We start from the raw sequence: 56,544 nt of genomic DNA on the forward strand, positions 1-56,544 counted from the left end.
GCGCGCCCATCTACTCCCCCCTTTGGCCGCCCCCGCGGGGGGCCCCACGGGGGGGGGCGGGTCGCGCCCTTATAGTTGTGGGGGCCGCCCGGAGATCTCCGGGCGCCCCACACTCGTACGGGTGACTAGGTGTCGCGGCGGTGACGGCCGGCCGTGGCCTCGGCGTCGTCCTGGGCGAGGGCTGCCTCGCGCTCCTTCTCGGCCTGCTCCTCCGCCTCCATCTCCGCGAACACGTCGATGGGGGCCGGGGCCTTCGCCAGGAACACCCAGGTGAGCCAGACGGCCAGCAGGAACGGCGGGATCTTCAACGCGACCAGGACCCAGCCCAGTTGCGCGGTGTTCGCCCACCAGTAGAGCGGGAAGAGGACCGCGCACTTGGCGAGCAGGATCAGGCCCCAGGCCCAGCTCGCCTTCGCGTACGCCTTCTTGCGGCCCGGGTTGCGGGTACGCCAGGAGAGGTTCTCCTTGAAGACCGGACCGAGGATCAGGCCGATCAGGGGCACACCCGCGAGGGTCGTGACGATGTAGGCGACGGCCAGGCCGAGCGTGTAGAGCATGCCCGGCAGGTAGAAGTCCTTCGCGTTGCCCGTCATCATCGCGAAGACCACGCCGAAGGCGACGCCGAAGACGCCGCTGAAGGCGTGCTTGACGGTGTCGCGCGTGACGAGGCGGACGACGACGAGCAGCAGGGACACCCCGAGGGCGGCGATCGCCGACCAGTGGAGGTCCTTGTTGATCGTGAAGATGGTGACGAAGAGGAGGCCGGGCACCACGGTCTCGACCATGCCCCGCACACCGCCGAACGCCTCGAAGAGCGCGGCCTCCGTCACCGCCCTCGCGTCCTTCTGGGCGTCTTCGGTCGGCTTGTCGAGCGACGTCACCGGCTACTCCCGTCCGAGCGGTCTGAGTTCGTACTTAGGGTTGAACAGCACCCTACGGCCCCGGCTCATCGAGATGCGGCCCGAAGCGATCATCTTGCGCCCCGGCTCGATTCCCACGATGGAGCGCCTGCCGAGCCAGACCACGTCCAGAGCCGCCGAGCCGTCGAACAGCTCGGCCTCCAGCGCCGGGACTCCGGCTCGTGGCCGCAGGGTGACCGTGCGCAAGGTACCAGTAACCGTGACGATCTGCCGGTCGTGGCAGTCACCGATACGGGTGCACCCCGTCGTCTCGGCTTCCTCGCGCAGCTCCTCGGACTCCAGGTCCTCCTGGGACGAGGAGAGCCGGTCTATCATGCGCCGGAACCGGCCCGCCGGCTTTTCGGAACGAGGAACAGCACTCATACCGAAAGCGTACCGGGGCCGCTGACAGCGTCGTACCCGCGAGGCGGCTCTCTCAAGCACCGCTCATCTCTCGAACCGGTAACCCATCCCCGGCTCCGTGACGAAGTGCCGCGGATGCGAGGGATCCGCCTCCAGCTTGCGGCGCAGCTGGGCCATGTAGACCCGCAGATAGTTCGTCTCCGTGCCGTACGAGGGCCCCCACACCTCCTGGAGCAGCTGCTTCTGGCTGACCAGGCGGCCGGTGTTGCGGACCAGGACCTCCAGGAGGTGCCACTCCGTGGGGGTCAGCCGGACGTCGCGTCCGGCGCGGTTGACCTTCTTGGCCGCCAGGTCGACCGTGAAGTCCTCGGTGTCGACGATGACGTCGTCCTCGCCGGACCCGGTGGGCTCGGCGCGGCGGACGGCGGCGCGCAGCCGGGCGAGCAGTTCGTCCATGCCGAAGGGCTTGGTGACGTAGTCGTCGGCACCCGCGTCGAGCGCCTCGACCTTCTCGTCGGAGGAGTGCCGCGCGGAGAGCACCAGGATGGGTACCCGGGTCCAGCCGCGCAGCCCCCTGATGACATCGACGCCGTCCATGTCGGGCAGCCCGAGGTCGAGCACGACCACGTCGGGATGGCGTGCGGCGGCGAGCTGGAGCGCGGTGGCGCCGTCGGGGGCCGCGTCGACCTCGTACTTGCGTGCCTTCAGGTTGATGACGAGGGCTCGGGTGATCTGCGGCTCGTCGTCGACCACGAGAACCCGGGTCATGAGACCTGCCTTTCTGCGACTGCGGGTGAGGTGAGCGGGCCTGGACGGCGGTCCACCGCCCGGACCGTGAGCACCATGGTGAGTCCGCCGCCGGGGGTGTCCTCGGCGTTCAGTGTGCCGCCCATCGACTCGGCGAAGCCACGGGCGACGGCGAGCCCGAGGCCCACTCCGGCGCCGCGCGGGGCGTCGCCGTAGCGCTGGAAGGGCGCGAAGATGCGCTCCTTTGCCTCGTCCGGGACGCCGGGGCCGCGGTCCACCACGCGTACCTCCACGCGGTCGGCGATGGCGCTCGCGGAGACGAGGACCCGGTCGTCGACGGGGCTGTACTTGACGGCGTTCTCGACGAGGTTGGCGACCGCCCGCTCCAGCAGCCCCGCGTCGACGGCGACCATCGGCAGGGCCTCCGGGATCTCCAGGTCCACGCTGTCCTCGGGTACGCCGCCCAGCGCCATCGGCACCACCTCGTCGAGGTCGATCTCCCGGATCAGCGGGGTGACCGTGCCGGTCTGGAGCCGGGACATGTCGAGCAGGTTGCCCACCAGGTGGTCGAGGCGGTCGGCGCCCTCCTCGATCGCCTCCAGGAGCTCCGCCTGGTCCTCCTCCGACCAGGCGACGTCGTCGGACCGCAGTGAGGACACGGCGGCCTTGATCGCGGCCAGCGGGGTACGCAGGTCGTGGCTGACGGCGGCCAGCAGCGCGGTGCGGATGCGGTTGCCCTCGGCCAGCTCCTTGGCCTGGTCGGCCTCGTGCTGGAGGCGCTGGCGGTCCAGCACGACGGCGGCCTGGGCGGCGAAGGCGGCGAGCACCCGGCGGTCGGAGGCGGGCAGCACGCGTCCGGAGAGCGCGAGCGCCATGTGGTCGCCGACCGGCATGTCCACGTCCGCGTCCTCGGGCCTCAGCGGCGACCGCGGCCCCACGCTGCCCGCGCAGGTCCACGGCTCGACGCCGCCCGCCCGCTCCAGCAGCGCGACCGACTCCATCCCGAAGGTCTCCCGGACCCGTTCCAGGAGGGCTTCCAGGCTGGTCTCGCCGCGCAGGACGCTGCCCGCGAGGAAGGACAGGATCTCCGACTCGGCGCGCAGTCTGGCCGCCAGATGGGTACGGCGGGCGGCCAGGTCCACCACGGAGGCCACCGAGACCGCGACACCGACGAAGATCGCGATGGCGACGATGTTCTTGGGGTCCGCGATGGTGAAGCGGTGCAGCGGCGGTGTGTAGAAGTAGTTCAGCAGCAGGGAGCCGAAGGCCGCCGAGGCGAGAGCCGGGAACAGGCCGCCGAGCAGGGCGGCCGCCACCGTCACCGTCAGGAACAGCAGCATGTCGTTGGCGAGGCCGAGGTCGACGTTGTTGAGCAGCACCGCGAGGACCACCGGGCCGCCCAGGCCGATCAGCCAGCCCCAGATGATCCGGGAGCGGCCGAGCCGGGCGCCGCGGGCCGCGGGCAGTCCGCGCCCCTTGGCGACCTCGTCGTGGGTGACGATGTGGACGTCCAGGTCGGGGCCGGACTCGCGGGCGACGGTGGCGCCGACGCCGGGTCCGAAGACGTACTGCCAGGTCTTGCGGCGGGACGAGCCGAGCACGATCTGGGTGGCGTTGACCCCGCGTGCGAAGTCCAGGAGCGAGACGGGGATGTCGTCGCCGATGACGTGGTGGAAGGTGCCGCCGAGGTCCTCGACCAGGGTGCGCTGGACGGCCAGCTCCTTGGGCGAGGCGTTCGTGAGTCCGTCGCTGCGCGCTATGTAGACGGCCATGACCGCGCCGCCCGCGCCCTTCTCGGCCAGCCGCGCGGCACGCCGGATCAGGGTGCGTCCCTCGGGGCCGCCGGTCAGACCCACCACGATCCGTTCGCGCGAGCCCCAGATCTTGGAGACCCGGTGCTCGCTGCGGTACTCGGTCAGGTACTCGTCGACCCGGTCGGCCACCCAGAGCAGGGCCAGCTCACGCAGTGCGGTGAGGTTGCCGGGGCGGAAGTAGTTGGACAGGGCCGCGTCGACCTTGTCGGACTTGTAGATGTTGCCGTGCGCCATACGGCGGCGCAGCGCCGGAGGCGACATGTCGACCAGCTCGATCTGGTCCGCCCGGCGGACGACCTCGTCGGGGACGGTCTCCCGCTGCCGTACGCCGGTTATCGACTCGACGACATCGCCGAGTGACTCCAGGTGCTGGATGTTGACGGTCGAGACGACGTCGATCCCGGCCGCGAGCAGCTCCACCACGTCCTGCCACCGCTTGGCGTTGCGGGAACCGGGCACATTGGTGTGCGCGAGTTCGTCCACCAGGGCGACGGCGGGGGCGCGACGCAGTACGGCGTCGACGTCCATCTCGGTGAAGGAGGAGCCGCGGTAGTCGAGCTCCTTGCGCGGGATCTGCTCCAGACCGTGCAGCATCACCTCGGTGCGCGGCCGGTTGTGGTGCTCCACGAAGGCGACGACGCAGTCGGTGCCGCGCTCCATGCGCCGGTGCGCCTCGGACAGCATCGCGTACGTCTTGCCTACGCCCGGTGCCGCGCCGAGATAGATCCGAAGCTTGCCGCGTCCCATGGCCCCATTGTCTTCCTGTCAATGCTCTGTACGCTGCGTCGACCCTACGGCCCATAATTACGACAAATGGGGCACGGGGTCGACGGCTGACCGTCTTTGACGCAACCCTGATGCGCAGGTCGGGTCAGCGCGCGGCGAGTCTTCCGTCGTTCAGTTCCAGCACCCGGTCGGCCGGGGCCGCCGGGGTGGCGTCACGCACGGCGACCAGGGCTGTCACGTGTTCGTGGCGGGCGACGGCGTGCAGCAGTTCCAGGAGGGCGAGGCCGGTTTCGGTGTCGAGCCCGCTGGTGGGTTCGTCGGCGAGCAGGAGCGCGGGGCGGTTGACGAGGGCGCGCGCGAGGGCCACGCGGCGGCGCTGTCCGGCGGACAGTTCCCCGGGCCGGCATGCCGCGTGACCGGCCAGGCCGACGAGGGAGAGCAGCCGCTCGACACGGTCTCCGCGTTCGTGCGCCGGGGTCCCGTTCAGCCGCGGCGGCAGGGCGACGTTCTCGGCGACGGTGAGGACGGGGACGAGTCCGGCGGACGGGAGGAGGAAGCCGATCCGGTCCCTGCGCAGTTCCAGCAGCGTGTTCTCGTCCAGGGAGGCCGGCTCCAGTCCGTCGACGGTGATCCGCCCGGCATCCGGCTCGTCGAGGCCGCCGACGACGTTGAGGAGCGTGCTTCTGCCCGCCCCGGGGCGGCCCCGCAGGACGACGCACTCGCCGCGCCGCACCTCGAGGGAGACACCGCGCAGCGCGTGTACGGCGGCCGCACCGCCGCCGTATACGTGGTGCACGCTCTCGACGCGTACCGCGGTGTCCGTGGCGACCTGGCTCACGCCTCTCCCGTGCCGGCCGGATGCCTCCCGGCGGGACGTCCGGGCACGCGGTGTCGCACCGGGTGCCCGGACGGGACGGCGGGTCAGCTGGGGTTGTCCCCGTGGGTCAGAGTCTCCCAGGCGACGAACAGGTTGTTGCTGCCGGAAGGCCGGTTCTGTTCGGTCAGCCTCTGGGTGTTGGTCATGGCGATGCCCAGCCGGTTGTGCAGGGCGTTGTAGCCGACCTCGGTGACCGGCCCGAGCCCGAGGGTGAGGGAGCCTCCGCACAGTGAGCTCGGTACCGCCTCGCCCAGCTGGTACTTCGACTGGAAGCCGAGCGCCTGGCGCAGCCGCTCGCCGACGTCCGTGCCGTAGAGGTCCGCGCCCTGGATGCGGCTGGTCTCGGCGATGTGCGAGATGGCCGAGATGCCGTATCCGGTGTGGGTGAAGTCGCGGCAGGTCTCCTGGGTGAGTCCGGTGACGAAGGTGGACTGACCCTGCCAGTAGCCGACGATCTTCGCCTTGGTGTCGAGGTTCTGGCTCGGCACGGTCTTGGGCAGGCCGCCGTCGGAGGCGAGGTAGACGTACGCGGCCGTCCGGGTCCGGAACTTCGCCATGGCCTTGTCGTACGAGGTCTTGTCCTCCAGGAAGACGGAGATGCCGACGGCGGCCTCCATCATCGACAGCTCCCAGTTCCCGTTGGAGTTGGAGCCGTTGATCACCTCGGGCAGATAGACGGTGCGCAGCATGGTCGAGAAACGCCCGGAGTTGGCCCAGGTGCCGGTGTACGTGTACTTGATGATCTCGGCGGCCTTGGGCCAGGAGGAGCCCGCCCAGCCGGTCTGCAGGGGCGCGTTGCTGTTGGTGTGCTCCTTGATGACGGCCGACCAGGCGTCCATGAGCTCGATGGACTTCTTCGCGTACCGGTCGTCGCGGGTGATGTACCAGGCGAGGGCGTCGGTGTACGCGGCGATCGCGTCCTCGCGCTCGTCGGTGCAGCCGTAGTTGGGATTGGAGTACGAGCCGCACTCCACGGTCGCGCGGGGCTTGGCGGTGCGGGTCAGCGAGGCGTACTTGCTCGCCATCATCTGGTCGTACGCGCCTTTCCAGGGCTGGGCTCCCGCGTTGACCTTGGTGCGGGTGAAGTCCAGTTGCGCCTGGGAGACGGTGACTCCGGGGTGCGCGAAGGCGGCGGGGGCGGCGTCGGCACGGTGGGCGGCGGGCCAGGCGAGGAGGCCGGAGACCAGGGCGGCCGTCGCGGCGACGGCGAGGAGGGTGGTGCGTGGCCGGCGGCGATGACGTGCGGGGGCGTCGAGCATGTGGGGGACATCCGTTCTCGTATGTGAACGACACACTGGTTTCTGAACACGCGCGCTGGCCGGTGACCATAGGTACGGACCAGCCTTCCGTCAAGAGCCGAAGAAGGACGCGCAGTTCAACTGCCGTTCATGGATGAGAACTTGCCGCAGGGGGACAGTCGCCGACTCACGGGCACCCGTGCGCCCAGGGCCCCGCTCGCACACGGAGAAAGGGCCGCACCCCCTGCCGGGGGTGCGGCCCTTCCGTCCGTTCTCTGTGCGCGCCGGTGGCTAGCGGACCTCGGTGATCTCCGGTCCGCGCTGCAGCTGGCCCATGCCTCCGGAGAAGCGGGAACCCTCCTGCTCCTCCTGCTGGACACCCTCGGCCACCATCTGCGCGTCGTCCGGCAGCTTCAGGACGATCGGGTCACGGGGGGCCATCGGGCCCTCGCCGCGCACGACGACCGTGTCCCTGAAGATCTGCTCCAGCAACCCCGCGGCCTGCGGCTGCACCGCGCCCTGCCCGGAGATCACTCCGCGCAGGAACCAGCGGGGGCCGTCCACACCGACGAACCGCACGACCTGGAAACCGCCGGTGCCGTCCGGCAGCTGCACCGGCACCTGTGCCCGCAGCTCCCAGCCCAGCGGGCCTTCGACCTCGTCGATGACACCACCCTGCTGGGTGATGCCGGAGGCGATCTCCTCCCGCACCTCGCCCCAGATGCCCTCGCGCTTGGGAGCGGCGAAGGCCTGCAGCTGCACGGCGCTGTCCTTGAGGACGACGGTGGCCGCGACGATCGCGTCGCCCGCGACCTCGACCCGCAGCTCCATGCCGTCGACTCCGGGGACCAGGAGACCTCCCAGGTCCACCCGGCCCTCGGCGGGCTCCCGCACCTCCGAGTCGTCCCAGGGTCCGTCGGGTCGCGGCTCGGGCTCGAGCCTCACGCGCTCCCGCTCCGCCTCGTCCGTCTCAGTGTCGACTCCGTCGACGACCTGCTCGGCCTCGCCCGCCGCGTCCTCGGCGGCACTGCCCTTCTTGCGACGTCCGAACACGTCACTGTCCTTCCCGGTCGGATACGACCGAAGCGTATCGATTCCCACCCGTTGTGCCGCCCACGGCGGCATGACCGCCGGTGGACCCGAGGCCCCCTGCGGCCCGCGCCGAGCCGGGAAGCTCCGCCACCTCTTGGAAGCGGACCTTCTCGACCTGCTGGACGACCAGTTGGGCAATCCGGTCGAAGCGCTCGAACCGCACGGACTCGTACGGGTCGAGATTCACCACGATCACCTTGATCTCCCCACGGTACCCGGCATCAACCGTCCCCGGGGCATTCACGAGGGCGACACCGCAGCGGGCGGCGAGCCCGGAACGCGGGTGCACGAAGGCCGCGTACCCCTCCGGCAGCGCGATGGACACTCCGGTGGGCAGAACGGCACGTTCACCCGGCTTCAGTTCACGCTCCTCGGTGGTGCGCAGATCGGCACCGGCGTCACCGGGGTGCGCATATTCGGGAAGCGGGACTTCCGGATCTACGCGCCGGATCAGCACGTCCACGGGATGACGGGTCACGGGTTCACCTCGAAGGCACGGACACGGCGGTTCCGGTCCGGGTCGTCCATGGCGGCCCGGATCTCCTCCGGGCGGCCGTTGTCGATGAAGTGGTCGACCTTGACCTCGATGAAGAGGGCGTCGGCACGGACGGCCAGGGGCCCCTCGGGCCCGCCGATCCGGCCGGTGGCGGTCGAGTAGATCTTGCGGCCTGCCACCGCGGTGACCTCGGCCTCCAGGTACAGCACGGTGCCCACGGGGACCGGCCGTACGAAGTCGGTCTCCAGACGGCCGGTGACGGCGATGACACGCAGCAGCCAGTTGAGCGAGCCGAGCGTCTCGTCGAGCGCCGTGGCCAGCACACCGCCGTGCGCGAGCCCGGGAGCCCCCTGGTGGGCGGGCCGTACGGTGAACTCCGCCGTGATCCTGACGCCCTCACCGGCACGGGCCGCCAGATTCAGTCCGTGCGGCTGCTGACCGCCGCACCCGAAACACTGTTCGTAGTGCGCACCGAGGAGCTCGCCGGGGGCGGGCGCGTCGGGGTGCCGCGCCGGCACGACGGCGTCGGGGGGAGGCTTCAGGGCCGTGGAAGTACCACTCACAGGCGCAGACCTTACCCGCGCGTCGGCGGGGCGTACGCACCGTGCCAAGCTTGGCACCATGCAGCTCTCCGCCTCCCCGTACGAAGAACGCCTCACCGCGCCCCGCAGCTGGTGGGCGGTCTGCTTGCTGGCCGGGTTCGCGCTGGCCCTGGTCTTCCTCCCCTTCGGGACGCTGCCCCTGCTGGGCGGCCTGGTCGGCGGCACCGCGGTCTCGGCCGTCGTGGCCAGCTCGTACGGTTCGGTCCGCATCCGTGTCGTCGGCGACTCGCTGATCGCGGGCGAGGCCCGGATCCCGGTCGCCGCCCTGGGCGACGCCGAGATCCTGGACCAGGAGGAGGCGCGCGCCTGGCGTACGCACAAGGCGGACACCCGTGCCTTCATGCTTCTGCGGTCCTACATCCCCACGGCCCTGCGCGTGCAGGTCACGGACCCGGCCGACCCGACCCCGTACCTGTACCTGTCGACGCGGGAGCCGGAGCGTCTGAGGGCGGCCCTGGAGACGGCGCGGGCGGCGGCCTGACCCCCGCGCCCGGGCAGCGGCGGCCTGGCCACGCACCCGGGTCAGGGCGCGGGACGGCGCCGTCTCCCCCGAGGCGCGGACGGCGTCGGCGCCTGAACGGTGCCCGGGACCTGAAGCGGTGCCGGGACCGAACCGGTGCCGGGAGCGCAGCCGCGCCACCAGCGGGCGGTACGGGGGTCTGATCAGGGCCCCAGCTCCTTGGGGATCTCCCCCATCCGCAGCGGATCCGCCGGTTTCTCCAGGGGCGGCAGTTCGGGCAGCTCGGCCCAGGGCACCTGGTTTCTGCGGAGGTCCTTGCGGATGCGCGACGCGAGACGTTTGGTGTCCCGGCGGTTCATGACCGCCCCGACCGCGGCGCCGACCATGAAGGGCATCAGGTTCGGCAGGTCGCGGACCGTGCGCTTCATGATCTGCTGGCGCAGCTCGCGCTTCATCTGGCCGCCCAGCGCGGCGTTGAGGGTCGACGGCTTGGTCACGTCGATCCCGCGCTCGGAGGACCACGAGTTCAGGTAGGCGGTGCTGCGCTGGGGAAGGGTGCCCGGCGGTCGCAGGCCGTAGACCTCGTGGAGCTCGGCGATCAGCTTCAGCTCGATCGCGGCGACCCCGGTGATCTCGGCGGCGAGTTCCGTGGGCATCGCGGGCGGTACCGGCAGCATGGCGGCCGCGCCGATTCCGGCGCCCACCGTGGACGTCGCGTTGGCCGCGCCCGCGACGATCTTGTCGGCGAGTTGCTCGGCGTCGAGGCCGGGGAACTGCCGGCGGAGGGTCGCGAGGTCCCGTACCGGGACACGGGGCGCGATGTCGATGATCCGGTCGGCGAGGTGGGCCAGGCCCGCCCTGGCCGCGCTGCCGCTCTTGCGTACGCCCTTCCTGACCCCGTCCCGAACGGCCGCCGCACGGCCGCCTGCGGCGGGCGCGGGGGCGTCCGTGTGCACCTGGTCCTCACCCGGTGCGGGGGTGCCGGCCGGCGATGGGTCACCGGCCCGCGTGGAGGCGCCTGTCGGCGCTGTGGCGGGCGCCGGGTCGAGCGAGGCTGATCCTGGTCGGGAAGAGCCCCGCTCGTCGTCACGCACGCCTTCAGGGCCCTGTGACGGCCCTTCGTCCGCGTCCCTGTGGAGGAAGCGGCGCTTCCAAGGAGGGGTCGAGCCAGTCACGGCCGACCCTGCCTCAGTCGCAGTCGCGGCAGATCGGCTGACCGTTCTTCTCGCGGGCCAGCTGGCTGCGGTGGTGCACCAGGAAGCAGCTCATGCAAGTGAACTCGTCCTGCTGCTTGGGCAGTACCCGGACGGCCAACTCCTCGTTCGAGAGGTCGGCCCCGGGCAGTTCCAGGCCTTCTGCGGCCTCGAACTCGTCTACGTCGACAGACGACGTGGACTTGTCGTTCCGGCGAGCCTTCAGTTCTTCAAGGCTGTCCGAGTCGACGTCGTCGTCGGTCTTGCGTGGGGTGTCGTAATCCGTTGCCATGTCGCTCTCCCCCTCTGGGTGTCTTCGGTGTCTCAGCGCACGTAACGCGTGAGAGGCCGGACTTGTGCCCGACCTGAGGCGGAGATTTTGCCTCACATCAAGGTCTGTTACTCAATCGACACCCAACCGGACTCCTGAAAGGTGATCGGCTTGGATGGCGATGCGGACCGTACACGGTCTGAAGGTCGCACTTCAAAGGCGTCCCACCGTGTACTTCCCGTGATCAAGACCCCCGAAAACCCGGATTTTCCCGGCTTTCCGGCAGCTTGTGCGACCACGGAGAGTAGATGGCCGGAATATCGCCCTTGTGATCGATCACACACGGGCCTCCCGGACGGGGGACCAGAAAATTCCGCGCAAAGCGAACATCCTCGTGTGTGGGGGTCATGCTCTCAGATCGGAAGGGTGACGCGCATCACGAGACCACCTCCCTCCCGCGGTTCCGCGGCGATGTGACCCCCGTGGGCACGGGCCACCGACCGGGCGATCGACAGGCCGAGGCCCACGCCCTTGTCACTGCCCGTGCGCTCCGTGCGCAGCCGCCGGAAAGGCTCGAAAAGATTGTCGATCTCGTACGCGGGAACCACCGGTCCTGTGTTCGAGACCAGCATGACCGCGTGACCGTGCTGGACGAGCGTCGTGACCTCGACCCAGCCGCCCTCCGGCACGTTGTACCGCACCGCGTTCTGGACGAGGTTCAGCGCGATCCGCTCCAGCAGGACGCCGTTGCCCTGGACGACCGCCGCGGCGCGCTCCCCGCGGATCCGCACGCCCTTGGCCTCGGCCTCGCCGTGCACCTGGTCGACGGCCTGCGAGGCGACCTCGGCGAGGTCGACGGGCTTGCGCTCCACGATCTGGTTGTCGCTGCGGGCGAGCAGCAGCAGGCCCTCCACGAGCTGCTCACTGCGCTCGTTCGTGGCGAGCAGCGTCTTGCCGAGCTGCTGGAGTTCGACCGGCGCGCCGGGGTCGGAGAGATGGACCTCCAGGAGCGTGCGGTTGATCGCGAGCGGGGTGCGCAGCTCGTGCGAGGCGTTGCCGACGAACCGCTGCTGGGCGGTGAAGGCCCGCTGGAGCCGCTCCAGCATGTCGTCGAAGGTGTCCGCCAGCTCCTTCAGCTCGTCGTCCGGGCCGTCCAGCTCGATCCGCCGGGACAGGTCCGAGCCCGCCACCGCGCGCGCGGTGCGGGTGATCCGGCCGAGCGGCGAGAGCACCCGGCCCGCCATCGCGTAGCCGAAGGCGAAGGCGATGATGGCGAGGCCGAGCAGCGCGAGCAGGGAGCGGCTGAGCAGGTCGTCCAGAGCGTGCTGACGCTGCTGGTTGACGCAGACGTTCATCGCGTCGTTGAGCTCGTTCGGCGACGGCTTGTACGGGAAGTTGCACGTGCTGCTTCCCACCTGGCCCGAGAGGATCGTGAACGGAAGCCGGCTGCCCGCGTTCAGCGCCTGCGCGGCGAGCAGGTAGATGATCGACAGCAGCATGATGCCGGCGATCAGGAACATGCCGCCGTAGAGCAGCGTGAGCCGTATGCGGATGGTCGGGCGCAGCCAGGGGAACGGGGGCTCCGTCCGCCGGGGGTCCCAGGTGGGCTTCGGAGGCGCCGTCGAAGGCGCGGGCGTCGTGGCCACCGCCGGTCAGATCCGGTACCCGGAGCCGGGCACGGTGACGATGACCGGGGGCTCGCCGAGTTTGCGGCGCAGGGTCATCACGGTCACGCGCACGACGTTGGTGAAGGGGTCCGTGTTCTCGTCCCAGGCCTTCTCCAGGAGCTGTTCGGCGGAGACGACGGCGCCCTCGCTGCGCAGCAGCACCTCCAGGACGGCGAACTCCTTGGGCGCGAGCTGGACCTCCTTGCCGTCGCGGAAGACCTCGCGGCGGTTGGGGTCGAGCTTGATCCCGGCGCGCTCGAGGACGGGCGGCAGCGGCATGCTCGTACGGCGCCCGAGGGCACGTACGCGTGCCGTCAGCTCGCTGAAGGCGAACGGCTTGGGGAGGTAGTCGTCGGCGCCGATCTCCAGGCCCTCGACGCGGTCGCTGACGTCGCCGGAGGCGGTCAGCATCAGGACGCGGGTGGGCATGCCCAGCTCGACGATCCTGCGGCAGACGTCGTCCCCGTGCACGAGTGGGAGGTCGCGGTCGAGGACGACCACGTCGTAGTCGTTGACGCCGACGCGCTCCAGGGCGGCCGCGCCGTCGTACACGACGTCGACGGCCATGGCCTCCCGGCGCAGTCCGGTGGCCACCGCATCGGCGAGCAGCTGCTCGTCCTCGACGACGAGTACGCGCACGTCGCTTGTCCTTCCTCTGTCCACCCGCGCAGCGCCTCCTCGGCGCGCGCGGGTGGGGGGTCCGTCTCGGGTAAGACCTCCATCCTGCCTTTTTCGGCCGTAAACCGGCTGTAAGGCGGGTGAGAGGGCGTCCGTTGCGGGGGTTCGGGGCCCCGGGAATGCGGGATTTCCTCCTCGGGTTGAGGTTTCCACGGAAGAGAGCGGGGGGAGGACGGATTTACACCCCGCGATCACGCTCTGCATGTGGCAAGCCACCTTGTGGTACGTCCAACCGCTTCCGCAGAGCGGGCGTGGGTGTCCGGCACCGTCGCCGCCCAGCCCGGGCAGCGCTGGGCACCCTCTGGAGACGTGATCGCCCCTTCCCACCGGCACACCCCCGTGCCATCGACCCACGACCCAGGACGAGGGGGCGCAGCATGGACGCATTCACCGCAGGACTTCTGCAGCGCATAAAGGCGACCGAGTCCGACCTGACGCGGGCTCGCGAGACAGGCGACGACTTCCTCGCGGAGGTCGAGCAGGCCGAGCTCGAGGACCTTCGTCGCCTCGCCGCCGAGCACGGTGTGGAGGTCGGCGCGACGCGCGTCTGATCAGTTCGTACGCGAGCGGGGCCCCGGTGTCGATCCAGTACCGGGGCCCCGCTTCGTCCGTCGTCGCGGGGACGGCGCCTGTCCCGCTCGGACACCGTCAGTCGTGCCAGGCGCCGAACTCCTCCAGGAGCCGCTGGAGGGGCTCGAAGACTCCCGGTGACGCCGCCACAGCCAGCTCCCGCGCGGGCCGCTCTCCGGGGCGCCCACCGGTCAGGGCGCCCGCCTCGCGGGCGATCAGGTCGCCCGCCGCGAGGTCCCAGGGGTGGAGGCCGCGCTCGTAGTAGCCGTCGAGGCGGCCCGCCGCGACGTCGCACAGGTCGACCGCCGCGGAGCCGGAGCGCCGGATGTCGCGCACCAGCGGGATCAGCCGCTGGGCGACGTCGGCCTGGTGGACCTTGACCTCGCTCACGTAGTTGAAGCCGGTCGACACCAGGGCCTCGTCCAGGGGAGGCGAGGGACGGCAGGTCAGCCGGCGCTCGCCGACCCAGGCGCCGGTGGCCCGGGCGCCCCGGCCCCGCACGGCGCTGTAGGTCTCGCCGCGCATCGGTGCCGCGACGACCCCGACGACGGTCTCGCCGTCCTGTTCGGCCGCGATGGACACCGCCCAGGTCGGCAGCCCGTAGAGGTAGTTCACGGTGCCGTCGAGCGGGTCCACGACCCAGCGGATGCCGCTGGTGCCCTCGCTGGCGGCGCCCTCCTCGCCGAGGAAGCCGTCGTGCGGGCGGTACTGGGAGATCAGGTCGGTGATGAGCTTCTCGGCGGCGATGTCCATCTCGGTGACGACGTCGATCGGGCTGGACTTGGTGGCGGCGACCGTGAGGTCGGCCGGGCGCCCGTCGCGCAGCAGCTCGCCGGCACGGCGGGCGGCGTCGTGCGCGAGCTGGAGCAGTTGGGTGTGCAGGGGCTCGATCACGGGGCTCCTCGGGAGATGTCGTCTGGATCAGGCCGGCGGGACGACATCCCCTGGGCGTACGGGCTGTCGGCGCCCGCGGCGGCGGGCTTGGGGGCACGGGCGGGGCAGCAGCCCACCGGGCACAGGTCCCGGCTCGGGCCGAGGGTGCCGAGGACACAGGGGGCCGGCCGCCGCCCGCTCTCGGTCGCGGCGCGTTCCAGGACGAGGTCGCGGACCGCGGCGGCGAACCGGGGGTCGGCACCGACGGTCGCCGAGCGGCGCACCGGCAGCCCGAGCTCCGCCGCCTTGGCCGTGGCCTCCGTGTCGAGGTCGTACAGCACCTCCATGTGGTCCGAGACGAACCCGATGGGGGCCATCACGACGGCCGGGACCCCGGCGCCGTGCAGCTCCTCCAGGTGGTCGCAGATGTCGGGCTCCAGCCAGGGGATGTGCGGGGCGCCGGAGCGCGACTGGTAGACGAGCCGCCAGGGGTGCTCGGTCCCGGTCTCCTCGCGCACGGCGTCGGCGATCAGCCGCGCCACGTCCAGGTGCTGCCCGACGTAGGCGCCGCCGTCGCCGTGGTCCTCGACGGGGCCGGAGGTGTCGGCCGCGGCGTCCGGGATCGAGTGGGTCGTGAAGGCGAGATGCGCGCCCTCCCGTACGTCCTCGGGCAGGTCGGCGAGGGACTTCAGGACGCCGTCGATCATGGGGCGCACGAACCCCGGGTGGTTGAAGTAGTGCCGCAGTTTGTCCACCCGGGGCGGCCGCAGGCCCTCGGCCTCCAGCGCGGCCAGGGACTCGGCGAGGTTCTCGCGGTACTGGCGGCAGCCCGAGTAGGAGGCGTAGGCGCTGGTGGCGAGGACGAGGACGCGGCGGCGGCCGTCGGCGGTCATCTCCCGCAGGGTGTCGGTCAGGTAGGGCGCCCAGTTGCGGTTGCCCCAGTACACGGGGAGGTCCAGGGCATGCTCCGCGAAGTCCTTGCGGAGGGCGTCGAGCAGGGCGCGGTTCTGGTCGTTGATGGGACTGACCCCGCCGAACAGGAAGTAGTGCCGGCCCACTTCCTTGAGCCGCTCCTTGGGGATGCCTCGCCCACGCGTCACGTTCTCCAGGAACGGAACCACGTCGTCCGGGCCTTCGGGGCCGCCGAACGAGAGCAGGAGCAGGGCGTCGTAGGGGCGGGCGTCGAGCGCATCTGGCATGCGTCCGATCCTGCCATCCGCCGCTGACGGCGGGACAACGGCCACGGCCGGGGCGGACCCGAGGAGTGCATTAGGGTCACCTAACCCGTAAGCTGTATCGGCTACCTTCACGCCTTACCGGAGTTCGGACGCCCGTGGTGACCGGGTGGCCGGGCCGAGCCCACCGGAGACGCCCGTGCCCAGCCCGTACAGCGCCCTGTTCGCCGCCCCCGGCTCCAAGGGCTTCTCCGTCGCGGGCTTCCTCGGCCGGATGCCGCTGTCGATGATGGGCATCGGCGTGGTGACCATGATCTCCCAGCTCACCGGGCGCTACGGGCTCGCGGGCGCGCTGTCGGCGACCATGGCGCTGGCGGCCGCGGCGCTGGGTCCGCAGGTCTCCCGGATGGTGGACCGGTACGGGCAGCGCCGGGTGCTGCGCCCTGTCACCCTGTTCGCGCTGGCCGCGTCCGCCGGGCTGCTGCTCGCCGCGCACTTCGACTGGCCGGACTGGGTGCTGTTCCTCTCCGCGGCCGGGATCGGCTGCGTGCCCAGCATGGGCGCGATGGTCCGGGCCCGCTGGGCCGCCCTCTACCGCGACACCCCGCAGTTGCACACCGCGTACTCGTTCGAGTCCGTGGTCGACGAGGTCTGCTTCATCTTCGGGCCGATCCTCTCGATCGGTCTGTCCACGGTGTGGTTCCCCGAGGCCGGACCACTGCTCGCGGCCTGCTTCCTGGCGGTCGGTGTCTTCTGGCTGACGGCCCAGCGGGCCACCGAACCCGTGCCGCATCCGCGCGAGCAGCACAGCCGCGGCTCGGCGATGAGCTCGGCCGGCCTCCAGGTCCTGGTGGCCACCTTCGTCGCCACGGGGGCGATCTTCGGGGCCGTCGACGTGGTCACCGTGGCCTTCGCCGAGGAGCAGGGGCACAAGGGTGCCGCGAGCGTCGTCCTGGCGCTCTACGCCGCCGGCTCCTGCCTGGCGGGGGCCGTGTTCGGGCTGTTGCGCTTCAAGGGCTCGGCCGAAGCCCGGTGGCTGCTGGGCGTATGTGCGATGGCCGTGAGTATGATCCCCCTCCTACTGGTCGGAAACTTGCCGTTCCTGGCCGTGGCGCTGTTCGTTGCGGGGCTGTCCATCGCTCCCACGATGATCACGACGATGTCCCTCATCGAACAGCACGTACCACGCGCGAAACTGACCGAGGGCATGACCTGGGTGAGCACCGGACTCGCGGTCGGGGTCGCGCTCGGCTCCTCCGTGGCCGGCTGGGTGATCGACGCCGCCGGCGCCAAGGCCGGGTACGGGGTTCCGGCGGTGTCCGGGGCCGTCGCGGTCGCGGTCGGTTTCCTCGGGTATCGCCGGCTCAACAGGCCGGTTCCGCAGCGGGAGGGGACCCATGAGCACCACAGTGAGCGGGAAGAGCGGCACGTGGCGTAACTGGGCGGGGAACGTCACCGCCCGTCCCGTACGGGAGGTCACCCCCGCCTCGGTCGAAGAGCTCTCCGCGGCCATACGCGCGGCCGCGGACGAGGGCCTGAAGGTGAAGGCCGTCGGAACCGGACACTCCTTCACCGCCGCCGCCGCGACCGACGGCGTACTGATCCGCCCTCAGCTGCTGACCGGCATCCGCGCCCTCGACCGCGAGGCCGGCACCGTCACCGTCGAGGCGGGCACCCCGCTCAAGCGCCTCAACATGGCCCTCGCGCGCGAGGGCCTGTCGCTCACGAACATGGGCGACATCATGGAGCAGACGGTGTCGGGGGCGACCAGCACCGGAACGCACGGCACGGGGCGCGACTCGGCCTCACTCGCCGCCCAGATCAAGGGCCTTGAGCTGGTCACCGCGGACGGCTCGGTCCTGACCTGCTCGGAGAAGGAGAACCCGGAGGTCTTCGCGGCCGCCCGGGTCGGCATAGGTGCCCTGGGGGTCGTCACGGCGATCACCCTCTCCGTGGAGCCCCTTTTCCTGCTCACGGCCCGCGAGGAGCCGATGACCTTCGACCGGGTCACCGCCGACTTCGACGAACTGTTCGCCGAGAACGAGCACTTCGAGTTCTACTGGTTCCCCCACACCGGCAGCTGCAACACCAAGCGCAACAACCGCAGCGCCGGTCCCGAGAGGCCCGTCGGGCGGCTCGGCGGCTGGATCGAGGACGAGTTCCTCTCCAACGGCGTCTTCCAGGTGGCCAATCTGCTCGGCCGCGCCGCGCCCGCCGCCATCCCGGCGATCGCGAAGGTCTCCAGCCGCGCGCTCTCCGCGCGGACCTACACCGACATCCCCTACAAGGTCTTCACCTCCCCGCGCCGGGTGCGCTTCGTGGAGATGGAGTACGCGGTCGCACGCGAGGCCCTCGTCGACACACTGCGCGAGCTGAAGACGATGGTGGACCGTTCCTCCCTGCGGGTCAGTTTCCCCGTCGAGGTGCGCACCGCCCCCGCGGACGACATCACGCTCTCCACCGCGTCCGGCCGGGAGACCGCCTACATCGCCGTACACATGTTCCGGGGCACGCCCTACCAGGCGTACTTCACCGCGGCAGAGCGGATCTTCACGGCGCACGAGGGCCGCCCGCACTGGGGCAAGGTGCACACGCGGGACGCGGAGTACTTCTCCCGGGTGTACCCGCGCTTCGGCGAGTTCACGGCGTTGCGGGATCGGCTGGACCCGGATCGGCGCTTCGGGAATGACTACCTGCGTCGGGTGCTGGGCTCGTAGACGCGCTCGGCGCCGGGGTCTCGTCCGGCGTCCGAGGGCCGGCGCTGGAACCCGGGGTCGGCGTGGGAGTCGTCACCCCGCCCCCACCGCTCGTCGTGCCGGAGCCGTCACCCGAACCGGGGGCCGAGGGCTGCCGGGAGGATCCGGTGGGGGATGTCGTACCCGGAGTGCCGGACTCCGGCGCCGGCCGGTCCGGGCCCGCGCCCGACCGGCCGGCGCCGGAGCCGCTCCCCTGGAAGGCGTCACCGACGGTGGTGCTCCTCCCGTCCCCGCTGAAGCTCTGCCCGGAGACCAGTTCGTACGTGGTGACGCCGGCCATGGTGACGCCGAAGACGAACGCCGCGGCGACCAGCGGCCGCTTCCAGCTCCTGACCCGGGCGCGGTAGACCGTCCCTTCGCCGAACTCCCCCGGCACGGACGGGGTGAACTCCCCCGGCACCGGCGCCGGCCGGAGCCCCGGCCGGGCCGGTTTCACCTGGACTCCCACGTCGCGTATCTGTTCGCCGGTGCGCCTGAAGAAGTGCTGGAAGACGGTGCCGCCGCAGGTGGCGACGACACTGACCAGACCCGCGCCCAGGATCGTCCCGTAGACACCGAAGTAGGAGGCGAGTTTCGCGGCCACCACGGCGGCCACCGCGCCGCCCGCCACTTGCGGAAGGCTCAGATCCAGCCGTTTCCGCCCGGCCTCCGCCTCGGCACTCGCGTCTTCCCCGGAACCCGGCACTCCACGCATACCCGGACCTTGCCTGCCTTTCCCGTACTTGGTCGACCTACCGCACAAGAAAGGACGGCTGAAGGAAACCTTTAGTTCCGTTTCCGCCGGTTACGTGAAGTACGCCACGTTTCGTGGTCACGAAAACGGCGCATCGGACGGCCAACTACCACCCCCCGCTAGAAGTTGGGCGGCGTGCCGATCCACGCACATGGCCCGAATGGAGTACTCTTGCGAGCCCTGGGTCCGGACTCCCGCCAGGGCGTCCGGGGCCTGACAGGACCGCCGGGAGGGGGCTCGTTGCACAGGGTGATGGAGTTCGTCACTTAGCGTTGCGAATAGGTAACCGTGCCATAACGGCGGCCCCGGGCCCGTGCCCGACACGCCGGGCAACTCGGCAAGGTTGTGGCAGGCTGCACCCGGGCAGGCCACACTCGACTAGCGGAAGCAGCGACGCACGTGACGTCGGCAGGCACCACCCGGGAGGTCCCCATGCCGGAACTGCGTGTCGTGGCCGTCTCTAACGACGGCACACGGCTGGTGCTGAAGGCTGCGGACAGCACGGAGTACACGCTTCCGATCGACGAGCGTCTGCGCGCCGCCGTCCGCGGCGACCGTCCCCGCCTCGGCCAGATCGAGATCGAGGTGGAGAGCCACCTCCGCCCCCGGGACATCCAGGCGCGGATACGAGCGGGTGCCTCCGCGGAGGAAGTCGCCCAGCTCGCCGGAATCCCCGTCGACCGGGTGCGCCGTTTCGAGGGCCCCGTGCTCGCCGAGCGCGCCTTCATGGCGGAACGTGCCCGGAAGACTCCTGTCCGCCGCCCCGGCGAGAACGCCGGACCCCAGCTCGGTGAGGCGGTCCAGGAGCGGCTGTTGATCCGCGGCGCCGAGAAGGAGACCGTCCAGTGGGACTCGTGGCGCCGCGACGACGGCACCTGGGAAGTCCTGCTGGTCTATCTGGTCGCGGGCGAGCCGCACTCGGCGAGCTGGACGTACGACCCGCCCCGGCGGCTCGTCCAGGCCGTCGACGACGAGGCGCGTTCGCTGATCGGCGAGTCCGACGATCTCGCGGCGCCCGAGCCGAGCTTCCCGTTCGTGCCGCGCATCGCACGGCTGCCCCGTGACCGTCCGCTCGACCGTGCCCTGGACCGGCAGATGGAGCGGCCGAGCCTGCCGCCGTCCGAGCCGGTCGACGAGGGCGCGGGCGACCGCGACTCGCTCACCAGCCTCCTGGAGGCGGTGCCCAGCTTCCGGGGCGACATGGTGGTGCCCGAGCGGCCCTCCACCACGGAACTCCCGCCCGCCGAGGAGCCCGCCCCTGAGCCGGAGACGGAGGAGCCCCCGGCTCCCGCCGCCTCGGCCGGTGCCGGTTCCGCCTACGCGGACGTCCTGATGCCCCGCTCGGTCGGCAGTCACCGCGACCGCCTGGTCGGCGCGACCGACCGTCAGGCCGAGGCCGACGGCGTCCGCCCCGGCCGCAGAGCGGCGGTACCGAGCTGGGACGAGATCGTCTTCGGCACCCGGCGCAAGAAGCAGGACTGATGAAGAAGCCGGCTTGAAGCGGCGGGACGAGAGTCCGGACGCGGCCAGAACACGACCACCGGCCACTCGGCCGGTCACTCGTACGAGCGATGGGGCCCCCACCGGATCAACGTCCGGATCGGTGCGGGCCCCGTCGTCGTCACTGGGGGTCGGGTCCCACGGCGACCGGACGGTTCCCGTCCCGGGACCACTCCGACCACGAACCCACGTACAGGGCCGCCGGAATGCCCGCCACGGCGAGCGCCAGCACCTGATGGGCGGCGGAGACGCCCGAGCCGCAGTAGACACCGACCTCCGAAGTGCCGGTCACACCCAGGGACTTGAAGCGGTCGGCCAGCTCGGCGGCGGGCCTGAACTCCCCGCTCTCGGTGACGTTCTCGGTGGTCGGCGCGGACACCGCGCCCGGGATGTGGCCGCCTACGGGGTCGATCGGCTCCACCTCGCCCCGGTAGCGCTCTCCCGCCCTCGCGTCGAACAGCAGCCCCGTACGGGCGAGGGCGGCCGCTCCGTCCGCGTCGAGCAGCGAACGGGCTCCCGGCACCGGGACGAAGCTTCCGGCGGCGGGCGAGGGGACCTCGGTGGACAGCGGTCCGCTCCACGCGGCCAGGCCGCCGTCCAGCACACGCACCGACGGATGCCCCGTCCAGCCCAGCAGCCACCAGGCGCGCGCGGCGGCCCACCCGACACCGCCGTCGTACACGACGACATCGCGGTCCTCGGACACGCCGGCGGCCCGCATCGCCGCGCCGAAGACCTCGGGATCGGGCAACGGATGACGGCCGGAGTCACCCGCCTTTCCGGCCAATTCGGCGTCCAGGTCCACGAAGACCGCACCGGGGATGTGGCCGGCCTCATAGGCGGCCCGGCCGTCGAAGGGCGCGGCCCCGTCGGCCGTGGCCAGGGTGAGCTGCCAGCGGATGTCGAGCACGACCGGCGGGTTCGGCCCCGCCAGATCGCTCGCGAGTTGGGAGGCGGAGATGATGGCGTTCATGGCCACCATCCTCGCGCACGGGGTGGCCCCGGCGTCCAGCTCCGGCTACTCTGCTCGGCCGGACAGGTCCGATCACGAGGCGTACGGGATCGGGCACGTGCTGTACAGCCGATGGACACCCCGCGGCAATGGTGCGGAAACGGACAGGAAACGGCACACCGGGCATCCTCCGGCAGTGGACCGCGACATGACGGTGCGGTTGGGGCGCGCGGGGTGACGGGTAGTGCGAGCATCGACACGGGGCGTGCACGCGCGCGGCTGCGGTACGCGTGTAGGTAGGCGGACGGTGAACGGCCACCGCGAGGGGCCGAGGAGAGAGTGACGATGACCGAGGCACGGGGGCCGGCCGGCCTGAACGGCACGACGCACACTCGGCACGCGCCCGGCGTTCCCTGCTGGGTGAGCCTGATGGTGCACGCAATGGACACGACCCAGGAGTTCTACGGAGAGCTGTTCGGCTGGGAGTTCGAGCCGGGCCCGCAGCAGCTCCCGCGGCAGCTCGGCCCCTCCGCGCGGGCCCTGCTGGACGGTCACGAGGTGGCGGGCATCGGGCAGATGCCGCCCGACCAGCATCTGTCGATCGCCTGGACGCCGTACTTCGCCTCGAACGACGTGAACCAGACCGCCGAATCGGTACGGCACTGTGGCGGCACCGTGGGTGTGGGTCCGCTCGACGCGGGCGACGCCGGGCGGCTGGCGATCGGTCTGGACCCGACCGGCGCGGTCTTCGGGATCTGGCAGGCGGCGGCCCATCTGGGCACCGGGATCATCGGAGTGCACGGCACGCCCGCCTGGATCGAGCTGGTGACCCGCGACACCGAGAGTGTCGTCAAGTTCTACCAGGGGGTCTTCGGGCACGAACTGGAGCCCGTCGTCTCGGCCGACTTCGACTACGTGACCCTCCAGTCGGGCGGCCGCGCGGTCGCGGGCATCCACGGCGTCGGTCACGGCCTGCCCCGCGATCGCGGCCCGCACTGGCTGACGTACTTCGAGGTCAGGGACGTCGACGCCGCCACCGCCCAGGTCACCGAGCTCGGCGGGCACACCCTCAGGGCCGCCCACGACTCGGCCTACGGGCGCGTGGCCACGGTGGCGGATCCGGAGGGCGCGGTGTTCTCGCTCATCCACACCGACCGCTGACGGGCCCGCCGGGGCGGACGGCCCGTCGGGACGGTCGACCCATGGGGGTCGGTCGGTCGGTCGAGCAGGCTGTCGCTCCGGCGGACAGCCGGCGGATACGGTCCCGACGCGGTCAGACGGAGGCGATCGGGAGCACGTCCGGGGAGAGGGCACCCGCGCGGGCGGTCGCCGCCGTCATCCGCCGACGGTGGTGGCGACGGCACAGGACCTCGTAGCCCACGTCCTCCGCCTGGTTGACGTCGCCGACGACCACCTGGGCGCCCTCGACGACCATTTCGCCGCCTATCGTGCGGGCGTTGTGGGTGGCACGGGCACCGCACCAGCACAGGGCCTCGACCTGCAGGACCTCCACCCGGTCGGCCAGCTCCACCAGGCGCTGCGAGCCGGGGAAGAGCTTGGAGCGGAAGTCGGTGGTGATACCGAACGCGAAGACGTCGATGTCCAGTTCGTCGACCACCCGTGCCAGTTGGTCGATCTGTGGGGGAGCCAGGAACTGGGCCTCGTCGGCGATCACGTAGTCCGCGCGTCCGCCCTGCGAGAGGTGGTCGACGAGATACGCGTACAGGTCCTGCTCGTCGGCGACCTCCACCGCGTCCGTGACCAGACCGAGGCGTGAGGAGAGCTTGCCCTCGCCCGCGCGGTCGTCGCGCGTGAAGATCATGCCCTGCAGACCCCGGGCCGAACGGTTGTGCTCGATCTGCAGAGCCAGCGTCGACTTCCCGCAGTCCATCGTTCCGGAGAAGAACACCAGCTCGGGCATGGGAAGTTGAGCACCTTTCGGCGAGAAGGGGGGCGGACGGAGAAGGGTCAGGAACGTACTTCCAGGAGCGGGACGTGCTGCTCCGCCGGTGTCATCGAACCGTGGTTGCCGACCATCGCGGACTCCTTCGGCTCCCGCTCGGTCGCGATGATCAGGACGTCGTCCCGGGCCGCCGCGACGACGTCGCCGATACGCGCGTACACCCGTTCGTCGACATGGGGTCCGAACCAGCCCGCCGCGATCGCCTCGTCGCGCGAGGCCACCCAGAACTGCTCACCGAGCACCTCACGCCAGCAGGTCAGGACGTCCGCCTCGGCGCCCGGGACCGCGTACACATGCCGGGCCCGGCCCTCGCCGCCGAGCAGCGCGACGCCGGCCCGCAGCTCCCAGTCCTCGTCGAAGTCGATGCGGTGCTGCTCGTCGAACGGGATGTCGATCATGCCGTGGTCCGCGGTGACGTAGAGCGCGGAGCGCGGCGGCAGCTGCTCGGCGAGGCGCTGGACCAGCCGGTCGACATACATCAGCTGGCCGCGCCAGGGGTCCGAGTCGACGCCGAAGCGGTGGCCCTTGCCGTCCACCTCGGCGTAGTACGTGTAGACCAGGGAGCGGTCGCCCGCGGCGAGTTGCGCGGCCGCGAAGTCCACGCGGTCCTCGCCGGTCAGCCGGCCGTGGAAGGTGCCACCGCTCAGCGCGACCTTGGTGAGCGGGGTGTTCTGGAAGGTGGGGGACGAGACCTGGGCGGTGTGCACTCCGGCCGCGTCCGCCAGCTCGAAGACCGTGGGGTACGGCTGCCAGGTGCGCGGCTGCGTCCACGGGGTCCAGCGGAGCTGGTTCATCAGCCCGCCGGTCTCGGGGTCGCGCACGGTGTACCCGGGCAGACCGTGCGCGCCGGGCGGCAGGCCCGTACCGACGGAGGCAAGGGAGGTCGCGGTGGTCGCCGGGTAGCCGGTGGTGATCGGCCGTCCGGTGCCGCCCCGGGAGGAGGCCAGGAGCGACGCCATGAAGGGCGCCTCGTCGGGATGCGCCCTCAGCTGCTCCCAGCCGAGACCGTCGATCAGGAAGACGCAGTTGCGGTCGGCGCCGGTCAGCTCCGGTATGGCGGCGGTCATACCGGGTACCGACATGCCCGCGGCGAGCGTGGGCAGGAGATCCGCGAGCGAACCCGTGCCGTACTCGGGGACGGGCGCGGACCCGATGGCCAGGGGTTCCGGGTGTTCCCAGGTGGAGAGAGCCATCAGTGCGTGGGGTCCGCGGTCGCCTCGGAGAGGGACTGCGCGAAGGCCAGGGCCTGGCGGACCGTCTCCGGGCCGTCCCCTGCCTCGCTGACGCGCAGGCTCAGGTCGTCGGCCGTCGAACTGCCGGTGTAGCCGTGGTCCGCCTCGCAGTTGGGGTCGCCGCAGGCCGCGGGCTCCAGGTCGATCCGCGCGACCGCGCCCCAGCCGATGGTCAGGACGACCTCACGGGGCAGCGTGCCCGGCGCGTACGACTCGGGGTTGGCGACGACACGGCTGACCACGACAGACGAGATCCTGCCGATTTTCACGGACTCCGTCGACGTGGTGGCGTACGGCGTCGGCGAGGTCGTGTCCGCGTTCTGCTCGTCGGTGTGGCTCACGATGAAGCGGTTGCCGGTCAGGACGAGCACGGTGACATGCCGGCGCACCTCGTTGGCGTCGAACGTCGTCTCCTGGTGGACCAGGTACGACCGGATGGCCTCGCCGCCGATCGCGGCCTCCACCGCCTCGGCCACGAGGGCCGGGTAGTAGCCGCTGCGCTCGATCGCCGCTCGCAGCCCCTGGGTCGTCGTACTGGTCTTGGCCATGACGTCCATCCTACGGGGGCCCACTGACTGCGAGGCACCGCTCGTGGGTCTCTGTCGTGGACGGATCAGAACGAACGGGACGGCGCCGGTGCGGCGCGGGCCGCCGCTCAGACGACGGGCAGTGTCCGGGGGCCGAGGTCGTCGCGGAGGGGGGCGCGCGCCAGCCGTACGGTGGCGCCGAGCACGCTCAGGCCGTGCGGGGCGACGACCACGGGCTCCAGGGAGACTCCGACGACCTCCGGATGATCGTCCACCAGGCGCGACACCCGCAGCATCACCTCTTCGAGGGCCGCGGTGTCGACCGGTGCCGAGCCGCGCCAGCCGAACAGGAGCGGCGCCGTCCGGATCGACCGGACCAGCGAGCTCGCGTCCCGGTCGGTGACCGGAATCAACCGGTGCGCGGTGTCCCCCAGCAGTTCCGAGGCGGCTCCGGCCAGGCCGAACGAGAGCACCGCGCCGGCCGCGGGGTCGATGACGGCCCGTACGACCGTGTCCACCCCGCGCGGCGCCATGCCCTGCACGACCGGCCGCAGCTCCTCGGGCCCTCCGAAGAGCTCGGTCAACTCCGCGTACGCCCTGTGCAGTTGCTCCTCGTTCGCCAGGTCCAGGCGTACTCCGCCGAGGTCCGCGCGGTGCCGCAGGTGCGGGGCGGTGGTCTTGAGGGCCACCGGGTAGCCCAGGGTGCCCGCGGCCGCGGCGGCCTCCCCGGGCGTCGGTGCGGGCAGCGCCCGGCGTACGTCGACGCCGTACCGCGCGAGCAGCGCGCGGGTGTCCTCGGCCCCCAGCGTCAGCCCGGTGCCACGGGACAGCAGCGCGTCGATCTGCTCGGCGGCGCCCTTCTCGTCGATGTCCTCGTACTCGGGCACCTTGCCGGGCTCGGCCGCCTCCCGTCGCCACTGGCCGTACTTCACGGCTTCGGCGAGCGCGCGGACGGCGCGCTCGGCGGCGGGGTAGGCGGGGATGAGGCGCGTCTCGTCGGGGGCTCCGGTTCCGGCGGACGGCCGCCGCGGGTCCTGTCGCCCGACCGGGGCGGAGGGCTCGCCCGGCCGGGCCGCGTCCGCGGTGGCGGCGGGCCCGGGGCCTGTCTGCGGGGCCGTACTGGCGGCGGCGGACAGCGCCTCGGCGAGCCCGCCGAGCTCGACGTGCGCCACCAGTACCGGCTTCGCCGGGGCCGAGGCCGAGGCCGAGCGCAGCGCCTCGGCCAGGGCCGCGTCCCGCACGGAGGTCTCCCCCACCGCGGGGATGGCGGTGACCACGACGGCGTCGCACCTGTCGTCGGCCAGTGCCCGCTCCAGCGCCCGGCGGAAGTCCTCCGCCGAGGCCGCCGTGGTCAGGTCGAGCGGCGGCAGCGGCCGCAGCCCCTCCGCGAGGCACGCGTCGAAGGTCAGCAGTCCCAGCGACTCGGAGTTGCCGAGGATCGCCACCCGGGGGCCGGAAGGGAGCGGCTGGCGTGCCAGCAGAAGGCCCGCGTCGACCAGCTCGGTGATCGTGTCGACCCGGATCACCCCGGCCTGTGCCAGCAGCGCGGAGACGGTGGCGTGCGGCAGCCGGGTGGCCCGTACCGCGTGCCCCTGGGGAGCGGCCGCGTGCCGTGCGCCCTGCACCACGACCAGCGGCTTCGCCGCCGCCGTCCGCCGTGCCAGCCGGGTGAACTTGCGCGGGTTGCCGATGGATTCGAGGTACATGAGGGCGACGTCGGTGTCCGGGTCGTCGTACCAGTACTGGAGGACGTCGTTGCCGGACACGTCCGCGCGGTTTCCGGCGGACACGAACGTGGACACGCCGGTGACGCCCGTGACACCGCCGCCGCGGCGGTGCAGCCGGGACAGCAGGGCGATGCCGATCGCGCCGGACTGGGCGAACAGGCCGATCCGTCCGGGGCGTGGCATCTCCGGCGCCAGGGAGGCGTTCAGGCGCACGTCGGGAGAGGTGTTGATGATCCCGAAGGTGTTGGGGCCGATGATCCGCATGCCGTAGGTACGGGCCTGGCGGACGAGTTCGCGCTGGCGCTCGCGCCCGCCGGGACCGCTCTCCGCGTACCCGGAGGAGACGACGACGAGGCCCTGCACCCCGTGCTCGCCGCACTCCGCGACGACCTCGGGGACGTACGGCGCGGGCACGGCGACGACCGCGAGGTCGACGTGCTCGCCGATGTCGCGGACGGAGCGGTGCGCGGGGACCCCGTCGAGCTCCTTCTCCTCGAGGGACTTGTTCACCGCGTACAGCCGACCCGTGAAGCCCGCCTCGCGGAGGTTGGCGAGGACGCTGCGGCCCACCCCGCCGGCCGTACGCCCCGCGCCGATGACCGCGACCGAGCCGGGCGCGAGCAGCCGCTGCACGGAACGGGCCTCGGCGCGCTGTTCCCGCGCGCGCTGCACGGCGACGGAGCGGTCGGTGGGTTCGAGGTCGAACTCCAGGCGTACGACGCCGTCCTCGAAGTGCCGCTTCTGCTGGTACCCGGCGTCCGTGAACACCTTGATCATCTTGGTGTTGGCGGGCAGCACCTCGGCGGCGAACCGGCGGATGTCCCGCTCCCTGGCCACCGCGCCGATGTGTTCGAGGAGGGCCGAGGCGACGCCGCGGCCCTGGTGGGCGTCCTGCACGAGGAAGGCCACCTCGGCCTCGTCGGCGGGCGCGGAGGCGGGCAGGCCGCCGGCACCAATGCGGTCATAGCGTACGGTGGCGATGAACTCGCCGCCGATCGTGGCCGCGAGCCCCACCCTGTCCACGAAGTCGTGGTGGGTGAAGCGGCGGACGTCCTTGGCGGACAGGCGCGGGTACGGCGCGAAGAAGCGGTAGTACTTCGACTCGTCCGAGACCTGCTCGTAGAAGCTGACCAGGCGCTCGGCGTCGTCGACGGTGATGGGCCTGACACGGGCCGTGCCTCCGTCACGCAGCACCACGTCGGCCTCCCAGTGGGAGGGGTACTCGTGCCGGTCCGACGAGGTCTGCATGGGGCCCAGAGTACGGCTCGCGTCCGTCAGCGGCGCGAGGCAGGCTAGGGGCAGCGGATTCGGATCCAGGCCGGGGTCCGAAGCCGGATCCGGGGCAGGTACGACACCCGCTCCGGACGCGCTTCACTCTATGGAACACTGGTCTAGACAACCCTGAACCCCTGAAGGGCAGCATCACATGGCTGAGCGCCGCGTCAACGTCGGCTGGGCCGAGGGCCTCCACGCCCGTCCCGCCTCCATCTTCGTCCGGGCGGCCACGGCCTCCGGCATCCCCGTGACGATCGCCAAGGCGGACGGCAACCCCGTCAACGCGGCCTCCATGCTGGCGGTCCTCGGCCTGGGCGCCCAGGGCGGCGAGGAGATCGTCCTCGCCTCGGCGGCCGAGGGCGCGGACGCCGCCCTCGACCGGCTGGCCAAGCTGGTCGCGGAAGGCCTCGAGGAGCTTCCCGAGACCGTCTGAGGTGCCCCCCTCGCGGGGCTCCCCCATTGACGGCGGCGAAGGTTTTCACATCGAAGGACATCGCCCCGTAGACAAATCGTGGACAAAGCGAAGGGGCTCGCCCGAAAACATCGGGCGAGCCCTTCGCTTTTTCGAATTACGGGCAGCGGAAATAATCTCCCGCGAATTACCCCTCTTTGTATACGGCCCCCGTGTTAATGACGCAGGCCCGTCATGTTTACGGGATGTTGCGAAGTCCTCACGCGGTCCGGGCGGTCTCCCCCACCGGGAAACCTCAGCCGGTGCGCGGCCGTCGCGCGCTCGGTGTGCAGCGCCGTGATGGCCCGGGCCCGCTCGCCGTCACCGCGCGCCACCGCGTCCACGATGCCGCCGTGCTCCGCCCAGGACTCCGCCGGATCGGCGGGCGCCCGCACCGCGTACATCCAGGCGATCTTGTGCCGCAGCTGGGCCAGCGTGGAGGTCAGCGCGGGACTCCGGGAAGCCTGTGCGAGCGTCTCGTGGAACCAGCCGCCCAGGGAGCGCAGATCCTCGCTGTTCCCCCTCCTGGAGCGCTCCTGACCCAGTCTGACCAGGCCTCGCAGCACCTTGAGGTGGGCCTCGGTGCGCCGCTGGGCGGCCCTGGACGCCCCCAGCGGTTCCAGGAGCATACGCATCTCCAGCAGATCCGCGGCCTCCTGCTCGGTGGGCTCCGCCACGCACGCGCCCGCGTGCCGCCGGGTGACGACGAAACCCTCGGCCTCCAGGGTGCGCAGGGCCTCGCGCACCGGGACGCGCGAGACGCCGTAGCGGCGCGCCAGCAGTTCCTCGGTGAGCCGGCCGCCGCGCTCGTAGACACCCGCGACGATGTCGTCGCGGATCGCCGTGCATACCGAGTGCGCGGGAATGCGCATGACCGGACCTCCGCCTTAATCCCCGCGAAACGCGGTCGATCGACGCTCGTTCGGCGACTCTATTGCAGCGAGCCGGAATTTCCGATGGCGGGCCGGAATCCATGGATATTTTTTGGACAGACAGCCGTTCGAAACGACGAAGCCCCGGCTCGGGTGAGCCGGGGCCTCGGAAGTGCGGACGCCGGGCGTCAGACGTTCACACCGTGCGAGCGGAGGTAGGCGACCGGGTCGATGTCGGAGCCGTACTCCGCCGTGGTGCGGGCCTCGAAGTGGAGGTGCGGCCCGGTGGTGTTCCCGGTGGCCCCGGAGAGGCCCAGCCGGCCGCCCGGGGTGACGGTCTGGCCGACGGAGACACCGATGGACGACAGGTGGCCGTACATCGTGTACGTACCGTCGTGCATCCGCAGGACGACCTGGTTGCCGTAGGCCCCGCCCCAGCCGGCCGTGACGACCGTGCCCGCGCCGACCGAGTGGACCGGGGTCCCGGACGCGGCGTGAAAGTCGACGCCGGTGTGGCTGCCGGAGGACCAGAGGCTGCCGCCGGTCTTGTAGCCGGTGGAGACGTACGAGCCGGGGATCGGCAGGACGAAGGTGTTGAGACGCTTGCGCTCGGCGGCGCGGGCGGCGCGTTCCTTGGCCTCGCGCTCCTTCTTCGCCTCCTCGACGGCCCGCTTGCGCGCCGCCTGTTCGGCCTTCAGACGGGCGGCCGCCTCGTCGGCGGCACGCTGCTGCGCGGCGGCCTGCGCGTCGATCTGGGCGGCGACCGTGTCGCCGATGGTGACGGCCTGGGTCAGCCCGGTCTGCTCGACGGAGCTGTCCGCGGCGAGGGCGGGGGCTGCCAGGGTTCCGATGACACCGGTGGTGGTGAGCGCCGCGACGCCGACGGCGTTCGAGGTGGTGCGCTTCACGCGGCTCGGACGTCGGTGTTTCCCGGTGCCACAGGTGAACGCCATGAAGGGGCTTGGTCCTTTCCTTCCCTCTCGCCTACCGGGTTAGCTGACGGGTTCGGAGCAGGAAGGTCTCCTACGGACGCCCTCGCGGGGAGGGAGTCCGATTCACCCCAGGGACTGCGTACGGGTCCCCGGCTCCCCTGGCTCGCGCCGTACGGGGACTCGGCGATGGCTGTCCGGTGCCGCGGACGCGGCGCACTGCCTGACGAACAGCCGGACCGACGCTAAGGGGGCCCTCTTTCAATCAACAAACAGATCGCGGTTTTTGTAGTGCATGCCACAGGGCAGAAAGGCAACCTCCCCATCAATACGGACAAATTGAGGATGTTGTCCGGGCAAAAGGGGACCCGGGCGACTCTTCGGTCACCCGGGCCCCTCCGTGCTCGCGATTTCCGCCGCGTCGTCCGCCGCGTTCTCCGCCCCGCTTCTACTCCGCGGCCACGACGGTCACTTCACCGATGCCGAGCGCCTTGACGGGCTCCTCGATCTGCGTGGCGTCGCCCACCAGGACGGTGACCAGACGGTCCACCGGGAAGGCGCTCACCGCCGCCGCGGTGGCCTCCACGGTGCCGGTCGCGGCGAGCTGCTGGTACAGCGTCGCCTGGTAGTCGTCCGGCAGGTACTGCTCGACCTGGTCGGCGAGCGTGCCCGCGACGGCCGCCGCGGTCTCGAACTTGAGGGGTGCCACCCCCACCAGGTTCTGCACGGCGACGTCCCGTTCGGCGTCCGTCAGACCGTCCGCGGCGAGGGTGCGCAGCACCTTCCAGAGGTCGTCCAGGGCCGGCCCGGTGTTCGGGGTGTCCACCGAGCCGCTGATGGCGAGCATCGCGATACCCGTGCCGTCCGGAGCGGAACGCATCACCTGGCCGAAGGCCCGCACCCCGTAGGTGTAGCCCTTCTCCTCGCGCAGCACGCGGTCCAGGCGCGAGGTGAGGGTGCCGCCGAGGCAGTACGTGCCGAGCACCTGGGCGGGCCAGACACGGTCGTGCCGGTCCGAGCCGACGCGGCCGATCAGCAACTGCGTCTGGACCGCGCCGGGGCGGTCCACGATGATCACGCGGCCGGTGTCGTCGGCGGTGACCGGCGGCACGGGACGCGGTTCGGCGGAGGAACCCGTCCAGGCGCCGAGCGTCTCGGCGAGCAGCCCGTCGAGGTCCACGTCGGTGAGGTCACCGACGATCACGGCGGTGGACGTGGCCGGGCGAACGTACCGGTCGTAGAAGGCGCGGACGCCCGCCGCGTCGATCTTCCGGACGGTCTCCTCGGTGCCCTGCCGGGGACGGGACATCCGCGAGGTCGCCGGGAACAGCTCCCTGGAGAGCTCCTTGGCGGCGCGGCGGGCCGGGTTGGCGCTCTCGTGCGGGATCTCGTCGAGCCGGTTGCGTACCAGCCGCTCGATCTCGCTCTCGGTGAACGCCGGTGCCCTCAGGGCGTCGGCGAGCAGGCCGAGCGCCTTGGGCAGGCGTGAGACGGGCACTTCGAGGGAGAGGCGTACGCCGGGGTGGTCGGCGTGCGCGTCGAGGGTGGCGCCGCAGCGCTCCAGCTCGGCGGCGAACTCCTCGGCGGAGAGCTTGTCGGTGCCCTCGGAGAACGCGCGCGCCATGATCGTGGCGATGCCGTCGAGGCCGGCGGGCTCGGCGTCCAGCGGCGCGGCGAGGAGCACCTCGACGGCGACGACCTGCTGGCCCGGGCGGTCGCAGTGCATCAGGGTCAGCCCGTTGTCCAGCGTGCCGCGCTCGGGAGCCGGGAAGGCCCAGGGCTTGGGCCGGCCGGCCTGGGGCTGCGGGTGGAAGTCCATGGTGGCGAGCTCGGTCACTTCGCCGCCTCCTCGTCGGTGTCGTCGGCGGCGTCGGCGGCGTCGATGGCGTCGTCCGTGCCGGTGGCTTCGTCGGCGATCGGCTCGTAGACGAGCACCGCGCGGTTGTCGGGGCGCAGGCGGGCCTTGGCGACCTCCTGGACCTCCTCGGCGGTGATGTCGAGGATGCGCTGCACGGCCGTCAGGGCGAGCATCGGATCGCCGAACAGGACCGCGTACCTGCACAGTTCGTCGGCGCGGCCCGCGACCGTGCCGAGCCGGTCCAGCCACTCGCGCTCCAACTGGGCCTGGGCGCGCTCCATCTCCTCGGCCGTGGGACCCTCCTCGGCGAACCGGGCGAGCTCCTCGTCGACCGCGGCCTCGATGACCGGGACCTCGACGTCGCCGGACGTCTTCACGTCCAGCCAGCCCAGGGAGGGCGCCCCGGCGAGACGCAGCAGGCCGAACCCGGCCGCGACGGCGGTGCGGTCACGGCGAACGAGCCGGTTGTACAGGCGGGAGGACTCGCCGCCGCCGAGGACGGTCAGGGCGAGGTCGGCCGCGTCGGACGCGCGCGTGCCGTCCTCGGGAAGCCGGTAGGCGGCCATCAGGGCGCGCGCCGGGACCTCTTCCTCGACGACCTCGCGCAGCTGCTCGCCGAGGGTCTCGGGCAGCGAACCGTCGCGCGGGGCGGGCTTTCCGTCGTGCCCGGGGATGGAGCCGAAGTACTTCTCGATCCAGCGAAGCGTCTGCTCGGTGTCGATGTCGCCGACGACCGAGAGCACCGCGTTGTTGGGCGCGTAGTAGGTGCGGAAGAAGGCGCGGGCGTCCTCGAGGGTCGCCGCGTCCAGGTCCGCCATCGACCCGATGGGGGTGTGGTGGTACGGGTGGCCCTCGGGGTAGGCGAGCGCGGTCAGCTTTTCGAAGGCGGTGCCGTAGGGCACGTTGTCGTAGCGCTGCCTGCGCTCGTTCTTGACGACGTCCCGCTGGTTCTCCATGGACTCGTCGTCGAGCGCGGCGAGCAGCGAGCCCATCCGGTCCGCCTCCAGCCAGAGGGCGAGCTCGAGCTGGTGGGTCGGCATCGTCTCGAAGTAGTTGGTGCGCTCGAAGCTGGTGGTGCCGTTGAGCGAACCGCCCGCGCCCTGCACCAGTTCGAAGTGGCCGTTGCCCTTCACCTGGCCCGATCCCTGGAACATCAGGTGCTCGAAGAGGTGGGCGAGTCCGGTACGGCCCTCGACCTCGTGGCGCGAGCCGACGTCGTACCAGAGGCACACCGCCGCGACCGGGGTCAGATGGTCCTCGGAGAGCACCACGCGCAGGCCGTTGGCCAGGCGGTGCTCGGTCGCTGTCAGGCCGCCGGAGCCTGTCTCAGCTGTGGCCGTGTGACCCATGGGCATGTACGTCCCTTCGATCGCGGAAACTGCAGAATTCCTGCCGGTCCTGCCACTGTATGCAAGCGTGCCGACAGGTGGCGAAGTTCCCGCGCCCCGTACGCCGAGAGCGAGATTCACCTGCGGCGCGAGGGCGGGTTTCGGGCCGCCCTGAGCGAGCGGAAAGGGGCTCCGCGCAGCCCCTACGGACGGGTCGCGGTCCGCGTTGTCAGCGGGGCGGTCCACAATGGTGCGCGTCAGATCCCGTTCATGCCCCGGCAGAGACTGTGAAGGAGCCGCAGCAGCGATGGCCCGCCGCAGCACGAAGACCCCGCCGCCCGACGACTCGTACGAGGAGAAGATCCTCGACATCGACGTCGTGGACGAGATGCAGGGCTCCTTCCTCGAATACGCGTACTCGGTCATCTACTCGCGAGCCCTGCCGGACGCCCGTGACGGCCTCAAGCCCGTGCACCGACGCATCGTCTACCAGATGAACGAGATGGGGTTGCGCCCCGACCGCGGCTACGTGAAGTGCGCGCGCGTCGTCGGCGAGGTCATGGGTAAGCTCCACCCGCACGGCGACGCGTCGATCTACGACGCGCTGGTGCGACTGGCCCAGCCCTTCTCCATGCGCCTGCCGCTCGTCGACGGGCACGGCAACTTCGGCTCGCTCGGCAACGACGACCCGCCGGCCGCCATGCGTTACACCGAGTGCCGGATGGCCGACGCCACGTCACTGATGACCGAGTCCATCGACGAGGACACGGTCGATTTCTCGCCGAACTACGACGGCCAGGAGCAGGAGCCCGGCGTCCTCCCCGCGGCGTACCCGAACCTCCTCGTCAACGGCTCGTCGGGCATCGCCGTCGGCATGGCGACCAACATGCCGCCGCACAACCTCGGCGAGGTCGTGGCGGCCGCCCGGCACCTGATCCGCTACCCGGGCGCCGACCTGGACACCCTGATGAAGTACGTGCCGGGCCCCGACCTGCCCACGGGTGGCCGGATCGTCGGCCTGTCCGGGATCAGGGACGCCTACGAGTCGGGCCGCGGCACCTTCAAGATCCGTGCCACGGTGTCGGTGGAGGACGTGACGGCGCGCCGCAAGGGTCTCGTCGTCACCGAACTGCCCTTCACCGTCGGTCCTGAGAAGGTGATCGCCAAGATCAAGGATCTGGTCGGCGCCAAGAAGCTGCAGGGCATCGCCGATGTGAAGGACCTCACCGACCGCTCGCACGGCCTGCGTCTGGTCATCGAGATCAAGAACGGCTTCGTGCCGGAAGCGGTCCTGGAGCAGCTCTACAAGCTGACGCCGATGGAGGAGTCCTTCGGCATCAACAACGTCGCTCTGGTGGACGGTCAGCCGCTCACCCTGGGTCTCAAGGAGCTCCTGGAGGTCTATCTCGACCACCGCTTCGAGGTCGTGCGCCGGCGCAGCGAGTTCCGCCGCGGGAAGAAGCGCGACCGGCTTCACCTGGTCGAGGGTCTCCTTGTCGCGCTGATCGACATCGACGAGGTCATCCGTCTGATCCGGTCCAGCGAGAACTCGGCGCAGGCCAAGGAGCGCCTGATCGAGCGGTTCTCGCTCTCCGAGGTCCAGACGCAGTACATCCTGGACACCCCGCTGCGCCGCCTCACCAGGTTCGACCGTATCGAGCTGGAGTCGGAGCGCGACCGGCTCAACGGCGAGATCGACGAGCTGACCGGGATCCTGGACTCGGACGCCGAGCTGCGCAAGCTGGTCTCCACCGAACTGGCCGCGGTCGCGAAGAAGTTCGCCACCGACCGGCGCACGGTGCTCCTGGAGTCCGCCGGCTCCGTCGCGACGGCGGTTCCGCTCCAGGTGGCGGACGACCCGTGCCGGGTACTGCTGTCCTCGACGGGCCTGGTCGCCCGCACGGCCGACGGTGGACCCTTTGCCGAGGCGGAGGACGCCAAGCGCACCCGGCACGACCTGATCGTCTCCGCGGTGACCGCGACGGCCCGTGGCGAGATCGGGGTGGTCATCTCCTCGGGCCGGCTGCTCCGGCTGAACGTGATCGACCTCCCGCAGCTGCCGGAGACCGCGTCGGCGCCCAACCTCTCCGGGGGCGCGCCGATCTCGGAGTTCCTGTCCTCCCTGGAGGCGGACGAGACGGTCGTGTGTCTGACGACGCTCGACGAGTCGTCGCCCGGCCTGGCGCTCGGCACCGAGCAGGGCGTCGTCAAGCGTGTGGTACCCGACTACCCCCTGAACAAGGAGGAGTTGGAGGTCATCACCCTCAAGGACGGCGACCGGATCGTCGGCGCGGTCGAGCTGCGCACCGGCGAGGAGGACCTGGTCTTCGTCGCCGACGACGCCCAGTTGCTGCGCTATCAGGCCTCTCAGGTCCGCCCGCAGGGCCGGGCGGCGGGCGGGATGGCGGGCATCAAACTCACCGACGGCGCGAAGGTGATCTCCTTCACCGCGGTCGACCCGGCGGTGGAGGCGGTGGTCTTCACCGTGGCCGGTTCGCGCGGCACACTGGACGACTCCGTCCAGACCACGGCCAAGCTGACCCCGTTCGACCAGTACCCGCGCAAGGGCCGGGCCACGGGTGGCGTGCGCTGCCAGCGGTTCCTGAAGGGCGAGGACTGCCTGTCGCTGGCCTGGGCGGGTGCGGCTCCGGCGCGGGCCGCGCAGAAGAACGGCACACCGGCCGAGCTGCCGGAGATGGACCCGCGCCGCGACGGCTCGGGCGTGTCGCTGGCGAAGACGGTGTCGGTGGTGGCGGGTCCGGTGTAGCGGCGGTTCAGCCCTCCGGGCTCCGCTCCTGTACGTAGCGCAGGACGCCCCACATGCCGTGCTCGTCGGCGTGCGGGGCGTCCTCCTCGCACGCCGCGAGTGCCTTGCCCAGCGCGGTGGTGTCGATGCCGGAGCCGATCAGTACGAGCTGGGTGAGGCGTTCGCCGGCGGCTTTGGGCTCCGGACCGCCGGCCCAGGGTTCCGGACGGAACCGCAGGAACGGCCCGACCGCGTGCACGGCGTAGCGGTTGCGGCGGTCGTGGGCGCCGAAGTCGACGTACCCCTTGATGCGGTAGAGCCCCTCGGGCCTGCTGTCGAGGAACTCCATCAACCGCCTCGGGGAGAGCGGGACTTCGGAGGTGAAGGAGAGGGATTCGTAGGCCGCGTGCAGATGGCGGGCGTGCCCCTCGCGGTCCGTGTGGCCGGCCTCGTCGTGCGTGTCGCCGGCCTCGTCGTGCGTGTCGCCGGCCTCGTCGTGCGTGTGGAGGTCGTCGAAGGAGAGCTGGCCGACGCGGTCCTCGCTCGGCCTGCGGTCGAAGAGGAACTCGGGGTCGACGCGACCGTGGACGGCGGGCACGACGGCGGCGCGGTCCACGAGGTCCCGCACGGTGCGCAGCACCCGCTCCCCGCCCTCGGCGCGGTCGATCTTGTTGACGACGACGAGGTCGGCGAGGGCGAGATGCCGGTCGATCTCGGGATGCTTCTCCCGCGTGCCGTCGAACTCGGCCGCGTCGACGACCTCGACGAGTCCGCCGTAGACGATCCGCGGATTCTCGCTGGCGAGCACCATCCGCACGAGCTCCTGGGGCTCGGCGAGGCCGCTCGCCTCGACGACGATGACGTCGATGCGGGCCGAGGGCCGAGTGAGGCGTTCCAGGTAGTCGTCCAGCTCACCGGCGTCGACGGCGCAGCACAGGCATCCGTTCCCGAGCGACACGGTGGAGTCCCCGAGCGCTCCGGCCACCGCCATCGCGTCGATCTCGATCGCCCCGAAGTCGTTGACGACGGCGCCGATGCGACTGCCGCCGCTGTGGTGCAGGAGGTGGTTGAGCAGCGTGGTCTTGCCCGCGCCGAGGAAACCGGCGAGGACGATGACGGGAACCTGCGGGTCACCGGGCGGGGTCCGTCCGTCCGACGCGAACGGGACCTGCTGCGGGCTGGGCTGACTCAACGGGCGACCTCTTTCACACCGACGCGTGCACCGGCTCGTGAACCGGTTCTTCGACGAGGCGGCTCGTGGACCGGCGCTCGTACGGGGAAGGACTGTCGTCCCAGGATACGAGCGGGAGGAATCGCCCCGAAGTGAACGATTGTTAGCGGCGCTCGCGGGGCACACGTTGGGCATGGCGCCGGGACGCGCAACCCTCACTTCCCTCCGTGCGCCTCCTCTCCGCCTCCCCGCCGATCAGAGCCGCTCGGCAAGACTGGGAGGCGGCAAGCGCGCCGCCCACCGGTCGCCGGTCCGCTCCCCGTCGCCCCACGACGGCCGGCGGAACGGTCGCCTGATTCGGGGGTTGACATGGCCACACGGAACTCCGCGATACGGAGGTTCGGCTCAGGTGCCTGGGCCCGGCTCACCGCCGCGGCCGGCGCCGTCACGGAACGGAGGGCACGGGCGCGCAGGCGGGCCGTACTCACCGAGCAGCACCGACTCCATTTCGATCTGCTGTGCAAGGCCATGGACGATCCCGCTCTCGCCGCGGTCCTCAACACGTACGAGACGGAGATCACCGACGAGGAGCAGCGGCAGTACCTCTTCGCGAACGCCCTGTACATCAACGCCCTGTACTTCCACCGGATCGGGGCCCTGACGCGGGCGGAACTCCACGGCCACTTCCGCATCATGTGCCAGAACCAGATCTTCCGGGCGTACTGGGCCGCGACGGAACACCACCGCAAGAGCCTGGCCGACTCCTCCGAGGAAGCCGAACTGGGCCGGATGATGGAGAGCCTGATCCAGGATCAGACGGATTCCGACACCGACGAATGGTGGGTGGTCGGCGAACCCGACGAGGGAATCCAGTAGCTCACGGCGCCGACGGCGCGGTTGTGCGACTTCACTCCCCTGCTTGATGACTTCGCGCACCACCGGCAACAGATCCGGTTGGTTTGTCGTCTGCCCGCTCCGCGGGCGCTCCGACGAACACCCCCGCGTTCGGGCGCACTTGCCTCCGACGGACCTCTCCGCCCGGAGCCGGCCATGCTCCGAGGCCCCACTGCCCGGAGGCACCCATCACCCCGAGCCCGAAGGGCGGACACCACCCGTGGAGATCACGACCTCCGCGAGGGCGCTCGCGGCCGCCATCCCGGTTCCCGTTCCGATAGCCGTACTCGTCGCCCGCCTGAGCCCCGACGCCGACCAACGGGGAGACGCCTACCGCGTTCTGGTGCGCGCGTGCAGCACGGTGGAGAAGGTGTTCCCTGTCGGACACAGCAGCGATAACCGGCATGTATCCGACTAAATTCACCCCCCTGCTTGTGATGGCTTTGCACACCAGAGGCAATCGGACGCGCTAGGTTATCGTCTGCCCGCTCCGCGGGCGCTCCGACGAACACCCCGCGCTCGGAGACATTTGGCTCCGACGAACATCTCCGCCCGGAGCCGGCCACGCTCCAAGGACCCCAGAGCTCGGAGGCACCCATCACCCCGAGCCCGAACGGCGGACACCACCCTTGGAGATCACGACCTCCGCGATGGCGCTCACGGCCGCCATCCTGCTTCCCGCCCTTATAGCCGTACTGGTCGCCTGCCTGAGCCCCAACGCCGACCAACGGGGAGACGCCTACCGCGTTCTGGCGCGCATGTGCAGCATGGTGGAGAAGGTGTTCCACCGTCGGACATAGAAGCGGGAACCAGCGCATATCCGACCAAGTTCACCCCCTTGCTTATAATGGCTTTGCACACCAGGGGCAATCGGACGCGCTAGGTTATCGTCTGCCCGCCTCGCGGGCGCTCCGACGAACACCCCGCGCTCGGAGACCATTTGGCTCCGACGAACATCTCCGCCCGGAGCCGGCCATGCTCCGAGGACCCCAGAGCTCGGAGGCACCCATCAGTCCGAGCCACAAGATTGGTACCACCCCGTGAAAATCGTGCGACGTGTCGGAGCTACGCCACGCGAGCGCGGCAGCGCCACTGGTCAGTCGTGCCCCGACATCTTCGAGCTCAATGACGGCAGTTTCGCCGTCATCGGGCGCGAGGCCACCCTGGAACTCGACCCCGAGCTTCCGCCCGACGCCGCACGAGCCGACTACGAGCGGATTGTCATCATCACCCGCGAGACCCTGGTCCGCGCGAAGAAGGACATCCCCGACGTCTGACCTCGTCACCGTCAGGAGCTGACCGCGGGTGGTCCGCGGTCGGGATCCACCCCCTGCGGCCACGACGCCAGGCCCGGCATCCCCCGGATGCCGGGCCCCTCATGTGCCGCGGACGCGCACCGCCCGTCAGTGGGCCGCCGTCGCCTCGGCCCGCGGCGCCGCCGCCGGAGGGACCGGCATCGGCGGCACCGGCCCCACATACCGCGCGGCAGGACGGATGATCTTCGAGTCCTGCGCCTGTTCCAGGATGTTGGCGCTCCAGCCGACGACCCGGGCCGCCGCGAAGGTGGGGGTGAACATCTCGCGCGGCAGGCCGCACAGTTCCATGACCACACCGGCGTAGAACTCGACGTTGGTGTGGAGTTCGCGGCCCGGCTTGAGTTCGGCCAGGATCGCTTCCACCCGGTGTTCGACCTCGACGGCGAAGCCGACCAGGGAGCCGCCGAACCCCTGGGCGATCTCACGGAGCATCCGGGAGCGCGGATCCTCGGTGCGGTACACGGCGTGACCGAAGCCCATGATGCGCTCACCCGCGAGAACCCGTGCGCGAATCCACGGGTCGATGCGGTCGGCGGTGCCGATCGCGTCGAGCGTGTCCAGGGCACGGCTCGGCGCTCCACCGTGCAGCGGCCCCGACAGCGCCCCCACGGCGCCCACCAGACAGGCCGCCACGTCCGCACCCGTCGACGCGATCACCCGCGCCGTGAACGTCGACGCGTTGAATCCGTGGTCAATGGTGGAGATCAAGTACTGCTCCACCGCCCGTGCCCGCGTCGCGTCCGGCTCCGCACCCGTGAGCATGTACAGATAGTTCGCGGCGTACGGGAGGTCCTCGCGCGGCTCCACCGGCTCAAGGCCCCGCCCCAGCCGGTACAGGGCGGTGAGCAGCGTCGGCACGGCCGCGCACGCGGCGAGCGTGTCCGCCTGGCGCCGGTCCGCGTCGATGTCGTACAGCGGCCGGAATCCCGACGCCGCCCCGAGCAGGGACAACGCGGTCCGCAGGCCCGCGAGCGGTCCGGCGGGGCCGGTCGCCGCCGCGATCGCGGGCAGCGCCGCGCGCACCTCGTCCGGGAGCCGGCGCAGCGCAGCGGTCCGCGCGGCGAAGGCGGCACCGCGGGCCGCGTCCGGCAGTTCACCGTGGACCAGAAGATGCCAGACGTCCTCGAACCCACGGGTCCGCGCCAGTTCGACGGCCGAGTACTGGCGGTAGTGGTAGAAGCCCTCCAGCCCCCTGACGTCACCCAGTGCGGTCTCTGTGACGACGACGCCCGCGAGTCCTCGCGGTATGTCGACAGGGGTGGGGCTTGTCGTGGGGGCGGGGACTGTCGCGGTGGTGCCGGGGGTGGGTGTGGCTGTGGCTGCCCGGTTGTTCGGCATTGCGTTCCTCCCTGAACTTGATTCGACTGTCCATGCTTGACTCGATCTCTGTCAATATTGATTCACTCAATATGTCGATCCACGGATACGGTGTCGCCCATGAGGGATCAGGAACCGGGAACACGAGCGCACGCGGGCCGACGGCTCAGCACCAGGGAGACCGCCGACCTGCTCGGCGTGAAGGCCGAGACCGTGTACGCGTACGTGAGCCGCGGTCAGCTCAGCAGCCGGCGGGACCCCGGCGGCCGGGGCAGCACCTTCGACGCCGAGGAGGTGGAGGCGCTCGCTCGACGCAACAGGCGTGATTCCAGCGGGAGTCCGAGCGCGGGCGGCGAGCTGTCCGTCCGTACCCGCATCACCTTGATCGACGGGGACCGGTACTACTACCGCGGAGTCGACGCGACGGAACTGGCCGCACGCCACTCCTACGAAGAGATCGCCGAGTGGCTGTGGACCGGGCGACTGCGCCCCGGCATCACGTTCACCGCTCCGGAGGCGACCGTCGCCGCCGCCCGCCGGGCCGTCGACGCGCTACCCGGCCACAGCGGCCCGACGGACCGGCTGCGCGTCGCCGCGATCGCCGCTTCGGCCACCGACCCGCTGCGCTTCGACCTGTCGGAGAGTGCCGTCCTCGGCACCGCGCGCACCCTCATCCCGGCCCTCGTCGCCGCCCTCCCCCCGAAGCGGCACGACCATCGCGACGAGGGCCCCCTGGCCCACCGTCTGTGGCCGCGCCTCACCGGCCGGGCACCTGACGAGGCGTCACTGCGGGTCCTGGACACGGCTCTCGGCCTGCTCGTCGACCACGACCTGGCCGCCTCGACGCTCGCGGTGCGGGTCGCAGCGTCGGCCCGTGCGCACCCGTACGCCGCCGTCTCCGCGGGCCTGGGCGTCCTCGAAGGGCCCCTGCACGGCGCGGCCGGCGGCCTGGCCCACCGGATGCTCCTCGACGTACTGGACCAGGGCACCGCGGCACCGGTCGTCGCCGACGAGCTGCGCGCCGGACGTCCCGTCCCCGGTCTCGGCCACCGGCTCTACCCCGGAGAGGACCCACGCGCGCGTGCCCTGTTCGCCCTCCTGGAGGAGGTACCAGGCGCGGCACCGGCCCTGGCGGCGGCGCGGGACATCGTGACCACCACCGCCCGCCACACTCCGCTGCACGCCAACGTCGATCTCGCGCTGGCCGTGCTCACGGTCTCCTCCGGCATGTCCGCCTCCGCCGCGGAGACGGTCTTCGCCGTCGCCCGCACGGCGGGGTGGATCGCCCACACCGTGGAGGAGTACGGGGAACGCCCGCTGCGCATGCGTCCGAGTGGCCAGTACGTGGGAGCGCGGCCACCACAGCCACTCCCTGAATGCGCCCCCTGAAGCCTCACCACGCGCCGAATGCGCCGAGAGTGCGCCCCCGTCCACTTGGCCGGGGGCACCCTGGCCCTAGGTCGGAAGTCGCCCTGGCCGAAGTCAGGTTAGGCTCACCTCTGTGAGTACGTGCACGACCGCGTCCCGCGACTTCGACGAACCCCTCGCGGGGACCGCGGCGACCGCGAGGACATGGCTGCTGATCGAGCAGCCCGGACCCTGGGGTGCCAAGGCGCTCACGTCGAGCCACCTGGACCCCGGGCTCGGGCGTGCCCTCGAAGCGGCCGCCGAGGGCACCGGGGTACGGATCGCGCTCATCCGGCGCCCCGGACGGCACGCGGACTGCGGCGCCTCCGCCGAACGCCAGGTGTACGCGGCCCACACCACTCCCGGACGCACATGGCTGCACAGCGCCACGACCCGCACACCCGGGTAACTCCTCGACCTGGACTTCACCGCACTCGGCACGGGTGACGCGCGCACCTTCGACACGGTGCTGCGGGGCCGCCCGCACCGGGGCGACCCGCTCGCGCTCGTCTGCACCAACGGCAAGCGTGACCGTTGCTGCGCCCTCCTGGGCCGGCCTCTCGCCGCCGAACTCGCGGCCTCGGGACTGGAGGGCGCGTGGGAGGTCACCCATCTGGGTGGTCACCGTTTCTCGCCCACGCTGCTCGTCCTGCCGTACGGCTACGCGTACGGACGGACCGCGGCGCACTCCGTCAAGGAAATCCTCCAGGGCGTCCGGGAGGGGCGCATCGTCACCGAGGGCTGCCGGGGCGGTTCCGCCTGGGAGCGGCCGGGACAGGCAGCGGAACTGGCCGTGCGCACGGCCACCGGAGAGCACGCGGCGGACGCCTTCCGGGTCCTGCGCACCCACGGGACGGCACCGCGCTGGGAGGTGACCGTCGCCCACACCGACGGTCGTGTGTGGCGTGTCGTCGTCGCGCAGGGCGCCTCCCTGCCACCTCGCCCCGAGAGCTGCGGCTCGGCGCTCGGTTCCCCGGCCCGCATGGACGTGGTGGCCGTGCGGGAGCTGCCCCGGACGCCGATTCCGATCGCCTGCTGACCGCGGCCCACCAGCGCCGGACCTCACGCCCGCGCACCCGGACTCCGCGCACCACCCCACGCGCGCCCCTTGTGACACCCCTGGCCCGGCCCCCCGCCCCGCCTCTCGCACGAAGCTCGGGAGATCCACGCGACACCCCCTGAGGCGGCGAGCGCCCTCCCCCGTACGGTCATGGGCATGAGCTCCACTCCCCGTACACGACGCCTGCGCCTCCGTCTGCCGCGGCGGATGTTCTCGCAGGTGCTGCTGATGCAGGTGGCGATCGCCGCCGGAGTCGCCGTCCTCGCGACCGGGCTGTTCCTCGCCCCCCTGAGCGCGCAGCTCGACGACCAGGCCATGCGCCGCGCCCTCGCGATCGCGCAGACCACGGCGGCCCAGCCGCGCATCGCCGAGGACCTGCAGACGTCGCTGCCGTCCGTGAACGGACCCGTGCAGATTGCCGCCGAACGGATCCGGCGGGCCAGCGACGCCGAGTACGTGGTGGTGATGAACACGAACGGCGTGCGCTGGTCGCACAAGGACGTCACCCAGATCGGCCGGGTCGTCTCCACCGACCCCCGCCGGGCCCTCGCCGGCAAGGACGTCATGCAGATCGACAGCGGCACACTGGGGCGCTCGGCGCGCGGCAAGGTGCCGCTGCGCCTCCGAGGGCACATCGTCGGCGCGGTCTCGGTCGGCATCAAGTACGACAGTGTGCGCAACCGGCTGATCCACGCCATCCCGGGCCTCTTCGCCTACGCGGGCGGAGCCCTGGCCGTCGGTGCGTTCGCCGCGTATCTGCTCTCCCGCCGGGTCCAGCGGCAAACCCGTGACCTGGCCTTCTCCGACATCTCGGCACTGCTCGCGGAACGCGAGGCGATGTTGCACGGCATCCGGGAGGGCGTCGTCGCGCTGGACCGGACCGGCCGGATACGCCTCCTCAACGACGAGGCCCAGCGGCTGCTCGGACTCGACGCCGCGGCCATCGGCGGGCCGCTCGACGACCTGCTCGGGCCCGGCCGTACCACCGACGTGCTGGCCGGCAGGGTCACCGGCACGGATCTGCTGACCGTGCGCGGTCAGCGCGTCCTGGTCGCCAACCGGATGCCGACCGACGACGGCGGCGCCGTGGCCACCCTGCGCGACCGCACCGAACTGGAGCAGCTCAGCCGTGAACTCGACGCCACGCACGGACTGATCGACGCTCTGCGGGCCCAGGACCACGAGCACGCCAACCGGATGCACACCCTTCTGGGACTGCTCGAACTGGAGATGTACGACGACGCCGTGGAGTTCGTCGGTGAGGTGGTCGGCGACCATCGGATCACCGCGGAACAGGTCACCGAGAAGGTCCACGATCCGCTGCTCGCCGCCCTGTTGGTCGGGAAGGCCACCGTCGCGGCCGAGCGTGGCGTGGCCCTGTGGATCTCGGACGGGACGCTGCTGCCCGACCGGCTGCTCGACCCGCGCGGACTGGTCACCGTCGTCGGGAACCTCGTCGACAACGCGCTCGACGCCGTCGCCGGCACGCCGCACGCGCGCGTGGAGGTCGAATTGCGGGTCCAGGGGCGTACGGCCGTGCTCCGCGTGAGGGACACCGGGCCGGGCATCCCGGCGGAGCGGCGGGAGCTCATCTTCACGGACGGGTGGTCCACCAAGAAGCCGCCGGCGCACGGCAAGCGCGGGATCGGTCTCTCCCTGGTGAGCCGGTTCGCCGAGCGGCAGGGCGGCAGCGCCGGGGTGGCCGAGGCGAGCGGCGGGGGCGCGGAGTTCACGGTCGTCCTGCCGGAGGCACTCACGGAGGCGGACCTGGCGGCGGAACCCGCCGCCCCCACGGCCGCCCGGGAGGGGTCGCGGTGATCGAGGTGCTGGTCGTGGACGACGACACCCGGGTCGCCCGGGTCAACGCCGCCTACGTCACCAAGGTGCCCGGGTTCCGGGTCGCGGGCGAGGCGCACAGCGCCACGGAGGCGATCCGCCTCATGGAGACACTGCCGCACCTCGACCTGGTTCTGCTGGACCACTACCTGCCCGACGAGACGGGGCTCGCGGTCGTCCAGGAGATGCGGCGGCGCGGTCACCAGACCGACGTCATCATGGTGACGGCCGCCCGCGACATCTCGACCGTGCAGGCGGCCATGCGGCAGGGCGCGCTCCAGTACCTGGTCAAGCCGTTCGCCTTCGCGGGCCTGCGCGCGAAGCTTGAGGCGTACGCGGCTCTGCGCCGTACCCTCGACGGTGGCGGAGAGGCCGAACAGGCCCAGGTGGACCGCATCTTCGGCGCCCTGTCGACGGCTGCCCAGCCGGCCCCGCCCAAGGGGCACTCCCCCCCGACGGCCGAGCGCGTACGCCGTGCCCTGCTGAACGCCGAGGGACCGCTGTCGGCCCAGGAGATCGCCGAGGGGACCGGACTGAGCCGGCAGACCGCCCAGCGCTACCTGAAGCTCCTGGAGCGCACGGGACGCGCCCGGCTGACCCTCAGGTACGGCGACACGGGCCGCCCGGAGCATCGGTACGTCTGGGTGACCCGCATGTGAGGCCACCGCTCAGGAGGCAGGGGCCGGAGTCCGAACGGTCCACCGTGCGTACGACTGCCGGGGAAGCACATCCGTGCGCGCGGTGGACCGCTCGGGCTGTTCAGCCGGCGGCCTTCTTCACGAACTCCGTGGTGAAGGTCCTGCCGAGGTCCACCTTGGCGTTCTTGATGTTGGGGTTGAACGCCTTGAGCACCTTCTCGACGGTCTCGGGGCCGCCCTCGGGCATCACCCCGTCCTTGGTGAACATCGGCAGCGTGCTCTCGATGGCGGTGGCGTAGAGCGCCTTGTCGCCCTGTGAGTAGTCGGCGGGCATCTTGGCGGCGATCTCGGACGCGCTGTGCGTGGCCATCCACGCGAGCGTCTTCACGAAGGCGTTGGCCAGCTTCTGGACCGTCGCCTTGTGACCGTTCGCCCAGTCCGTCTGCATGTAGAGGCTGGACGAGGGATACGGGCCGCCGAACGCCTCCGCCGAACCCTTCGGCGTACGCATGTCGATGAGCACCTTGCCCAGGCCCTTCTTCAGGACCGTGGCGACCGTCGGGTCCGTCGTCATGCCGCCGTCGATCGCGCCCTTCTGGAGCGCGGAGATGAAGGTCGGTCCTGCGCCGACGGCGACCGGCGAGAAGTCGCTGACCTTCACCCCGTTCTTGACCGCCAGGTACTTGGTGAGGAAGTCGGTGGAGGAGCCGAGCCCGGTGATGCCGAGCTTCTTGCCCTTGAAGTCCTTGGGCGACGTGATGTCGCCCGCGCGCTGGGCGGAGACGAGTTCCACCTCACCGGGCGCGTGCGAGAACTGCACCACGGACTCCACGGACTTGCCCTTGGTCTGCAGGTCGAGCGTGTGGTCGTAGAAGCCGACGGCCCCCTGCACCTGACCCGAGACGAGCGCGGTCTCCGCCTGCACACCGGCCGGCTCGCTGAGGAGTTCGACGTCCAGGCCCTGGTCGTCGAAGTAGCCGAGCCGCTGGGTGAGCATCGCCGGCAGGTAGATGACCTTGTCGAGGCCACCCACCATGATCTTGACGTGTTCACCCTTGCCGCCGCCTCCGTCGCTGCCGCTGTCGGCGGTGGAGGAGGCCGCGTCGTTGGCACAGGCGGTGAGCGAGGAGAGGGCGAGCAGACCGGCGGCTGCCAGCGCGGAGTATCTGGCGGTCTTGCGCATGATGGGTCACGTCCTTGTGAGAGGGCGGTGCGGGCAGAACGGGCGAACGTTGCCCTGCCGCGGCACTGGAAAGGCGTTGGACCGGGAACGGGCGTCCTGAAGGGGGGAGCCGAACCAGGAACGGGGTTTACGGAGGGGTGCCGGGAGAACGACGGGGGCTTCCAGGAGAGGGGTTGGGCGCACAGCGCGCCCTCCGGGTGGCGACCATGACCGGGCGGTCAGGAAAGCCGGGCAGCGGGCCGGTCAGCTCTCGGAGTCCGACGGCTTCCAACGGAAGATGCGGCGCTCGGCGAAGGTGAGCAGTCCCTCTGCCAGCAGCGCGACCACGGCGAGGATGACCATCGCGGCGTACACACCGGCCGCGTTGAACGTGCCCTGCGACTGCGCGACGAGCAGACCGATGCCCTTGGTGGCGCCGATGTACTCCCCGACGATCGCGCCGATGAGGGCGAAGCCGAAGCTGACGTGGAGGCTGGTGAAGATCCATGAGGTGGCGGACGGAATGACGACCTGAAGCGTCACCCGTCGGTCGCTCGCGCCCAGGATCCGGGCGTTGGCGACGAGGTTGCGGTCGACCTCGCGGGCACCCTGGAACGCGTTGAAGAAGACCGGGAAGAACACCAGGACCACCGCGGAGGCGACCTTGGAGGCGGGGCCGAGCCCGAACCAGATCACGAAGATCGGGGCCAGCACGATCCTCGGTATGGAGTTGAGCACCTTGATGTATGGACCAAGGACATCGGCGAGGAAGGCGACGCGTCCCAGCGCGATACCGAAGACCACGCCGGACACCACGCCGATGACCCAGCCGAGCAGCGCCTCGTGGAGCGTGAACCAGATCTGCTCGCCGAGCGAACCGAGTGCGGTCCCGTGGGCGGTCCAGGTGTAGATCTGGTCCCAGATCTTCGACGGCATGGAGAAGTTGAACGGGTCGATGATCTCGGCCCGTGCGAACACCTCCCACAGACCGAGCACGGCGACCAGAAGCACCGTACGGGCCGCGGCGACGATCATCCGGCGTCGGCGGGCGGCTCGGGCCCGTGAGTGGGCGCGTCCCTGCTTGACGGGTTCACGGTCGGCAGGCGCGACGACGGCCTCGGGCATGACGTCAGGCGACATCGGCCGCACCCCTCGCACGCGTGATGCGGACCTCTTCGCCGAGCGACTCCCAGATCTCGCGGTAGATCTCGATGAACCGCGGCTCCAGACGTACGGCTTCGACCTTGCGGGGCCGCGGCAGATCGATGTCGAAGATCTGCTTCACGGTGGCCGGCCCCGCCGTCATCACGACGACCTTGTCGGCGAGCGCGATGGACTCCTCCAGGTCGTGGGTGACGAAGACGACCGAGGCGCCCGTGCCCTCCCACAACTCCAGCAGTTCGTCCGACATCAGGGCCCTGGTCTGCACGTCGAGCGCCGAGAAGGGTTCGTCCATCAGCAGGATCTCGGGGTCGTTGACGAAGGTCGCGGCGAGCGCGACCCGCTTGCGCTGACCGCCGGAGAGCTGGTGCGGATAGCGGTCCTCGAAGGCCGCGAGCCCGACCCTGGCCAGCCATTCGCGGGCCCGCTCCTTCGCCTCCGCCTTGGGCACCCCACGAAACCGCGGGCCCGCCATGACGTTCGACAGGACCGTACGCCACGGGAAGGTCGCGTCCTGCTGGAAGACGAAACCGACCTTGTCACCGACTCCCGCGACCGGCGCGCCCGCCACCAGGACCTCGCCCTCGGTGGGCTCCTCCAGGCCGCTCACCAGGGTCAGCGTGGTCGACTTCCCACAGCCCGTGGGGCCGACGACGGCGACGAACTCGCCACGGCCGATCGTCAGGTCCAGCTCCCTGACTGCCGTGTGCAGCCCCCCTGACGGGGTCTTGAAGATCTTGCTCGCGCCCCGTAGCTCGATGGCGGGGCCGGTGTCTGCGCTCATGGGCCGGGACGGTAGATGTGGCGTGGGCCATGGCATCAGTCTTCTGGGCGCAAGGTCTTCTTCTGCTTGCAAGAGTCTGTTGTGCTCGTTTTGCTCGCGCTACAACGGCGGAGCCGAAACACGGGCTTAACGCTCGCCAGGCCTTGAGAGAAAGAGGCCCGATGATTGACGTCCTGGTCGTGGACGACGACTTCCGCGTCGCTGAGATCAACGCGAAGTACGTGGGGAAGGTTCCCGGATTCCGGGTGGCCGCCCGCGCGCACAGCGCTGCCCAGGCCCTGGCCGCCGTGGAGCGCGCGCCCGTCGACCTGGTCCTGCTCGACCACTATCTGCCCGACCAGACGGGCCTCGAACTCGTCCACCACATGCGCGAACGGGGTCACGGCACCGACGTCATCATGATCACCGCGGCGAGCGACGTGGCGACCGTGCGGGCCGCGATGCGTCTGGGTGCCCTGCACTATCTGGTCAAGCCGTTCACCTTCGCCGCACTGCGCACCCGCCTCGACTCGTACGCGGCCCTGCGGCGCACCGTCGACCGGGTGGGTGGGCGCGGCGTGGCGGGTCAGGAGCAGGTCGACCGGATCTTCGGTGCCCTGCGCACCGCGCCCACACCGGCGTCGGCGGGGCTGCCCCGAGGCCACTCGGAGCCCACCACCGACCTGATCTGCGGTGTGCTGCACCGTGCGAACCAACCGCTGTCGGCCCACGAGGTGGCCGCCGAGACGGGCCTCAGCCGTTCCACCGCCCAGCGCTACCTGCGCCACCTCGAACAGGCCGGACGCCTGCGCCTGTCCCTCAAGTACGGCGACACCGGACGCCCCGAGCATCGGTACGCGTGGGTGGCGCCCTGAGGGCTGTCCCCCGCGCGTCGCCCGCACGCGCCACCTGACACACGGATCACAGTCTCCACGGGCACGGGCACGGGCACCGGCACCGGCACGGGGACAGGCGCGGGCCGGCGACGGAGGGGTACGCCGCGAAGGCCTGCGGCGCCACAGTCCTCTGTCACGGGAGTCCTGGAAGCCGCTCGCCTCGCCGCGGTTCACGTCGCCCGGGGTGCCGGGTGCCGTCAGACCGCCCCGGCACCCGTCAGCGACCGCACCTCGGTCTCCGCGTACTTGGCCTCGTCCGGCGGCTCCACCGAGGTGACCGTCCCCAGCCAGCCGGCGAGGAAGCCGAGCGGGATCGACGCGAGGCCGGGGTTCTGCAGCGGGAAGTACTGGAAGTCCACGCCCGGGAACAGGGAGTCGGGACTGCCCGACACCACCGGCGACAGCAGCACGAGCACCAACGCGGGCACCAACCCGCCGTATACGGCCCACACCGCGCCGCGGGTCGTGAAGCTCCGCCAGAACAGCGAGTACAGCAACACCGGCAGGTTCGCGGACGCGGCGACGGCGAAGGCGAGGCCCACCAGGAAGGCGACGTTCAGGTCGCGGGCCACCAGCCCGAGCCCGATCGCGACGACTCCGATGCCCACCGCCGCCGCACGCGCCACCGCGACCTCGCTGCGTACCTTCGCGTGCCGGCGTCGCAGTGAGGCGTACAGGTCGTGGGCCACGGACGCGGACGAGGCCAGCGTGATGCCGGCGACGACCGCGAGGATCGTGGCGAAGGCGATGGCCGCCACGACCGCGAACAGCACCGTCCCGCCTGTCGAATCGGGACCGCCGCCCAGGTCGAGCGCGAGCAGCGGAACCGCCGTGTTGCCCGCCGCGTTCGACTCCCTCACCGCCTCCGGTCCGACGATCGCCGCCGCGCCGAAGCCCAGCACGATCGTCATCAGGTAGAAGCCCCCGATGAGCCCGATCGCCCAGACCACCGAGCGCCGTGCGGCCCGCGCGGTCGGCACGGTGTAGAAGCGCGACAGGATGTGCGGCAGACCGGCCGTGCCGAGCACCAGCGCGAGACCCAGGCTGATGAAGTCGAGACGCGCCGTCCAGTCCCCGCCGTACTTCAGTCCGGGCACGAGGAACGCGTCGCCGTGCCCGCTGCGCCCGGCGGCCGAAAGCAACAACTGGTTGAAGTCCCCGTGGAAGCGCACCAGGACGAGCACGGTCAGCGCGACGGCGCCGCCCATCAGCAGGACCGCCTTGACGATCTGGATCCACGTGGTGGCACGCATCCCGCCGAGCGACACGTAGATCACCATGAGCGCGCCGACACCGATCACCGTCCAGTTCCGCGCCGCGTCGCTCGTACCTCCCAGCAGCAGCGCGACCAGGCTGCCCGCGCCCACCATCTGCGCCACCAGATACAGAACGGACACCGTCACCGAGGCCGTTCCCGCCGCGATCCGCACGGGTCGCTCGCTCATCCGCGCCGCGACGACGTCGGCGAGGGTGAACCTCCCGCAGTTGCGGACCAGTTCGGCGACGAGGAACAGAACGACGAGCCAGGCGACGAAGAATCCCACGACGTACAGCAGTCCGTCGTAGCCATAGAGCGCGATGAGTCCCGTGACCCCGAGGAAAGATGCCGCCGACATATAGTCACCAGAAATGGCAAAACCATTCTCCATTGATGAGAACAGTCGCCCTCCGGCGTAGAACTCCTCGGCCGAACCGTGCCGATTGCGGCTCACCCATGTGGTGATCGCCAGCGTCACCGCCACGAATGCGCTGAACAGCAGCAGGGCCAGCGTCTGATGGTTGCCGGTCACCGCTCGGCCCCTCTGACGCTGCGCGTCAACTCCTGTGTGTCCCAACGGAGTTCCAGTGCCGCTCGGTCCCGGCGCAGCCGCGCGTGCCGCGCGTACGCCCAGGTGAGCAGGAACGTGGTGAGGAACTGCCCGAGCCCCGCCACCATGCCCACGTTGACCGCGCCCGCGACCGACCGGGCCATGAACCCGGGTGCCGCCGTCGCGGTCACCACGTAGCCGACGTACCAGGTGAAGAACACGGCGAAGGCCGGGATCACGAACCTCCGGTACCGCCCGCGCACCTCCCGGAAGGCCGCGCTGCGCTGCACTTTCAGATAGACCTCGGCCGTGCCGCCGATGCGGCCTTCCTGCCCCTGGCGCGCGGGCGGGACGACGGGCGCGGGCGCCCCCGTGCCGTCCAACTCGCCCCAGCCGGAGGCGAGCGCGTCATACCAGGGGTCGTCGAACCGGACCTCCCCCGTGTCGCGGCCGTCGTGCTTCTCCACCGAACTCTCCTTGTCCGCGACCCGTTTCGGCCGCGTACCCAAGGATGTACAGATCGGGAAGATCCCGGACTCTTCTACCCACCCGCTTCACCCCATCAGGTGACTCAATTCACCGGTGGCCGGACGAGACCTTTCCCATAGGCATAACGCACCGCTTGGGCACGGTCCTTGAGTCCCGTCTTGGCGAAGAGATTGTTGATGTGGGTCTTCACCGTGGCGGTGGAGACATGCAGCTTGCGGGCGATCTCCTGGTTGGTGAGCCCCTCGGCGATCAGCAGCAGCACCTCGGTCTCGCGCGCGGTGAGCCCGTCGGGCGGTACCACGGGCGCGGCCGACGGCGGTTCCGGCTGTGACAGCCGCTCCAGCAACCGCCGTTGGACACTCGGTGAGAGTCCCGCGTTCCCGGACAGCACGCTCTCCACGGCGCGCACGATCTCGTCACCGCCCGCGTCCTTGGTGAGATATCCGCGGGCCCCCGCCCTGAGCGCCGGAAACAGCGACTCGTCGTCCGCGTACGTGGTGAGCACGACCACCTGTGTCCCCGGATGCTCGGCGCGGATGCGCCGGGTCGCCTCGACGCCGTCGCAGCGAGGCATGCGCAGGTCCATCAGCACGACGTCCGGGGCGAGTTCGGCGACGAGCGCCACGGCCTCCTCCCCGTCCCCGGCCGCACCCACGACCTCGATCCCCGGCAGCAGGCCCAGCAGCATCACGATGCCCTCGCGCACCACCGTCTGGTCGTCGGCCACCACGACCCGGGCCGCCCTTCCGGTCTCCTCCGCCGTCATACCGGCACCTTCAGCGTGACCACGAAGCCCTCCTCGTCCGGCCCGGCCTCCAACGAGCCGCCCAGCAGTTCGGCACGCTCCCGCATGCCCAGCAGACCGTACCCGGCGCCGGCGGCGCCGAGCTCCCCCGACGCTCCCCCCGAGTCCCGTACGGCCAGCGTCACTTCGTGTTCGCCGTATTCCAGCCGGACGTGGACCTTGGCGCCCGGCGCGTGCTTGCGGACGTTCGTGAGGGCCTCCTGCGCCACCCTGCGCACCGCCTGCGAGGCCTCGGCCGGCAGCGGCTGGCGTTCACCGGTGACGGTGACGTCGGCCCCGTCGGACGTGGCGACCAGCTCACCCAGGAATTCCTCCACCGGGGACATCTCGCCCCGTAGCGCGGAGAGCGCCTGCCGGGTCTCGGCGAGCCCTTCCCTGGCCATCCCGCGCGCCGCCACGACGCGTTCGAGGATCGTCGCCCGGTCGGCGCCCCTCTCGATCAGCAGCCGGGCCGCCTCGAGGTGCACCATCTGCGCCGAGAGGCTGTGTGCCAGCACATCGTGGATCTCCCGTGCGATCCTGGCGCGCTCCGCGAGTGCCGCCGACTCGGCCTCGGCCGCACGTGCCGCCCGCTCCTGGACGAGGAGGCGCTGGGCACTGCCCCGCGCCTCCGCGTCGAGGCGCAGTACGTATCCCGCCAGGACGAGCCCCACGGCGGTGGCCACCGTGGTCAGCCAGATGTCGTCGTCGACCGCCACGTAGGCGCTCAGCGCCACCGTGGTGACGGGCAGCGCCGCCGCCAGGGGCAGCCTCTCGATGGCACTGATCCCGCACGCGCACCACAGCACGAGCGCCGGAATCCTGAATCCCGTGCCCGCCGCCACTGTCGCGAGCGCGAGCAACAGCGCGAGCAGCCCCACGGAGGGCAGCAGCCGGTGCTGGAGCGTGGTCTGCCAGAACGCCCAGGCGGCGACGCCGCAGACGATCACTCCCAGCGCTGCCGCGGCGGTGTCCCATCCGCTGAGATCGCTGTTCGTGAAGGTCGTCCACAGGAGCACGCCCAGGGCGAAGAGTCGCGTCGTCCAGGCGAGCCCGCGCCTGGCCTTGGTCACTCCCGCCCGGGAGAGTGCCTCGCGGGACGGCCAGCGGGTCCAGGAATACTCGGTCACACGCGCTCCTTCCACGCGGCCTGGGGCACGCCGCCACCGTATGCCGCGTCCCGCCCGACCGTCGGGCGCAGGGACTGCGACCGCCAGAGCAGCAGCCCCGAGCGGACCATCAGGGTGGCCGCGAGCGCGAGCAGCAGGGCGGAGCTGTCCTGACGCACGCCCAGCAGCGCCCCGACGCCGAAGAGCCCCAGCCGCAGGGCTATGCCCACGCCCCAGACGGCCGCGCCCGCCTTGGTGCTCCTGCTCCAGACCGTGCCGTCCGGCTCCGCCCACATCCGTGTGGTCCACGCCCAGGCGGCTCCGACCGCCAGCCCGATGACGATCTCGGCCCCGATGAGCAGGATCGCCTCGGTCCGGTGATGGGCGTCGATGAGTCCCGGCTCACGCAGAGCGATCACGGCCAGCACGGCCGGCACGATCCACCAGCGCCTGTCCGTGCTGACCCTGCGCGTACGGAATTGGCGTGCGACGACCAGAACAACAACGGCGACGATCACCAAGGCGTTGACGAGCCCGGACATCGCGACCTCCATGGGCGAGGAAGAGCGGGTGCCGACAGCGAGTGCAGTCGACGCCTTCGACGCTACGGAAATCGCGAGGTCAGCGGATCGGAGCCCGGGTGGATCCCGGGTGGATCCACTCCCGCCCCAAGCCTCCACCCACGGGTGGAGCCCACGGCACCCTCACCCCGTTCCGGCCCCGGCGAATCCCGCCGCAGCCCCGCACTCCCCCGTCTCACCGCACCCGACGACACACGGGAGGGCCGTGCCGGTACGCCGCAGCCCGTCGCTCACGCCCGATCGAGCAACGGCTTCCATACCCGGCCCACGCCTGATCCAGCGACGACGGGCTCGACGTACCGGCACGGCCCCGCCTCACCACCGCCCGCTCCACCACCGCTCGCACCCGCGCAGCGCCTACGCGTCGATACGCGACCGGTCCAACGTCGCCGCGGACCTGGAGATGAACTCCTTGCGCGGAGCCACGTCGTTCCCCATCAGCAGATCGAACACCTGCTCGGAGGCATCCAGGTCGGAGATGTTGATCCGGCGCAGCGTCCGGAATTTGGGATCCATCGTGGTCTCGGCCAGCTGATCGGCGTCCATCTCACCGAGACCCTTGTACCGCTGGATCGAGTCCTTGTACCGCACGTTCTTGCGCTGCAGCTCCAGCATCGTCTCCCGCAGCTCACGGTCCGAGTACGTGTAGACGTACTTGTCCTGCCCCTTCTTGGGCTGGCTGAGCTCGATGCGGTGCAGCGGCGGCACCGCCGCGAAGACGCGCCCGGCCTCGACCATCGGCCGCATGTACCGCTGGAACAGGGTGAGCAGCAGGATCCGGATGTGCGCACCGTCGACATCGGCGTCGACGAGGAGAATGATCTTCCCGTACCGCGCCGCGTCGATGTCGAAGGTCCGCCCGGACCCGGCCCCTATGACCTGGATGATCGCACCGCACTCGGCGTTCTTGAGCATGTCCGTCACGGACGACTTCTGCACGTTGAGGATCTTGCCCCGGATCGGCAGCAGCGCCTGGAACTCGGAGTTCCGCGCCAGCTTGGCCGTACCGAGCGCGGAGTCGCCCTCGACGATGAACAGCTCACTGCGCCCGACGTCGTCGCTGCGGCAGTCGGCGAGCTTGGCGGGCAGGGACGAGGACTCGAGGGCCGTCTTCCGGCGCTGCGCGTCCTTGTGCTGGCGCGCGGCGATCCTCGTGCGCGCGGCGGCGACGGCCTTCTCCATCACGACGCGGGCCTGCGCGGCGTCGTCCCGCTTGGTGGAGGTCAGGAACGCCTTGAGCTCCCTGGAGACCACATTGGTCACGATACGGCGGGCCGCCGAGGTCCCGAGGACCTCCTTGGTCTGGCCCTCGAACTGCGGCTCGGCGAGACGCACGGTGACGACGGAGGTCAGGCCCTCCAGGGCGTCGTCCTTGACGATGTCGTCCTCGGCGACGCGCAGCAGCTTCTTGGCCCGCAGCACTTCGTTCATCGTCTTGGCCACGGCCTGCTCGAAGCCGGCGACATGGGTGCCGCCCTTGGGGGTGGCGATGATGTTCACGAACGACTTCAGGTTCGTGTCGTAGCCCGTACCCCAGCGCAGCGCCACGTCCACGGCGAGCT

52 protein-coding genes, 1 pseudogene and 1 riboswitch (1 of these 54 only partly in view) are annotated in these 56,544 nt (G+C 71.1%); of the genes and pseudogenes, 17 read left to right on the forward strand and 36 right to left on the reverse strand.

Annotated features, from left to right (window positions below):
- Positions 1-125 precede the first annotated feature (125 nt).
- The 9 genes from ABZV34_RS17295 to ABZV34_RS17335 all read right to left on the reverse strand — a co-directional run bounded on the left by ABZV34_RS17295 (position 126) and on the right by ABZV34_RS17335 (position 8,815).
- Entirely contained in the window at positions 126-881 is a 756-nt protein-coding gene (locus ABZV34_RS17295) for a DUF3159 domain-containing protein (protein WP_356276630.1), read from the reverse strand.
- A gap of 3 nt (positions 882-884) precedes the next feature.
- Complete coding sequence (locus tag ABZV34_RS17300; RefSeq protein WP_148010914.1) at positions 885-1,283, reverse strand: OB-fold nucleic acid binding domain-containing protein; 399 nt, start codon at positions 1,281-1,283, stop codon at positions 885-887.
- A gap of 63 nt (positions 1,284-1,346) precedes the next feature.
- Complete coding sequence (locus tag ABZV34_RS17305) at positions 1,347-2,030, reverse strand: response regulator (protein ID WP_356276633.1); 684 nt, start codon at positions 2,028-2,030, stop codon at positions 1,347-1,349.
- Entirely contained in the window at positions 2,027-4,570 is a 2,544-nt protein-coding gene (locus ABZV34_RS17310; protein WP_356276636.1) for a sensor histidine kinase KdpD, read from the reverse strand. The genes ABZV34_RS17305 and ABZV34_RS17310 overlap by 4 nt, the downstream gene beginning before the upstream one ends.
- 124 nt (positions 4,571-4,694) lie before the next feature.
- Positions 4,695-5,387: an ABC transporter ATP-binding protein gene (locus tag ABZV34_RS17315; protein ID WP_356276639.1), complete on the reverse strand. Its 693-nt coding sequence runs from the start codon at positions 5,385-5,387 to the stop codon at positions 4,695-4,697.
- Positions 5,388-5,470: 83 nt separating this feature from the next.
- Positions 5,471-6,685, reverse strand: a complete 1,215-nt coding sequence (locus ABZV34_RS17320; RefSeq protein WP_356276642.1) for an alginate lyase family protein — start codon at positions 6,683-6,685, stop codon at positions 5,471-5,473.
- A 270-nt stretch (positions 6,686-6,955) separates the two neighbouring features.
- Positions 6,956-7,717 (reverse strand): DUF3710 domain-containing protein, encoded by a 762-nt coding sequence (locus ABZV34_RS17325; protein ID WP_356276645.1) that lies wholly within the window; start codon positions 7,715-7,717, stop codon positions 6,956-6,958.
- A gap of 1 nt (position 7,718) precedes the next feature.
- Positions 7,719-8,234 (reverse strand): dUTP diphosphatase, encoded by a 516-nt coding sequence (gene dut, locus ABZV34_RS17330; RefSeq protein ID WP_356276648.1) that lies wholly within the window; start codon positions 8,232-8,234, stop codon positions 7,719-7,721.
- Positions 8,231-8,815, reverse strand: coding sequence for a PaaI family thioesterase (locus tag ABZV34_RS17335; RefSeq protein WP_356276651.1), 585 nt, complete (start codon positions 8,813-8,815; stop codon positions 8,231-8,233). The genes dut and ABZV34_RS17335 overlap by 4 nt, the downstream gene beginning before the upstream one ends.
- Positions 8,816-8,873: 58 nt before the next feature.
- Here ABZV34_RS17335 and ABZV34_RS17340 point away from each other — a divergent pair, with 58 nt between their 5' ends.
- Positions 8,874-9,335: a DUF3093 domain-containing protein gene (locus tag ABZV34_RS17340; protein ID WP_356276654.1), complete on the forward strand. Its 462-nt coding sequence runs from the start codon at positions 8,874-8,876 to the stop codon at positions 9,333-9,335.
- Between the two features lie 182 nt (positions 9,336-9,517).
- On the opposite strand, the gene ABZV34_RS17345 is transcribed toward ABZV34_RS17340, so the two are convergent.
- From ABZV34_RS17345 to ABZV34_RS17360, 4 genes are all read right to left on the reverse strand, one after another.
- Positions 9,518-10,489, reverse strand: a complete 972-nt coding sequence (locus ABZV34_RS17345; protein WP_356276656.1) for a hypothetical protein — start codon at positions 10,487-10,489, stop codon at positions 9,518-9,520.
- 13 nt (positions 10,490-10,502) lie between these two features.
- Positions 10,503-10,799 carry a DUF4193 domain-containing protein gene (locus ABZV34_RS17350; protein ID WP_003997302.1) on the reverse strand — a complete coding sequence of 99 codons (297 nt, stop codon included), beginning with the start codon at positions 10,797-10,799 and terminating at the stop codon, positions 10,503-10,505.
- Between the two features lie 392 nt (positions 10,800-11,191).
- On the reverse strand, positions 11,192-12,424 hold the full coding sequence (locus ABZV34_RS17355; protein WP_356276659.1) for a HAMP domain-containing sensor histidine kinase: 1,233 nt from the start codon (positions 12,422-12,424) through the stop codon (positions 11,192-11,194).
- 6 nt (positions 12,425-12,430) lie between these two features.
- On the reverse strand, positions 12,431-13,084 hold the full coding sequence (locus ABZV34_RS17360; protein ID WP_356276662.1) for a response regulator transcription factor: 654 nt from the start codon (positions 13,082-13,084) through the stop codon (positions 12,431-12,433).
- Between the two features lie 416 nt (positions 13,085-13,500).
- Between ABZV34_RS17360 and ABZV34_RS17365 the strand changes: the two genes are divergently transcribed.
- Complete coding sequence (locus ABZV34_RS17365) at positions 13,501-13,674, forward strand: hypothetical protein (protein WP_168530603.1); 174 nt, start codon at positions 13,501-13,503, stop codon at positions 13,672-13,674.
- 97 nt (positions 13,675-13,771) lie between these two features.
- Here the strand turns inward: ABZV34_RS17365 and ABZV34_RS17370 are convergent, their stop codons facing one another.
- Together ABZV34_RS17370 and ABZV34_RS17375 are read right to left on the reverse strand one after the other, a co-directional pair.
- On the reverse strand, positions 13,772-14,587 hold the full coding sequence (locus ABZV34_RS17370) for an inositol monophosphatase family protein (protein WP_356276665.1): 816 nt from the start codon (positions 14,585-14,587) through the stop codon (positions 13,772-13,774).
- Entirely contained in the window at positions 14,584-15,765 is a 1,182-nt protein-coding gene (locus ABZV34_RS17375) for a ferrochelatase (protein ID WP_356276668.1), read from the reverse strand. Before ABZV34_RS17375 ends, ABZV34_RS17370 begins: the two co-directional genes overlap by 4 nt.
- Positions 15,766-15,940: 175 nt before the next feature.
- Between ABZV34_RS17375 and ABZV34_RS17380 the strand changes: the two genes are divergently transcribed.
- Together ABZV34_RS17380 and ABZV34_RS17385 are read left to right on the forward strand one after the other, a co-directional pair.
- A complete protein-coding gene (locus ABZV34_RS17380) occupies positions 15,941-17,179 on the forward strand; it encodes an MFS transporter (RefSeq protein WP_356276671.1) in 1,239 nt (412 codons plus the stop codon).
- Positions 17,139-18,458 (forward strand): D-arabinono-1,4-lactone oxidase, encoded by a 1,320-nt coding sequence (locus ABZV34_RS17385; protein WP_356276674.1) that lies wholly within the window; start codon positions 17,139-17,141, stop codon positions 18,456-18,458. The genes ABZV34_RS17380 and ABZV34_RS17385 overlap by 41 nt, the downstream gene beginning before the upstream one ends.
- Here the strand turns inward: ABZV34_RS17385 and ABZV34_RS17390 are convergent.
- Positions 18,382-19,191, reverse strand: coding sequence for a hypothetical protein (locus ABZV34_RS17390; RefSeq protein ID WP_356276677.1), 810 nt, complete (start codon positions 19,189-19,191; stop codon positions 18,382-18,384). The two genes, ABZV34_RS17385 and ABZV34_RS17390, sit on opposite strands and share 77 nt — an antisense overlap.
- 438 nt (positions 19,192-19,629) lie before the next feature.
- Between ABZV34_RS17390 and sepH the strand changes: the two genes are divergently transcribed.
- On the forward strand, positions 19,630-20,712 hold the full coding sequence (gene sepH, locus ABZV34_RS17395) for a septation protein SepH (RefSeq protein WP_356276680.1): 1,083 nt from the start codon (positions 19,630-19,632) through the stop codon (positions 20,710-20,712).
- Positions 20,713-20,851: 139 nt separating this feature from the next.
- Here sepH and ABZV34_RS17400 read toward each other — a convergent pair whose 3' ends face one another.
- Complete coding sequence (locus ABZV34_RS17400; protein WP_356276683.1) at positions 20,852-21,703, reverse strand: sulfurtransferase; 852 nt, start codon at positions 21,701-21,703, stop codon at positions 20,852-20,854.
- A 324-nt stretch (positions 21,704-22,027) separates the two neighbouring features.
- Here ABZV34_RS17400 and ABZV34_RS17405 point away from each other — a divergent pair, with 324 nt between their 5' ends.
- Positions 22,028-22,843, forward strand: coding sequence for a VOC family protein (locus ABZV34_RS17405; RefSeq protein ID WP_356276686.1), 816 nt, complete (start codon positions 22,028-22,030; stop codon positions 22,841-22,843).
- A 112-nt stretch (positions 22,844-22,955) separates the two neighbouring features.
- On the opposite strand, the gene ABZV34_RS17410 is transcribed toward ABZV34_RS17405, so the two are convergent.
- From ABZV34_RS17410 to ABZV34_RS17425, 4 genes are all read right to left on the reverse strand, one after another.
- A complete protein-coding gene (locus tag ABZV34_RS17410; RefSeq protein WP_356276689.1) occupies positions 22,956-23,603 on the reverse strand; it encodes a thymidine kinase in 648 nt (215 codons plus the stop codon).
- A 47-nt stretch (positions 23,604-23,650) separates the two neighbouring features.
- Positions 23,651-24,838: a nucleotide pyrophosphatase/phosphodiesterase family protein gene (locus tag ABZV34_RS17415; RefSeq protein WP_356276692.1), complete on the reverse strand. Its 1,188-nt coding sequence runs from the start codon at positions 24,836-24,838 to the stop codon at positions 23,651-23,653.
- The gene (locus ABZV34_RS17420; RefSeq protein WP_356276695.1) at positions 24,838-25,425 is read right to left on the reverse strand and encodes a DUF5998 family protein; all 588 of its coding nucleotides are present in this window, start codon (positions 25,423-25,425) and stop codon (positions 24,838-24,840) included. Before ABZV34_RS17420 ends, ABZV34_RS17415 begins: the two co-directional genes overlap by 1 nt.
- Before the next feature lie 107 nt (positions 25,426-25,532).
- A complete protein-coding gene (locus ABZV34_RS17425; RefSeq protein ID WP_356276698.1) occupies positions 25,533-28,379 on the reverse strand; it encodes a GNAT family N-acetyltransferase in 2,847 nt (948 codons plus the stop codon).
- 178 nt (positions 28,380-28,557) lie between these two features.
- Here ABZV34_RS17425 and ABZV34_RS17430 point away from each other — a divergent pair, with 178 nt between their 5' ends.
- Complete coding sequence (locus tag ABZV34_RS17430; protein ID WP_356276701.1) at positions 28,558-28,839, forward strand: HPr family phosphocarrier protein; 282 nt, start codon at positions 28,558-28,560, stop codon at positions 28,837-28,839.
- Positions 28,840-29,033: 194 nt separating this feature from the next.
- On the opposite strand, the gene ABZV34_RS17435 is transcribed toward ABZV34_RS17430, so the two are convergent.
- From ABZV34_RS17435 to ABZV34_RS17450, 4 genes are all read right to left on the reverse strand, one after another.
- Complete coding sequence (locus tag ABZV34_RS17435; RefSeq protein WP_356276704.1) at positions 29,034-29,729, reverse strand: GntR family transcriptional regulator; 696 nt, start codon at positions 29,727-29,729, stop codon at positions 29,034-29,036.
- 188 nt (positions 29,730-29,917) lie between these two features.
- Positions 29,918-30,682, reverse strand: coding sequence for a M23 family metallopeptidase (locus ABZV34_RS17440; protein ID WP_356276707.1), 765 nt, complete (start codon positions 30,680-30,682; stop codon positions 29,918-29,920).
- A gap of 13 nt (positions 30,683-30,695) precedes the next feature.
- Positions 30,696-30,857, reverse strand: a riboswitch (cyclic di-AMP (ydaO/yuaA leader).
- Positions 30,858-31,106: 249 nt separating this feature from the next.
- Positions 31,107-32,495: a pitrilysin family protein gene (locus ABZV34_RS17445; RefSeq protein WP_356276710.1), complete on the reverse strand. Its 1,389-nt coding sequence runs from the start codon at positions 32,493-32,495 to the stop codon at positions 31,107-31,109.
- The gene (locus ABZV34_RS17450) at positions 32,492-33,865 is read right to left on the reverse strand and encodes a pitrilysin family protein (RefSeq protein ID WP_356276713.1); all 1,374 of its coding nucleotides are present in this window, start codon (positions 33,863-33,865) and stop codon (positions 32,492-32,494) included. Before ABZV34_RS17450 ends, ABZV34_RS17445 begins: the two co-directional genes overlap by 4 nt.
- Before the next feature lie 286 nt (positions 33,866-34,151).
- On the opposite strand from ABZV34_RS17450, the gene ABZV34_RS17455 reads away from it, so the two are divergent.
- Positions 34,152-36,611: a DNA topoisomerase IV subunit A gene (locus ABZV34_RS17455; RefSeq protein WP_356276716.1), complete on the forward strand. Its 2,460-nt coding sequence runs from the start codon at positions 34,152-34,154 to the stop codon at positions 36,609-36,611.
- Positions 36,612-36,618: 7 nt separating this feature from the next.
- On the opposite strand, the gene ABZV34_RS17460 is transcribed toward ABZV34_RS17455, so the two are convergent.
- Complete coding sequence (locus ABZV34_RS17460; protein ID WP_356276966.1) at positions 36,619-37,704, reverse strand: CobW family GTP-binding protein; 1,086 nt, start codon at positions 37,702-37,704, stop codon at positions 36,619-36,621.
- A 426-nt stretch (positions 37,705-38,130) separates the two neighbouring features.
- On the opposite strand from ABZV34_RS17460, the gene ABZV34_RS17465 reads away from it, so the two are divergent.
- From ABZV34_RS17465 to ABZV34_RS17480, 4 genes are all read left to right on the forward strand, one after another.
- Complete coding sequence (locus ABZV34_RS17465) at positions 38,131-38,637, forward strand: DUF6082 family protein (RefSeq protein WP_356276719.1); 507 nt, start codon at positions 38,131-38,133, stop codon at positions 38,635-38,637.
- 238 nt (positions 38,638-38,875) lie between these two features.
- Positions 38,876-39,073, forward strand: a complete 198-nt coding sequence (locus ABZV34_RS17470) for a hypothetical protein (RefSeq protein WP_356276722.1) — start codon at positions 38,876-38,878, stop codon at positions 39,071-39,073.
- A 211-nt stretch (positions 39,074-39,284) separates the two neighbouring features.
- The gene (locus ABZV34_RS17475) at positions 39,285-39,455 is read left to right on the forward strand and encodes a hypothetical protein (protein WP_356276725.1); all 171 of its coding nucleotides are present in this window, start codon (positions 39,285-39,287) and stop codon (positions 39,453-39,455) included.
- Positions 39,456-39,695: 240 nt separating this feature from the next.
- Positions 39,696-39,932 (forward strand): hypothetical protein, encoded by a 237-nt coding sequence (locus ABZV34_RS17480; RefSeq protein WP_356276728.1) that lies wholly within the window; start codon positions 39,696-39,698, stop codon positions 39,930-39,932.
- Positions 39,933-40,058: 126 nt separating this feature from the next.
- Here the strand turns inward: ABZV34_RS17480 and ABZV34_RS17485 are convergent, their stop codons facing one another.
- The gene (locus ABZV34_RS17485; RefSeq protein WP_356276731.1) at positions 40,059-41,309 is read right to left on the reverse strand and encodes a citrate synthase/methylcitrate synthase; all 1,251 of its coding nucleotides are present in this window, start codon (positions 41,307-41,309) and stop codon (positions 40,059-40,061) included.
- A gap of 99 nt (positions 41,310-41,408) precedes the next feature.
- Here ABZV34_RS17485 and ABZV34_RS17490 point away from each other — a divergent pair, with 99 nt between their 5' ends.
- The 4 genes and pseudogenes from ABZV34_RS17490 to ABZV34_RS17505 all read left to right on the forward strand — a co-directional run bounded on the left by ABZV34_RS17490 (position 41,409) and on the right by ABZV34_RS17505 (position 46,250).
- Complete coding sequence (locus ABZV34_RS17490; RefSeq protein ID WP_356276733.1) at positions 41,409-42,677, forward strand: citrate synthase; 1,269 nt, start codon at positions 41,409-41,411, stop codon at positions 42,675-42,677.
- A gap of 112 nt (positions 42,678-42,789) precedes the next feature.
- Positions 42,790-43,734: pseudogene (locus ABZV34_RS17495) on the forward strand (sucrase ferredoxin).
- A 177-nt stretch (positions 43,735-43,911) separates the two neighbouring features.
- Positions 43,912-45,573, forward strand: a complete 1,662-nt coding sequence (locus ABZV34_RS17500) for a sensor histidine kinase (RefSeq protein WP_356276735.1) — start codon at positions 43,912-43,914, stop codon at positions 45,571-45,573.
- Positions 45,570-46,250, forward strand: a complete 681-nt coding sequence (locus ABZV34_RS17505) for a response regulator (protein WP_356276737.1) — start codon at positions 45,570-45,572, stop codon at positions 46,248-46,250. The genes ABZV34_RS17500 and ABZV34_RS17505 overlap by 4 nt, the downstream gene beginning before the upstream one ends.
- A 100-nt stretch (positions 46,251-46,350) precedes the next feature.
- Here ABZV34_RS17505 and ABZV34_RS17510 read toward each other — a convergent pair whose 3' ends face one another.
- The 3 genes from ABZV34_RS17510 to ABZV34_RS17520 form a co-directional block, all read right to left on the reverse strand.
- Positions 46,351-47,412, reverse strand: coding sequence for an ABC transporter substrate-binding protein (locus ABZV34_RS17510; RefSeq protein WP_356276739.1), 1,062 nt, complete (start codon positions 47,410-47,412; stop codon positions 46,351-46,353).
- A 243-nt stretch (positions 47,413-47,655) separates the two neighbouring features.
- Positions 47,656-48,531: an ABC transporter permease gene (locus ABZV34_RS17515; RefSeq protein WP_356276742.1), complete on the reverse strand. Its 876-nt coding sequence runs from the start codon at positions 48,529-48,531 to the stop codon at positions 47,656-47,658.
- Positions 48,521-49,336 (reverse strand): ABC transporter ATP-binding protein, encoded by an 816-nt coding sequence (locus ABZV34_RS17520; protein WP_356276745.1) that lies wholly within the window; start codon positions 49,334-49,336, stop codon positions 48,521-48,523. The genes ABZV34_RS17515 and ABZV34_RS17520 overlap by 11 nt, the downstream gene beginning before the upstream one ends.
- Positions 49,337-49,497: 161 nt before the next feature.
- On the opposite strand from ABZV34_RS17520, the gene ABZV34_RS17525 reads away from it, so the two are divergent.
- Entirely contained in the window at positions 49,498-50,190 is a 693-nt protein-coding gene (locus ABZV34_RS17525; protein WP_356276747.1) for a response regulator, read from the forward strand.
- A gap of 218 nt (positions 50,191-50,408) precedes the next feature.
- Here the strand turns inward: ABZV34_RS17525 and ABZV34_RS17530 are convergent, their stop codons facing one another.
- From ABZV34_RS17530 to ABZV34_RS17555, 6 genes are all read right to left on the reverse strand, one after another.
- Positions 50,409-52,001 carry a cation acetate symporter gene (locus ABZV34_RS17530; protein WP_356276750.1) on the reverse strand — a complete coding sequence of 531 codons (1,593 nt, stop codon included), beginning with the start codon at positions 51,999-52,001 and terminating at the stop codon, positions 50,409-50,411.
- Positions 51,998-52,486, reverse strand: a complete 489-nt coding sequence (locus ABZV34_RS17535) for a DUF485 domain-containing protein (protein ID WP_356276753.1) — start codon at positions 52,484-52,486, stop codon at positions 51,998-52,000. The genes ABZV34_RS17530 and ABZV34_RS17535 overlap by 4 nt, the downstream gene beginning before the upstream one ends.
- 104 nt (positions 52,487-52,590) lie before the next feature.
- The gene (locus ABZV34_RS17540) at positions 52,591-53,274 is read right to left on the reverse strand and encodes a response regulator transcription factor (protein WP_356276756.1); all 684 of its coding nucleotides are present in this window, start codon (positions 53,272-53,274) and stop codon (positions 52,591-52,593) included.
- Positions 53,271-54,422 (reverse strand): histidine kinase, encoded by a 1,152-nt coding sequence (locus ABZV34_RS17545; protein WP_356276759.1) that lies wholly within the window; start codon positions 54,420-54,422, stop codon positions 53,271-53,273. Before ABZV34_RS17545 ends, ABZV34_RS17540 begins: the two co-directional genes overlap by 4 nt.
- Positions 54,419-54,943 (reverse strand): DUF1453 domain-containing protein, encoded by a 525-nt coding sequence (locus tag ABZV34_RS17550; RefSeq protein WP_356276762.1) that lies wholly within the window; start codon positions 54,941-54,943, stop codon positions 54,419-54,421. The genes ABZV34_RS17545 and ABZV34_RS17550 overlap by 4 nt, the downstream gene beginning before the upstream one ends.
- 396 nt (positions 54,944-55,339) lie before the next feature.
- On the reverse strand, positions 55,340-56,544 hold the 3' portion of the coding sequence (locus tag ABZV34_RS17555; protein ID WP_356276764.1) for a DNA topoisomerase IV subunit B. The gene runs 919 nt beyond the window's last position; the window shows 1,205 of its 2,124 coding nt (coding positions 920-2,124); the start codon falls outside the window, past its right edge — the gene reads right to left on this strand; its stop codon occupies positions 55,340-55,342.

Source organism: Streptomyces sp. NPDC005195, assembly GCF_040608315.1.
Lineage (GTDB): Bacteria > Actinomycetota > Actinomycetes > Streptomycetales > Streptomycetaceae > Streptomyces > Streptomyces kaempferi.

Excerpts from the sequence above, each read along its gene's own strand:
- ABZV34_RS17300 (WP_148010914.1), bottom strand. The coding sequence starts at position 1,283 with ATGAGTGCTGTTCCTCGTTCCGAAAAGCCGGCGGGCCGGTTCCGGCGC.
- ABZV34_RS17305 (WP_356276633.1), bottom strand. The coding sequence starts at position 2,030 with ATGACCCGGGTTCTCGTGGTCGACGACGAGCCGCAGATCACCCGAGCC.
- ABZV34_RS17310 (WP_356276636.1), bottom strand. The coding sequence starts at position 4,570 with ATGGGACGCGGCAAGCTTCGGATCTATCTCGGCGCGGCACCGGGCGTA.
- ABZV34_RS17320 (WP_356276642.1), bottom strand. The coding sequence starts at position 6,685 with ATGCTCGACGCCCCCGCACGTCATCGCCGCCGGCCACGCACCACCCTC.
- ABZV34_RS17340 (WP_356276654.1), top strand. The coding sequence starts at position 8,874 with ATGCAGCTCTCCGCCTCCCCGTACGAAGAACGCCTCACCGCGCCCCGC.
- ABZV34_RS17350 (WP_003997302.1), bottom strand. The coding sequence starts at position 10,799 with ATGGCAACGGATTACGACACCCCACGCAAGACCGACGACGACGTCGAC.
- ABZV34_RS17365 (WP_168530603.1), top strand. The coding sequence starts at position 13,501 with ATGGACGCATTCACCGCAGGACTTCTGCAGCGCATAAAGGCGACCGAG.
- ABZV34_RS17375 (WP_356276668.1), bottom strand. The coding sequence starts at position 15,765 with ATGCCAGATGCGCTCGACGCCCGCCCCTACGACGCCCTGCTCCTGCTC.
- ABZV34_RS17385 (WP_356276674.1), top strand. The coding sequence starts at position 17,139 with ATGAGCACCACAGTGAGCGGGAAGAGCGGCACGTGGCGTAACTGGGCG.
- ABZV34_RS17390 (WP_356276677.1), bottom strand. The coding sequence starts at position 19,191 with ATGCGTGGAGTGCCGGGTTCCGGGGAAGACGCGAGTGCCGAGGCGGAG.
- ABZV34_RS17400 (WP_356276683.1), bottom strand. The coding sequence starts at position 21,703 with ATGAACGCCATCATCTCCGCCTCCCAACTCGCGAGCGATCTGGCGGGG.
- ABZV34_RS17405 (WP_356276686.1), top strand. The coding sequence starts at position 22,028 with ATGACCGAGGCACGGGGGCCGGCCGGCCTGAACGGCACGACGCACACT.
- ABZV34_RS17410 (WP_356276689.1), bottom strand. The coding sequence starts at position 23,603 with ATGCCCGAGCTGGTGTTCTTCTCCGGAACGATGGACTGCGGGAAGTCG.
- ABZV34_RS17415 (WP_356276692.1), bottom strand. The coding sequence starts at position 24,838 with ATGGCTCTCTCCACCTGGGAACACCCGGAACCCCTGGCCATCGGGTCC.
- ABZV34_RS17420 (WP_356276695.1), bottom strand. The coding sequence starts at position 25,425 with ATGGCCAAGACCAGTACGACGACCCAGGGGCTGCGAGCGGCGATCGAG.
- ABZV34_RS17425 (WP_356276698.1), bottom strand. The coding sequence starts at position 28,379 with ATGCAGACCTCGTCGGACCGGCACGAGTACCCCTCCCACTGGGAGGCC.
- ABZV34_RS17430 (WP_356276701.1), top strand. The coding sequence starts at position 28,558 with ATGGCTGAGCGCCGCGTCAACGTCGGCTGGGCCGAGGGCCTCCACGCC.
- ABZV34_RS17435 (WP_356276704.1), bottom strand. The coding sequence starts at position 29,729 with ATGCGCATTCCCGCGCACTCGGTATGCACGGCGATCCGCGACGACATC.
- ABZV34_RS17440 (WP_356276707.1), bottom strand. The coding sequence starts at position 30,682 with ATGGCGTTCACCTGTGGCACCGGGAAACACCGACGTCCGAGCCGCGTG.
- ABZV34_RS17450 (WP_356276713.1), bottom strand. The coding sequence starts at position 33,865 with ATGGGTCACACGGCCACAGCTGAGACAGGCTCCGGCGGCCTGACAGCG.
- ABZV34_RS17455 (WP_356276716.1), top strand. The coding sequence starts at position 34,152 with ATGGCCCGCCGCAGCACGAAGACCCCGCCGCCCGACGACTCGTACGAG.
- ABZV34_RS17465 (WP_356276719.1), top strand. The coding sequence starts at position 38,131 with ATGGCCACACGGAACTCCGCGATACGGAGGTTCGGCTCAGGTGCCTGG.
- ABZV34_RS17485 (WP_356276731.1), bottom strand. The coding sequence starts at position 41,309 with ATGCCGAACAACCGGGCAGCCACAGCCACACCCACCCCCGGCACCACC.
- ABZV34_RS17490 (WP_356276733.1), top strand. The coding sequence starts at position 41,409 with ATGAGGGATCAGGAACCGGGAACACGAGCGCACGCGGGCCGACGGCTC.
- ABZV34_RS17500 (WP_356276735.1), top strand. The coding sequence starts at position 43,912 with ATGAGCTCCACTCCCCGTACACGACGCCTGCGCCTCCGTCTGCCGCGG.
- ABZV34_RS17510 (WP_356276739.1), bottom strand. The coding sequence starts at position 47,412 with ATGCGCAAGACCGCCAGATACTCCGCGCTGGCAGCCGCCGGTCTGCTC.
- ABZV34_RS17515 (WP_356276742.1), bottom strand. The coding sequence starts at position 48,531 with ATGTCGCCTGACGTCATGCCCGAGGCCGTCGTCGCGCCTGCCGACCGT.
- ABZV34_RS17520 (WP_356276745.1), bottom strand. The coding sequence starts at position 49,336 with ATGAGCGCAGACACCGGCCCCGCCATCGAGCTACGGGGCGCGAGCAAG.
- ABZV34_RS17525 (WP_356276747.1), top strand. The coding sequence starts at position 49,498 with ATGATTGACGTCCTGGTCGTGGACGACGACTTCCGCGTCGCTGAGATC.
- ABZV34_RS17540 (WP_356276756.1), bottom strand. The coding sequence starts at position 53,274 with ATGACGGCGGAGGAGACCGGAAGGGCGGCCCGGGTCGTGGTGGCCGAC.
- ABZV34_RS17550 (WP_356276762.1), bottom strand. The coding sequence starts at position 54,943 with ATGTCCGGGCTCGTCAACGCCTTGGTGATCGTCGCCGTTGTTGTTCTG.